Here is a 44874-nt window from a genome sequence, read left to right on the forward strand (position 1 = left end):
ATGCCAACGGGCACTCCCCGGTGAGCCTCGACGAGCTGAGGGAATGGTTCGCCGGAGTCGACGAGCCGTGCGGCCGGGTGAAATGGGCCTGGTGGGTCAACGAGACCGGCGACAGGCAGGTCGAGCGCGAGCTGGCGGCGTACAAGAGGGAAGAGGCGATCCGATGACGGTCTATGTGACGGGCGACATCCACGGTGGGCTCGACATGCAAAAGCTCCGCGACTGGGAGCTTGGCGACAGTCTTACCAGCGACGACTATCTCATCGTTGCCGGTGACTTTGGCTTTCCGTGGAACTTTTCTGCCGAGGAATGCGCCGACATCGCCTGGCTGGAGTCGTGCCCCTACACGGTACTGTTCGTCGACGGCAACCACGAGCGCTTCGATCACTGGGAGGAGCGCCCCATGGAGCCGTGGCATGGCGGGCTGACGCAGCGCCTGTCGGACACCTCGCCCATTCGGCGCCTGACGCGCGGCGAGGTCTTCGAGCTCGACGGCTCGACAATCTTCACTATGGGCGGTGCCACGAGCGTGGACAGGGAATACCGCGTTCCGTATTCCAGCTGGTGGCCTCAGGAGCTCCCGGACGAGCGCGAATTCGATGCCGCGCGGGCAAAGCTCGACGAGGTCGGCTGGAAGGTCGACTGCGTCATCACCCATACCTGTGCCACGCGCATGCTCTCGCCGACGCTCTATCCGGACTCGGGCTGGGAACGCCCTGATGTGGACCGGCTGACCGGATTCCTCGACGAGCTCGAGGACCGCCTGGACTACAAGCGCTGGTATTACGGCCATTTTCACCGAGACGGCAACCCGGACGAACGGCACACGGTGCTGTATGACCGAATCGTGAGACTCGGGGACAAACTCCTGCCGTGGGGCGCGTACTGATGACGGTCTATGTGACAGGCGACGTGCACGGCAGGGCCGAGTACGGGTCCAGCCGGTTTGCATTCAAAAATTGGCCGCTGGGCCGGACCCTGACGCGCGATGACGCGGTGATCGTGGCCGGCGACTTCGGCTTTGTCTGGGACGGCTCGAATGCTGAGAGGTATTGGCTCGATTGGTTTGAGTCGAAGCCGTGGACCACGTGTTTCGTAGACGGCAACCACGAGAACCACCACGCCCTGACAGAACTGCCGGTGCGGGAGTGGAGCGGCGGTCTCGTCCATGAGGTACGACCGCACGTGCTGCACCTCATGCGCGGAGAGGTATTCGACATCGCGGGAACCACGGTTCTTACCATGGGCGGAGCCGCGAGCAACGACAGGCAGTATCGCAAGGAGGGGAGGAGCTGGTGGCCCGAGGAGATGCCGAGCGAGGAGGAGATGGACCACTGCCGCGCCTCGCTCAACCGCGTAGGCTGGAGGGTCGATTGCGTTGTGACTCACGAGGCCCCTGCTGCCCTTGCTGAGGTGCTGTGCCGCGAGCATGGACGCGGGTACCGTGGGGATCAACTGCAAACCTTCCTGGGCGAGCTCGACGGGCGGCTCGACTATCGCGTCTGGTTCTTCGGCCACTACCACGGCGACAGATGGTGCGACGCCAAGCATCGCCTGATCTACCGAGACATCGTGCCGATTGAAGATGCCGCGCTCGGTTCTAGAGACCTCCTAGAAGCGTTCTAGGAGGTCTCTAGAAATCAGCCGCCTGATAGGAGAAGCGCGGGGCTACTCGCCCTTCATCTGGGTCATGACCTCGATCTTGGCCTCGGCCACGGCCGCACGCTGCTCGGAGGCGGCAAGGCGGTCCTTGAGGGCGGCGACCTCGGCCATCAGGTCGCGCTGGGCCAGGAGTGCGTCGTTCAACTCGGCTTGGGCTTTCAGCGCGGCATCACGCTCGCCGCGCAGCCGCTCGATCTCGTCGACCATGGCCACGGCCTCGGCATGGAGCTGGACGACCTGCCTGCCGAGCTCCCTGGCACGGGAGAGGTACCTGACGCCCGCGGCGTGGAGCTCGTTGTTCTCGAGTTCGAGACTCGCGGTATCGAGTTCGAACTTCTCCTCTATAAAGGCAATCCGCTCATTGCAGTCGGCCTCAATTTTTTCATTCCGATACGTCGCCTCGGCGAGCTTGCGGTTGAATTCGTCGAGCTGGGCCCTGAGCAGCGCGTTCTCGGTCTTGAGATCGGCGGTCTCGCGCAGCAGCTTCTCTCGCCAAGCCTTTTCAATCTGCTCGGCGGCCTCATCGAGGACGTCCTTCGCGCCGGGCGTCTTGCTGATTTTTCTGTCGTTCGGGTTGTCTGTCATCGTGCGGCACTCCAATCAACAATGGGCATGGCTCCGCCATGGCGTACGGCTGGGAACAAATACGCGGCCGCTGTTGAGTTGTGTTTGTCCTGCGCTTGGTGAGTTCTAAAAGCGTTCAAGTCATGCGTTCGCGCAGGTTTTCGATTGGAGAAATACCGCACGCTTTCATGGTATCACGTGCCTTAAAGACCATGAATGGACGGCCATATCGATTCGTTGAAAATGGCACCTACGACGTGCTGGTGGTAGGAGGTGAGGGCGTTAAAGATGTCGAGAATGATTATGGGAGTATTTTAGATGCAGGTATGAGAAAGGGTCGAATCGAAGTGTCTGGCCGGACGCCAATTGTCCGGGAACTGTTTCGGTTCGACCCTGCTTCATTTTACATCCGCGGCATGCTCTTATAGACGCCCGGCGATTACCGACCTTCACGACCTCGATAGTCGGGCTATGGACTTAAGATTTCTTGGGCTCCCAGCCGTTTTCGATTGCGGCGGGGTAGACTGCGGCGTAATTAAGCATCCAGCTGCCATCGCCCGCTTTTTGAATAAACCCCTTATCCGTCAAAGAGGTATAGGCCCGGGAGATCGTGTTCTTACTTAGGTGGTAGCGCTCCTCAATCCATTTGCTTTTTGCGTAAAAGCCCATGGCTCGTTTGTTTTTGGAAGGATTTCCAAGCTTCCATACTAGGCCGAGGATGAGGCGCTCGGCAGCGACAGTGGTGGCACAACACGCCCAGTCGGGCACCGAAATAAAATTCGCGTTATCCATTTTCCTTCTAATCTCTCGTTGCTCATTAACATCATCGCGATATTTGTCGGAAATTGACGGTAGCTCGCTCATGTTTACCGCCTAGTCAAGGTGGGCGGTACGACCTTCAAGCTGCTTGAAAAGTTCGTAGAACGAGCTTTCAAACATGTAATTCGAGCGATGGATTTGGATGAGCTTGCCGGACTCGCGCATAAACTTGCGCGCGGTGTTTTCGCTCCAGCCAGTGAGTTCGCGGATATCGTTAACGCGGAGCAACCGATCGCACTGAGCGGCACCAGTGGGGAAAGTCGGTGTGGACGCCTGAGTGCTAATCTGTGGAGTAGCCATGATGAGCTATCCTTTCAATGAGGGCCCTCCCTGTGCTTGTAAGACTTACCAGGTTCATAAGCACTTGGGGGGCCGGTTTCTATGACTACATGCGTAGCCATCTGACAGCTTTAGCATGTATTAAAACTCATTAGTTGTCAATCAAATAAAGCATCTACCTGCGGAAACGGTATTATAGTACCGTAATATTATGAATAAAACGATGAATGAAAAACATGCTATTTCTCGCTTCTCTGTATATAGGCGTTGATGAAGTCTTCGTAGCCTTTAACTGCTTTTATTTCTGATTGTTGAACGAGGCTTGTATACGTTTTGAGCGTGATATTGGGGTCCGCGTGGCCAAGAATACCTTGCACGCTTCTAACGTCCGATCCGTTCGCCAGCATAAAAGTGCTTACGCAATGCCTGAGCTGATGCGGGCAGATGCCCTTATATAGTTTTCCGCCAGTCGAATTGTTCGGCTCATAGATTCCAAGATTGCAGCTAACTGCGAAATCGCGAAACCAATGGTTGAAGATGTAGTTCTTCATGTGACAGACAGTAGGGACCCCTTGCTCGACAGCAATATCGCTAATGATGGGAGTGCTGCCAGTCTGGGACAGCCCCAGAGAGGCCAGGAGCTCTTTTTGTATGGCTGACCATGATTGAAGACGTTCGGCCAGGGTTTCTCCAACGGGGATTTTGCGTTGGCTTTCTTGTGACTTGGGTGCCCTCAGTTCATGATCGTTGGTGTACTGCCTGTCAATTTTCAAGGTTTTATTGGCAGGGTCCCAATCGCGCCATTCGAGGCCCAGCATCTCGCCTTTTCGCATACCCGTATACACTAGTACTAGCGTACCAACAGCTTCGGCGGTGAGCTCAATGTGTTGAAGATGTGTGCATAGGGTAGCTACTTGGTCGATTGTCAGTGATTCTCTTTTGTTGCGTGGTCTGCGAACATGAACGGTAGCGCAGGGGTTTCGGTCAATTATTCTCTTTGCGACTGCATTCGACAGAATCTGACGCAGTTTTGCATTGATTCGTACAAGCTCTGATGGTTTGTATTTTCCCGTACGACGAGCTTCGGCATATGTTTCTTCGATTAGATCGGGAGTTAGCCCCTCAATTGTCTGAAACGCACCGAATAGGTCTTCGATATGCCTGCAATCGTACGCTTCTCTTTCATAGCTCGTTGGCGCAAGCTCGGTGTCCCTATTTTCATGAAAGGCCCAGCAGTAAGACGCAAGCAAAGTGGGCTTTTTAGTTTTAGTGATCGTGCCAGAGGAGTTGATTTCAGCCAGCTTGGCCTGCATTGCAGCCTTAGCTTCTGTTTTAGTCTTGCAACGAACTGTATAAGTTGGGGATCGTTTGTAACGCCCTGTCTTAGGGTCCTTGACCCCAAGGGAAAAATAATAGCGATAGGTGTTAGGTGATCTCTTGTCTTTCCAACACGTGCCTCTTCCGCTAATGAGTGGCTGTTCTGACATCTTTGCACTCCGTTTCTTTGAATAGTTTTCAACAATTCAATGAGTGCAGTTTAGCTAAAGCTGTTAGTAATATGTTTGTAAAAGCGTAGGCGCAGCTACCGGAGGCAAAAGACACAAACTGCTATGTTTATCTGCGGTTATATGATGTTCAATGATGCTTGATGAATGATAGGGGGTAGCATTAAATCATATCTCCTAAAGCGGGTGTCGACGGTTCGAATCCGCCCGGGGGCACCAGAGATTTGTCGAGCCCGGTACCACCACGGTGCCGGGCTCTTCTGGTCTAAGGGCAGGGTTCGAGCCGTCGACACCCGCGTCACCAATTTCCTGCGGGGGGGGGTTGAATTCGCCCGGGGGCACCAGAGATTGATCGAGCCCGGTACACCGCCACGGTGCCGGGCTCTTCTGGTTCATGCCATGTCAAAAATGAAGCGCCCGCTTGCTGGGGGAGCAAGCGGGCGCCTGTGAGCGAATATGTTTGCGGCGAGAGCCGTAATGAGCGGTTGGGTGGCGACTAGTTGGTCGTACCGGAATCGCCGCCCGTACCCGAACCCGAACCCGAGCCAGAAAGTGCAACCGTCAGCGTAATCGTGCTGTCGGTGGACTGCTTGCCGGTGGGGGAGACGCCCGTAACGGTGGCATCCTCGTTACCGCTCACGGGATTGCCGTTCTGGTCACAGAAGCCAATGTTATAGAAACCGGCGTTGTTGAGCGCGGTAACGGCGGCGGAAATGCTCTTGCCGTATAGGTTGCCCGGGACGGAGGCCTTGCCGGACTTCTTGGCAATGACGACGGTAATCGTGGCGCCGGGCTTCTGCTTGCCGCTGGGGTTCCAGCTGATCACGGTGCCCTCGGTAACCGAGTCGTTCTCCTGGTAGCTCACGTCGACGCCAAAGCCTGCCATATCGAGGGCGTTGCGCGCCTGGGCCTCGGTCATGTCGGTCAGGTCGGGGACGGACGTGGTATCCGGGCCGCTCGAGACCTTGTACGAGATGGTCGTGCCCTTCTCGACTTCCTTGCCGGCGTCGGTGCCCTGCTCAAAGACCTGGCCTTCGTCGGCCTCGTTGGCCTCCTCGGTGGCGTTGCCCTTTAGGCCAACGCTTGCCAGTGCCGCCTCTGCCTGGTCCTTGGTTAGACCGACAAGCCGGGGAACCTCAACCTTCTCGGAGGGCTTGGGGCCCTTGGAGATCACCAGGTTCACCTTGGTGCCTTTGGGCTTCTTGGTGTTGCCGTTGGGGGTCTGCTCGGCAACCTTGCCCTCGTCGACATCGTCGTTATAGCTCTGGTCGATGGTGCCGACCTCAAGGCCTTCCTCCTTGATCAGCTCGACGGCAGTCTGCTGGTCCTTGCCCAGCACGTCGGGCACGGTGACCTGTTCGCCGCCAAAGAGTCCTGTGGCAAAGGCCACCACGATGCCGATGACGGCAACGGCTGCCACCACAGCGGCGATGATCTTGTTCTTGTTGGATTTGGGCTTTTCGACCTCGTAGGAGCCGGTGGAGCCCGAAACTGAGCTACGGGCGGTATTCTGGCCGCTCACGCCCGAGACGGGACGCACCATGGCGCGCGTCTGATCGGAAAGCTCGCGGGTCTTGGTGGCGCCCAGCTCACCGGGGGCACCGATGATGCGCGTGGGCTCCGAGACGTTGACGGCACGGCCGGACAGGTAGCTGTTGAGCACTTGGCGCAGCTCGTCGGCCGTCTGGAAGCGGTTTGCCGGGTCCTTCTCCATGCACTTGAGGATGATGCGCTCCAAGTCGGCATCGACGCCGGAGTTGATCTGGCTCGGCGGGATGGGCAGCTCGTTGACCTGCTTGAGCGCAACCGAGATGGCGTCGTCGCCGTCAAAGGGTACGCGGCCGGTGGCGCACTCGTACATGACGACACCCAGCGAGTAAATATCCGAGGTGGGGCCGAGGTCCTGGCCGCGGGTCTGCTCGGGGCTTACATAGTGGGCGGTGCCCAGCACGTTGTTATCCTGCGTGAGATGGCTGTTCTTGGCGCGTGCGATGCCAAAATCCATTACCTTGATGTTGCCGTCGGGCAGCACCATGATGTTTTGCGGCTTAATGTCGCGGTGGATGATCTCGTGCTTGTGTGCGACCGAAAGCGCGGAGCTGATCTGCGAGCCGATCTGCGCGACCTTCTTGGGATCGAGGGCGCCGTGGCTCTTGATGCCGCTTTTAAGGTCGGTACCGCGCAGGTACTCCATGACGATGTAATAGGTGTCGCCGTCCTTGCCCCAGTCGTAGACGCCCACGATATAGGGGGAGGACAGGCCGGCCGCTGCCTGGGCCTCCTGCTTAAAGCGGGCGGCGAAGGTGGCGTCGCCGGCATACTGCGGCAGCATGATCTTGACGGCAACCGTGCGGTCGAGGACCTGATCCTGTGCACGGAAGACGGTCGCCATGCCGCCCGTTCCCACCTTATCCTTGAGGAGGTATCTTCCCCCGAGGACCCTCTGTTCCATTCCTGCTCCTAACATAACTATTCGCTCAACGATGTGTGTAGTACCAAATGTGTGGCCGCTGGGGCCGTGTGGCGCGTTGCCGCTAGCTCATCGGCCGCGGCGTGCCCCAAGTATCCTCTTTGATCACGGGCATCACGCTCCCTGTGCGGCGAGAGCCGCGGTCAGGACGATGCCGGCAATCTTGGCTGCCTTGACGTCGTGTTTGTCGAAATCCTCCAGGGCCACCGAGATGGCAACCGTGGGTGAATCGTAAGGTGCAAAGCCAACAAACATAGAGTTGACGTTGGTGCCGCCGGTCTCGGCCGAGCCAGTCTTGCCGGCGACCTTGACGCCGGGGATTTGGGCATCGGTGCCGGTGCCGGACTGGACGACGGCAAGCATGGCCTGCTTGACCTGGTCGGCCGTGGCAGAGCTGACGGCCTGACCCAGCGAGCGGGACTGCGTGGTCTTGACCACGGTTCCGTCCGGGGCGAGTACCTGGGCTACAAAGTACGGGTCCATGACCACGCCGCTGTTAGCGATGGCGGCGGCAATCACGGCGTTTTGCATGACGGTGGTCTGCGGGCCGGGCGTGTGGTCCATGCCGACAGGCTGGCCGGCGCCGGCCCAGGCGGTCTCCCACTCGGTCATGAGCGACGGGTCGGCCATGATGGAGGCCGCGGAGGTCAGGTCCTGGCCGAGCTTTTGGCCGTAGCCAAAGGCGTTGGCAAACTGCACGAGCGTGTTTGCGCCAACTTCGTTTGCCACCTGGCCAAAGACGACGTTGGAGGACACGGCAAAGGCCTGCTGCAGGCTGATGGTGCCGTAGCTCTCGTTGGCATAGTTGGTGACCGGTGCGTTGCCGATGTCCATGGAGCCGGGCGCCTGGTAGGTGCTGGTAAGGCTGGCGGTACCGGTCTCGAGTGCCGCGGAAAGCGTAACGACCTTAAACGTTGAGCCCGGCGTGTACAGCGCGTCCATGGCGCGATTGTACATGGAGCCGTCCTCGCCGCCGCCCGTCTGCAGCAGGGCATCGATGTTGGTGTTGTCGTAGGTGGGCGAGCTGGCACATGCGAGTACCGCGCCGGTACGCGGGTCGATGACCACTACAGCGCCCTTAAAGCCCTTGAGTGCCTGCTCGGCCGCCGTCTGGATGCGCGAGTCGATGGTGAGCTTGGCGGTGTTGCCCGGCTGGGTCTGGCCCGCGAGCGACGCGATGGCGTTGTTCCAGCTGGAGTAGTCCTTAGAACCGGTGAGCGTGTCGTTCATGACGCTCTCGATGGCGGTGGTGCCATACTGCTGGCTCACGTAGCCAACCACGTGCGCTGCCAGGTTACCGTTGGGGTAGGAGCGTACGTAGGTGCCGTCCTCCTGCTGCAGCGACTCGGCCAGCGTCACGCCGTCGGACGTGATGATGGAGCCGCGCTGGATGTACTTGGAGCGGGCGATGGTGTGGTTGTTGGTCGGCATGTCCTGATAGTCCTTGGCCTTAATGACCTGGACATAGGTGAGGTTGCCGATAAGGATGGCGAACAGCGCCGTAAAGGCGAGCACCGCACGGGTTAGACGGTTGGCGAGCGCAACGCGGCCGAGCACACCGGATTCAGGCGTGTCGAGCAGGCGACGGCGCATGCGCGAGCCGACGGAATGGCTGCCGCTGCCGTAGGAAGACGAGGTGGCTAAGCGCGTGCCCGTCGGGGCGGCGGCAGATGCGACCTGATCATCGGTGATGGCGGCCATAGTGCCGGTGCCGGTAAGCTCGGCCTCGCGTCCGGTCGCTTCGTCACCGGCGCGCAGCAGGAGCGCGACGATGATAAAGCTTGCCAGCAGCGAGGAGCCGCCCTGGCTCATAAAGGGTAGGGTGACGCCGGTCAGCGGGATCAGGCGGGTAACGCCGCCCACGATTAAAAAGGCCTGGAAGCTGATGGCGGCCGTAAGGCCCGTGGCACTAAAGGCGGCGAGGTCGGATTTAGCGCGGGCAGCCGTGGTGAGGCCACGCACGGCAAAGAGCATAAACAGGATGAGCACGGCGCCGCCGCCCAAAAGGCCCATCTCCTCGCCGATGGCCGAGAAGATAAAGTCGGACTCGACGACAGGGATGTTGTTGGCCATGCCGTTGCCGATACCAACACCGACCAGACCGCCATCGGCAAGCGAGAAGAGCGACTGGACGATCTGGTAGCCCTGGCCCTGGGCGTCCTTAAACGGATCGACCCAAACCTGGAAACGCACCTGAACGTGAGACAGGAACTTGTAGGCGCCCACGGCTCCAACGGCTAAGAGCGCAAGGCCGATAACGACATACGAGAATCGTCCCGTGGCAACGTAGAGCATCAGCAAGAAGATGGTGTAGAACAGCACGGCCGAACCCAGATCGCGTTCGAAGACGACGACGAGCAGGCACACACCCCACACGGCAAACAGCGGCAGCAGCAGTCGCAGGCGAGGGATCTTAAAGCCCAGGATCTTGCGGTTGGAGATGGAGAGCAGCTCGCGGTTCTCGGCCAGGTACCCGGCCAGGAACAGCACGATAAAGACTTTGGCGAACTCGCCGGGCTGGATGGTAAAGCCTGCGATGCGAATCCACAGCTTGGAGCCCGAGATCGTGGTGCCGATAAAGATAGGCAGCATCAGCAGAATGATGCCGATAATGCCAAAGGTGTACTTGTAGCGCATGACCACGTCGAGGTTCTTAACCAACGCGAGCGTTCCCACCATCAGGGCCACCGAGACAAACAGGATGATGAGCTGTGAGATGGCGAGAGCGGGGGCGAGACGCGTCACAAACGTGATGCCGATGCCCGAAAGCACAAAGACAATGGGTAGGATAGCGGGGTCGGCACCGGGCGCCAAGATGCGCACGGCAATGTGGGCCGCGGCAAAGGCGGCAAAGAGGCCGATCGGTACGGCGAGCGTCTCAAAGGAGATGGCAGCGCCCGCGGTGAGGACGTACATCGCATACAGCAGGATGACGGGGAACGCCGAGGCGATGAGCAAGAGCAGCTCGGTGTTGCGGCGACTCATAAGCGGCACTCCCTTTCTAATTCTTATCGGAGGCTTCGGCCTCGGCGGACTGTTCGGCGGTTTTCTCGGAATCCGATTCGGAGGTCGATCCCTGATTGGTGTTGTCGCGAATCGTTTGCGCGTCGATCACCTGGCGGGTCTGCTCCTCGTCGATCTGGTGGCGGTACTTGGATATCGTGTCCTGCGCATCGTCGACACTTGTTTGCGGAATGCCCGCCTTGAGGCGGTTTTGCGTGTCTTCGGGCAGGTCGGACAGCTTAATGCTGGTTTCGCTTTCGAGCCAGTGGAGCTTGAGTCCGAGCGGCTTGCCGGGCAGGCCGCGCCAAACGGCGACATTGCCCTGGTAGGTACCCAGGTAGTACGAGCCGGTGACACCCGTGTAGGCCCAGATGCCAGCTGCCAGCACAAAGACGAGGGCCAGGATGGCGGCGATAGTAATGTTGCGGCGACGCACGCGCTGCGCCTCGCGCATAACGCCATCGTCGACCAGGTCAACGACTACTACGGTCACGTTGTCGTGGCCGCCGGCGGCAAGCGCCGCGTCCACTAGGTTGTCGACGCAGATTTGCGCGGTTGAGGACTGCGTGGCGATGTTCTCGATATCGCTATCGGGAATCATGCTCGAAAGGCCGTCGGAGCACAGGATCAGGCGGTCGCCTTCCTCGATATGCAGAGTGAAGTGGTCGGCATACATGGCGGGGTCCGAGCCCAGCGCACGGGTGATGACCGAACGGTTGGGGTGGACGCGAGCCTCGTCTGCCGTGATCTCGCCGGCGTCCACGAGCTCCTCCACGTAGGAGTGGTCGCGGGTCACGCGGATGAGCGTGCCCTCGTGGAGCAGGTAGGCGCGAGAGTCACCCACGTGGGCGATGGCGAGCGTGTCGTTTTCGATATAGGCGCAGGTGGCCGTGCAGCCCATGCCGGGCTTGCCTAGGCCGTTCAGGGCCGCCTCGATTACGGCGGCGTTGGCTGCCTCGACGGCTGCGGCCAGGCGTGCTGCGTCGGCGGACTGCGGGGCCGTCTTGGCAATAGTCTCGACGGCGATGGAAGAGGCTACCTCGCCGGCGGCGTGACCGCCCATGCCGTCGCATACGCAAAAGAGCGGCGACTGCACCAGGTAGGAATCCTCATTGTGCGGGCGCACACAGCCAACGTCGGAGCGGGCGCCCCACATGAGTTGCGTGGTGGTGCCGGCATCATAGGTCGAGTCGGTCTCGATGCGCTCCTCGGTCAGGGGCTCAAAGCTCATGGTCGAGCCGGGGTCTTTGAGCTTGGCCTCAACGGCGGCAACGTCGATCTCGGCTGTGTCACCGGGAGAGACGGTGTCGGTCTCGGCGCTTGATTCGGAATCGCCGGTGTCCGGGGAGCCGGGCTCCTCGGACGCGCGGGCGGTCGACTCGTCGTCTTGCGGGCTGACGTCTATAGGCTCGGGTGTCGCAAAGTGCGACGGCGCGGGCGTGCTTTGCGACTGGGCGGCGGGCTCGGCCACGGTATCGGACTCGCTTGCGGGCGCAGGCTGCGGGGCCTTGGGTGCAGGGCCGTTCTCGGGGGATGGCCCCGCTTCGGGCGCCGGCGTAGACACGGGCGCAACCTCGGATGCCGGGGCTATGGGAAACGCCGGCGCGGCGGGCTCGGGTGCCGCAAACACCGCAGCGCTCTCGTTGATTGCCGCGGCGACGGGCTCTGCAAAGTGAGCTGGCGCCGAGGTTGCTTCGGGCGCTGTGGGCTGTTCCGCAGCATGTGCGCCGATGGGCGCCGCTACGGCATCCGCTTCGTCCTCGTTATCGGCGAGATCCGAAATATCATGCGTTACATGCGAAAGAGGCAGGGAGAACACGGTGTCCTCGGGTTCCACGGGTGCGGAGCCCGCCGGAGCGGCGTGGGCCGGCGCAGCTGTGGCGGCAGCCGGTGCCTCGGTCATAGTCGCGGACTTGTTCTCCTCGTCGATCATCGACGGTTCACCTTCATGACCACATCGCCGATCTGGACTTCGTCGCCCTCGCGCAGCGTTGCGGGCTCCACAAGCTGGCGGCCGTTGACGAGCGTGCCGTTAAGCGAGTTGAGGTCCTCGATGATGAGCGCCGGGCCCTGCAGCGAAAAGCGCGCATGCGAGGCCGAGACGAATGGTTCGTTGATGCAGATGTCCGAAGATGGCGAGCGACCGACGATGACGGGGCCGAGCATGTCTACGTGGATGCCGCGGATACCGCGCGGACCCTTGTCCACATCGATCGTCCAGATAGCCGAGTCGCGACGCTGCCCGCGCACAAGTCCCACGCCGGTCTTCATGACGGCGAACAGGAAGATATAGAGCAGGGCGACCAGGACGATGCGGCCTGCAAAAAGGACGATATCGATGTTCATAAGAGACTATCCCCTAAATTCAAAGGTGCTCAGGCCAAACGTCAGCAGATCGCCGTTGCGCAGCGGGCAGCGCGTAATGCGGCGGTTGTTGACGAGCGTGCCGTTGGTGGAATTGAGGTCCTCGATCGACCAATCCGAGCCCGTAAAGGTGAGCTGGGCGTGGCGGCGCGACACGTTGGGGTCGCGCAGGGCAATATCGGAAACTGAGCGCTCGCGACCGATAGTCACCTGTGCGGAGGTGATGCTATGGCTCTCGCCGCTCACGACGTCGACGAGCTGGGCGAGCGGGCGCTGTGGGGCGCGAGTGCTCGCCATGTTGGAGGCGATGCCGGCTGCGGCGCCTAGGCCCACGGCGGCACCGGTCGCGGCGGCTCCGCCCATGCCGGCAAGCGCGTCGCGCGAGACGGTCTGCGGCACCGGGATGGGTGCGGCGGCGGGGTCGGGGACGCTAGGCGCGAAGGGATCTGCTACGGCAAGCGGGTCAGGAGCGGCGGCGCGAGGCGTCGGCTGCTGCTGGGGCATGGCGGCGGGGCGCTGCGGCTGCGGGGCAGCAAACTGCTGCTGGCCGGCGCGCGGGGCGCTGGCGGCACGGCTTGCCGCGGAGTTGTTTTGGCCCAGACCGTTTTGATAGGCGCGCTCTTCTTCGTACAGGCGGCCGAGCGTGGGGGCATCGACGTTCTCGGCAAAGACCGAGAACTTGCCGGCGCGCAGCTGCGGATCGATCATAAAGCGCACGAGGGGCTCGCCGACAAAGACATAACGGCGCTTTTCGGCCTGCGCCTTCACAAACTCGCGGACCTCGCGCGAAAGCTCGGGGTAGAACGGGGCGAGCATGGGATCGTCGTCGGCGGCGATCAGGATGGTATAGAGTGCCGGCGCCGTGTTGACGCCATTGATCACCAGAGTCTGATCCTCCATGTCGCGAGCGGCCTGCTTGGCAAGCTTCTTAAAGGAGAACGGGGCACGGGTGGCACCGAAGATGCCGGCCACGTGGTCCTCGAAGATGTTCAGGAAGTTCACGAAAGATCACTCTCCGTATAGGTTCTTTGGTATCCGAGCAAATATAGGCATATCCCAACGATTATAGAGGATAGGGTTCCCGCAACTGCCGCCTTGGCGGCGACCGCGGCTGCAAGGCTGGCAATTTCCATATGGTGTGCAAGACAGGATGCCGCTGCGCAGCCGATGCCGGTGACAGCGATGGCGGCGATGGCGGCAAGGTTTGAGCCCTGATCGGCACGCTTGACATGGGCATTGAGCAGCGCAGATGACGCCGCGGCAGTTGTCGCGACCAGCGCAAAGGCAGCCCAAAGGAGCGGGTCTTCCAGCGCTGCGGCAACGTTGCCGAGCCCCAGCACGCCTCCGGCTGAAAGCGCGACCGTGGCCAGACGGGCAAAAAGCGCGCCCATGCCCGTTGCCGCGGCGGCGCTTGCCGGGCCGAGCCAAAATGACGCGACGCCGGCGGCGACCCCAGCTGCCAGGAAGGTATTGCCGGTCAGACAGCCAAGCGCAAGCGCGCAGGTGAGTGCGGCGCTCGCGGCAGCCTCGGTGCGACCCCAGGCGATCCACCAACCGGACATGGCAGCGGCAAAGATCACCGCGACGGGCAACATCGACAGGATGCCCTGCGCCTGCATGGTGGCGTTGGCCATGAGCACCAAAAAGCCCACAGCCGAGATGGCCGAGCCAATCTGGGGGGCCAGGCCAGCCGCCGCTCCGATCGCGATGGCCGCAATGACCAGGCCGGGAAGCGCCGCGACCCCGGCCGTTTGCATCAGCAAAAAGCTAAAGGTGCCGCACGTTAGCGCCGAGATAGCGTGCATGGTGTAGTCGCGCGCATGGCTCCAGCGCGTGCCCGCCCAGCCGAGCGCGGGGTCGACCTCGATGGCGTCGTCCTCGTAGTACGACGGCTCGATATCGTCGAGCTCTTGCTCGTCATCCGAAAGCTCGCCAACCATTTGCTCCAGACTGCGACGGCCCTCGCGCACGCTGCCCAGACCGGCAAGGAGTTGGTCGCAAAATGCCTCGATGCTGTTGGGGCGGTCCTGCGGCATGGGGGAGAGCGCGCTCATGAGCGCGGCCTCGGCTCCCGGGGGAAAGTGTGGTATCAGCTCGCTGGGATAGGTGGCGCCGCCGATGATGCGGTCGAGCGAGTCGGCGGGCGTGGCCGCCATAAAGGGAGCGCTGCCGCACAAGCCCTCGTAGATCACACAGGCGAGGGCAAAGACATCGGCGCGCTCGTCGACCGTGCCGGTCTCGATATCGAGCTGCTCGGGCGGCATGTAGCCGATGGTGCCGCCGCGTGAGCCGCCAAAGCCACCGGCGGACGACAGCCGCGCCATGCCAAAGTCGGTGAGCTTTACATTGCCCGAGTGGTCGATGAGCACGTTGGCGGGCTTAATGTCCAGGTGGAGTACGCCATTACTGTGGGCGAAGGTGAGCGCCTGGCCCAGGGCATCGGCAATGGCCGCGGCCTCGTCAAAGGTAAGTGAGTGGCCGTCCGCGCGGTGCAAAAACTCGGCCAGCGACATGCCATCGACATATTCCATAACCAGGTAGGCATAGGCTGTGTCGTGCGTAAAGTCGATAACCTGCACGATGTTGGGATGTTGAAGCATGGCGGCAGTGTGCGCCTCGCGCAGGACATCCATGATGTCGCTAGCGGGCATGCCGGCACCGTTGATAAGGGGGATGCGTTTAATGGCGACGCGGCGGCGCAGGTGCGTGTCGCGGCAGATCTCGATGGAGCCAAAACCGCCGGTCGCAAGTGTCTCGAGCGGCTGGTACCGCTTGAGCAGCTCGCGAGAGCTGGTGCCCTCCAAAGGAACGTCCGGCGAGAACCGGGCGGTATGTTGCGAGAAAAGCGGCATGGCCAACCCTCGTGCGTTTAAAGTTCGTTTGCGAGCGGCGGGCGCGGGGCCGAGCCGTTCGCGGTGGCATAGATGCTGCTAGTGTAGCACGCTCGGGCAGATGGCGAGGATAGCGGGATGCGAGGTGGCCCGATCGATTCGGCCCGTTTCGGCTCGTTTGGAAAGCGCATCTCAGTTTTCAGCCAAATTATGGGATGCGCTTTCCAAATGGGGTGGGCTGCGGAAACTGCATCCCAGAATATTGCCCTGGAACGGGATGCGCTTTCCGAACCGGCGTCCAAAAGGAAACCGCATCCCGCTTTGATGTGGGGACTGCGAACAAAAGCCGGACCGTGATCTGGCGCGGATTGGAGTTCGCCTGAATCATTGATGCTGGCTGGTGTGAGAACAGAGATAAACGAGCGGCTCGAGCGATATAATGACACGCTATGGAGGCCGTATGCTCTTTTCCCGCCGTTCTGCTACATTTGCCTGCGCCATTGCGCTTGTCGTAATGGCGGTCACCCCTTATCACCGGTTTTCATCTTCAATCGGCCTAGCGTCAGGTGCAATGACCTGGCTCGTTATCCTGGGCGCATGCCTCGCGGCGTTTGTTCATGGTGCTGCGCTATGCAAGGGGGGAATGAGAAGGCCGAGGCATCTCGGTGCCATCGGTGTTTTCCTTGGTGTTATTGCAACGGTTCCCGAATGGGCCGACCTGGCTTTCTATGCTCGCGGAGACTCTATTCCAATCGTGTTTGCACCGATTTGGTTGTTACATGGCGTTTCGTGTGTCTCGTGCTTTGTTGGATCGCTGCTTCTCTCATATGTTATTTGGGGCACGGCGGACTCTCCTTTGACGCAGAGGTCGACACGGACTGACGAAAGGGAAACTCGTCACCCGCAGGACGCGATTTTTACAGAAACAATAGCCGTCATGTCTTGCCTGCTGTTTTGCTGTCGAGTTTCATGGAGAGTCGTTCCCGAGCCATGGGGGATGCCCCCTGTAACGGCCGCGTCAATTGGCCTTGCGCTTTTAATTCCGTTGGTCTATCTCGCATTGACTGTGGCCCCGCCGTTTTGCCGCCCTCGTGCCTTTGGCCATGGGCGGCGCGACGTGTTTGCCCGTTCTGCGCTCGTGGCAGTCCCTATTGGCCTTGTTCCGGCTGTTGAGGCGGCATACTTCGCAAGCGATGCCGTGGTCATTGCATTGCTGGCGATGGGGTCCGTTATCGCTGCTGCCTTCGTATGCATGTTGCTAAGGGGGAAACGGGACAACAATTCGGATATCGCCTGTGCGTCCGACACATTCGATGCGGGGGTGTTTTCCCCTGCCCTGTCGCCTAGAGAAGAGCAGTTTGTTCGACTGCTGCTCAAAGGGAAAACGCCGGCGGAAATTGCCAAGGAGACGGATACGAAGCCATCGACGGTGAGAACAACGCTTCACCGAGCATACGGGAAGGCATCGGTTGCAGGCTCACGCGAGCTCGTGGCGTTGTTTGCGGGTGAGGGCGATACTGTAGGGCATGAGCTGCCGCAGCGGCATGCTGACGATATGGCGGCATCAGCTCGAACGCGCCGGCTGTTTCGATACCTGCTCACATTATTTTTTATCCTCCTTGCGGCGGGGCCCTTGGTAATGGCGGATAGCGATTGGGGGTCCGGTGTTTCGCGGGCTGTCGCCTTTTCCCTCTTAAGCTACGCATTGGGCCTCGGACTGCTTCTGTCGCTATGCTACGCGGGTGGAAAAGCGAATCGTGGCGCTGCGCTGGATAGAGCAGGTGAAGCGATTTGGCTCGGAAGCCCGTACGTATGGGCGATGCTATCTGCTGTGGAATGGTCTTTTATCTATATCGCGGCATGGAGGTGCATACGCGATCCGTTGATGGCCGTGCCAGTCCTGGTTTGCGGCGTGGCGTCTATGGCTTCGCTCGCCGTTGAGCTGCGTCCGTTTAAGGTGCGTGCTCGTACCCGGTCTATCGTGCCGTTGGTGTCAATGGGCATGGTTGCCTTAATCTATGCGGCCGCTAGGGGGCGAATCCACGGGCTTGCGGTGCTGATGGGGATGTTGCTCACATATAAGGTGCTGCGAAGCTGTCCGCAGCGCAAAATGCTTGGGATATGGATGCTTTGCTTCGGGGCGACGGCTCCTGTTTGGGTCGTCTTGCTCAATATGGCGCAGGATCTGACGGTTTACGAGCCGTTGTTCCTCGCGTCGTTGTTGGGGCATAGTTCGGCTGTCAATGTCGTCGTGGCAACGGTGATCGTCTGCTGGTCTGCGCCCATGTTAGTCACGCACATCGCGCTCACCCGCTCGGTTGAGGACGAGAAGGCTGTCTTGGAGTACCGCGCGAACGGGTCCACCGAAACGGCCCGCGTGCGCCAGCTGGCTCTGCTTACGTCGCGCTCCCTTTCCGATGTTCAGTCGCAAATCTTGCTGATGACGGCAGAGGGCGCAACGACAAAGGCTATTGCGGAGGACGTCGGTTACGCTGCATCTACGGTGCAAGCACTGCGGTCTGCATCTTACCGCCAGTTGAGGATCAAGAATAAAGCGGAGCTTGTTTCATTGTTATCGCAGGTAGATAACGTGTAAACGCCTGAGCGATTAACTCAATAGCGGGTGTTTACAGACATCATTCTCTATTCATGCAAAGGTTGCCGTGCGCCGACGCATCATTAACCGCTTGTGATTAGGGCCGGGTCGAGCGTTGCTGCTCGGCCTGGCCAATAGGAGGGTGATGTCGCTTGAATGGAAATCTATTACGGCACGAGTTGTCCAAGATATTTGGCAATCCTATATTTGCGTTGACCCTTATGGTTGCAACTGCAATTTCGATGGCGGCTGCCATTGAGGCATGGTGGACGCTCGAGACTGAACGCAAACAGCTGCTATCTTTTGGCTACGGCATTGGTCTGCAGTCTCAGACATACCTCGGCCAAACGCGTGAAAGTAGCTTTGGTAACTGGATTGTTGTGGGCGCGAACGCGCCGTTGCTAGCGTCGGTGTTTTTCTATGCGCTGCCGTTGCTTGCCATGTTGGCCGGGTCGTGGTCATGCCTGTCCGAGCGTTTGAGCGGTTACGAGGCACAGATCTGCACGCGTGTTTCTAGAAATGCGTACGTGAACGTGAAGATGCTGTCTGCTTTCCTCTCTGCGTTTGCGGTCACGGCTATTCCGCTACTCGTGAACTTTCTGATTGTCTCCATGCTGTTTCCCGCGTATCTCCCCCGGGTCGATGAATCGACTTACGTCGGACTCTATCTGCATAGCTATTTTTCTGGTCTGTTTTATTCCCGGCCTCTGTTATACGTGCTGGTTTATACGCTGTTCGATGCGGTGACGCTGGGGGTTCTATCCATGGCCGTGACCGGTCTGTCGGTTGTGTTTCGCAGCAGAATCAAGGCGATGGTCGTTCCATATCTGATTATGGTTGCATGGCACTTTGTTAACGATTGGATTTTTAGCGTCCTTTCATGCGTCGGCTTTAACTGCAACATTCTTAACAGCATCAGGTCGGAATCGCTAAATAACTGGCCCGACATCCGAGCGGGGGTTGCGGAAATCATCTTGCTGTTCGTCTTTTCTTTGGTTTCCGCGAGATTCTTAAAAAGGCGCGAGGTGGTCTGATGCTGTTTAGGCTGGTCGCCGCGGACCTGAGGACCGTTTTGAAGAAGAACATCATCACTTTTATTGCAATTGCGGCAGTGACCGTTGCGAACTTGGTGTACGCCTACGGATTGTCTTCTGTGTATGGGGTTAGAACGGATACCTTGGGGTTTGCGGATAATCTTGCGCTCGTGTTTGCCGGATCTGCTCCGTTTGAGCCTAGGCCCGGGGTCATGTTTGTGCCTCCGCTAGGATGGCTATTTCTCATTCTGCTTATTCTCTATACAACACTCGACTATCCGACCGAATCGTTGCACGGGTTTGGTTTGCAAGCGCTTGTTCGATGCCGGGCAAGAACCCTTTGGTGGGTCTCGCGTTTTATCTTGGTGGCGGCAGTAACGGCATTTTCACTGCTCGTGGTGGTTTGCTCTGATGTGATTTGGAGCTTGGTGGTGAGCTCCTCGTTCAGCGCGGTCATTCATGGTGAGTCGCTTCAACTGGCTAATTTGGCGCCGTGGTTTCTCAAAGCTGCCGAGGCAGATGCGCTGCCGTTTTTCATAGGTCTCTTATTTGCTTTTGAGGCGCTTGCGTTTGCGCAGGCAGCGGTTGGGTTTGTGCTTGGGTCGTCAGTCTCGTTTGTGGTTTTAATGAGCTACCTGATCTGCTCGGCATATGCACGACATTGGGCGCTATTGGGTAACGCCTTGATGCTGTTGCGCTGGGGTGGAATTGTCAAAGAGGGAATCGCGGCGGGCTCGAGTGTCTTGTCATCAATTGGGCTTATGTCGTTATGCCTATCGTTGGGTGGACTGTGGTTTCGAAGGGCCGACCTTATAGAAAAGGGGGACAAGATATGAGTGTGATCGTAAGGGGCGTATCGAAGCGCATGGGTAAAAACGATGTCCTGCGCAACGTGTCCATCGAGGTTGACCCTGGGACCGTGGTCGGGCTTCAGGGGATAAACGGTTCGGGTAAGACCATGCTCATGCGAGCGGTTTGCGGGTTGATCAAGCCTACCGAAGGCGAAATCTCTATCGATGGCCAAAGGCTTGGGGCGGACATCTCGTTCCCGCCGAGTCTGGGGATGTTGATCGAGGCGCCTTCCTTTTTGGGATATCTGTCTGGCTACGACAATCTGAAGCTCATCGCTCAGATCAAGGGCGTTGCCACCCCCGAGGACATTCGCTCTGCCCTGCGGCTCGTGGGGCTCGATGCAGACGAAAAAAAGAAGTTCCGAGCATACTCGCTTGGGATGAAGCAGCGTCTGGGGATAGCTGCGGCAATTATGGAGAAGCCGAAGCTGCTTGTTCTCGATGAGCCAACGAATGCCCTCGACGAAGCGGGCGTTGAAATGCTCAAGCGCGTTGTGGCGATGGCGGCATCAACGGGTCGTGAGGTCCTTCTGTCCAGCCATGACGGAGAGGTGCTCGAGGAACTGGCCGATCGGGTTTACTGCATGCGCGACGGTGCCGTTGTGAAAGTTCGGGAAAGGTCGTGAGCGCGATGAAGAAGACCCTGTGGACGAGAAGATCGGCGCTCGCGCTTTTTTGCTGTGCTGCTACCGGCCTTGCGGGCATGAGGGTGAGCGTCGTTAACGGGAACCGGACGGTCATTCCTGAGAAATATTACGCGGAGGGCGAATGGCTCTCGATGGATGGAGCGTTTCTGGGGTCGAAGGATGTGGTGACTGATGGGTATTCGTTTTGCATAGACGGGGCAGAGTTGCTCACGCCGCGCGAGTATCTCAAACGAGCACATGACGATTATTCAAAATATGGCACCGTGGATACGAAAACGAGACTGAAGGATGCCGACATCACGTGCGTTATCGCCGTAAAGATGCGTGTCAGAAATAGGGATAATATCGACGGTGGAATCAAAGCGTATGTTTGGCATCTGGTTCCGGAGTCTGCGCCAAACTATGATTTTGTAGTCAATACCGATCTGATAACGCAAGCCATGCCGGTCCTTGGCGGCTCTGCTGCGTTTGCCGTGGAGGTTGGGGCAGAAAACGAGTTGCTCGTCCCATTTATGATGCAGAACACCAACGACTATTTCGAAGGTTACGAGACCGTCCGTTTTGAGAAAGCATTTCCCGGGACTTACACGATGAAGATGACCGATCTGCCGGAGCGGAGGCTCTTAAGGTTTGAAGTGAAATAGCTCGAGAGCAAGGCAAAACGGGTCCATTGGCGGTACGCGTGCCCGATTCCAGGCGCCCCGGCCCGGAATCGGGCGCGGGACGAGGCGCCTTCGGTGTCGGCCGGCCTACCGCTTCTTCTTGCTCTTCTTCTGCTTGCGCTGCTTGCCCTTGGTCTCCTGGGGCTTGTCGCCCTGTTTTGCTTCGGCAGCGGCCTTTTCTGCCTTCATCTTCTTGCGTTTGGTCTCGATGCGGAGTTTTTTGTTGATGCGCGCCTTAAGGAAGGGACCGAACTGCTCGGCATCGCCGCGGACAAAGGTGTCCTTAGGGATCGTCACGCCCTGGTCGGCGAACATGGCCACAAAGATGCGCTCGCCGTCGAGCACGTGGTCGAGCTTTTCAAACGGGAAGAACTGCGACTTGCCGCTCGTGCCCCAAACCATCAGGCCGTCCTCGTTGGCGGCGACGCGGCGATAGCGGCCACCCATGGACTCGTCGGCCTCAACGGCGTCGATAAAGTCGCGGGCGAGGGTGTGGTGCAGGTTTTTGCTCCACCAGGCCAAAAAGGCGCCGAATACGATCAAGACGACGCCAAACTTGATCCAGTTGCCGCCGGCCACCAGCATGCCGATGCCGATGAGCGCGGCAATTGCCGCGGCGACATACAGCGAGCCGCGACGCCTGGGCGAGGCGACCAGGCGGGCGAAGTCGGTGACGAGGTCGTTTTCGTATTGGTACTCGTTGAGGTACAGGATGCCGTCGTCGGCTGCGGCCTGCTCCTCGAGCGCGACCTCGACCTGGTCGGCTGCTTCGGAGGGAACGAGGTTGCTCTCTGCGTCTGCCATGCTCTTTGGACTCCTATCGCGGCGGGCTCGCCGTACGGGTTATTATGGAATGCAGTATGCCGTGCGACCGCATGGCCGCCGCGGCAACAAGACTCAGTATACCCGGGGGAGCACCCATGGAATCGTTGTACCGAAAGTATCGCCCGCTCACCTTTGACTCCGTGGTGGGCCAGCAGCATATCGTCTCGACGCTCGAGCACGCCATCACCGAGGGGCGCCTGTCCCACGCCTACCTGTTCTGCGGACCGCGCGGCACGGGCAAGACCACCATGGCGCGCATTCTGGCCAAGGCGCTGCTGTGCCGCAATGCCGAGGCGGCGCGCGCCGAGGGTGCAAGCGGCTGCATGCCCGACGGTACTTGCGAGGAGTGCGAGCTCATTGCCGAGGGTAACCACCCCGATGTCTACGAGCTCGATGCCGCCTCCCGCACGGGCGTGGACAATGTGCGCGAGGAAATCATCAACTCCGTCAACTTTGCCCCGGTGCGCGGCAAGTACAAGATCTATATCATCGACGAGGTCCACATGCTCACGACGGCGGCGTTCAACGCGCTGCTCAAGACGCTCGAGGAGCCGCCGGCACACGTGATCTTTGTGCTGTGCACCACCGACCCGCAAAAGATTCTGGAGACCATCCTCTCGCGCTGCCAGCGTTTCGATTTCCATCGCATCGGCAACGAGGATATCGAGCGTCGCCTGGCATACGTGTGCGAGCAGGAGGGCTTCGATTACGACGATGAGGCGCTGGCTATCGTGGCGCGCCATGCCAAGGGCGGTATGCGCGACGCGTTGTCCACGCTGGAGCAGCTGAGCGTCTTTGGCAACGGTTCTGTGCATGCGGACGACGCCCGCTCGCTTTTAGGCGAGGTTTCGGACCAGATTCTGGGCGAGTTTTCCCGCGCCATTGCCGATCGCGATGTTGCCGAGCTCTATGGACTGATCCGTGCGCAGGTCGAGGAAGGAAACGACCTGCTGGAGCTGACGCGCGACCTGGTGGCGCATGTGCGTGACGTGTACGTTGCCTGCGTTGCCGGTGCCCGTGCCGAGCTGTTTGAGGGCGGCTCCGAGCAGGCCGAGGCGCTTGCTGCCGAGGCCGCTGCCTTTGGCGAGCATCCTGCCGACCGCCTGGCCCGTGTGCTGACGGTGCTCGACGATGCCGCACTGGAGATGAGGGGCGCGAGCGACGTGCGCCTGGTGCTCGAGATCGCCTGCACGCGCCTGGCACGTCCCGAGGCCGATTTAACGATTGAGGCATTGGCCGAGCGCGTGGCCCGCTTGGAGGCCATGGTTGCCAACGGCGCCGTGCCGGCGAGCGTGGCTGCTGCTCAGGCCGCCGCGCCTGCAGCATCCGTACCCGCTGCTGCCCAACAGCCGACGCTAATTTCGGGCGCTCGTGCTGCCGCTCCGGCGGCATCCGCTGCCCCCGCTGCTACGTCCGCGCGCCAGGGCGGTATGCCTTGGGACCGTGGTGCTGCTGTTCCGGCTGCCCAGCCTGCGTCCCGTTCTGCGTCCGTGTCAGCTTCCAAGCCTGCAGCGCCTGCACCTCAGCCTGCGCCGACTCCGACGCCTCAGCCCGTTGCGGCTCCCGCGCCTGCCACCGCTCCGGCACCTAAGCCCCAGTCCAACAATGCCGCCCAGGTTGCCGCCGCCGGTACTGCCGAGACGCCCGCGGTCGAGGATGCCGGAGAGCTGCAGCGCAAATGGGCCGAGGTTGTCGAGCGTGTCAAGGCGCGTCAGGCTTCCTACGCGGGGCTTTTGCTCAATGCCCGCGCCACGGCTGACGACGGCTCCAGGCTCACGGTCTCGTTCCCCGCGGGCTCGACCTTTGCCATCAAGATGCTTGGACGCGCCGACACGCAGTCGGTGGTCCTGCCGACAGTCAGTGCGGTCTTCGGTCGTCGTACCGTCGACTATGTCCTGGATGGGGGTGGCACGCCGGCTCCTCAACATGAGGAGCATTCTCCATCTGCACGGGCTGCGGTATCTGCGGACCCGCAACCCGTGTCCTCGGCGGCCCCTGCATCCTCGAGCGCCAGCGCGACGCAGCCAAAAGCAGCACCGATAGCGGCGCCGACCCCGTCGGCGCCTAAGCCCGTCATGGCCAAACCGGCTGCTCCGACACCCGCGCCCAAGCCTGCCTCGCCCGCGCCCAAGTCGTCTGACCTGGGCAAAGCCCCCTGGCTGCGCTCCGACAACCCCGCCGGCGCTCCTGCCACGGGCAAGCTCCCGACCGAGCCCGCGCCCCGAGCGCCCGAGCGCGCGTCCGCTCCCAAGGCTCAGCCCGCCGCGCCGTCTGCGCCATGGGAATCCGAGCAGGTTCCCTACGACGATGCCATGGTTGGCGGTTTTGTTGCCGATGCTGGTGGGGACGATCTGCCTCCGTTCGACGTGCCGGGTGCGGCGTCCGCGCCCAAGTCCGCTGCAACTGCCCCCAAAGAGGAGGACGCTCCTGCAGCTCCCTGGGAGTCCAACTCCGGTGCGGGCGGCCCCTTCGGCCATCAGGGTGCAGCCCCGAGCATCCCGCAGACCGAGGACGAGGCCAAAGCCCTCATCCGCAGCGTCTTCGGCCAGTCCACCATCTTCAAGCCGGTGGAGTAGCTGCGCAGGCGGGTATACTGCTCAAGAAGAGAACCCCTTGCCCGGGCGCATCTGTATTTCGGACATGTGCAACGTGGTGCCGCGTATATCGCATTCGAGCAGACAGGCGCGTGACGGTCGGCCTAGGATGCTGAGGTCGATACGATACGTCGCATGGCTGTCCGTGTACTCGACTTGCTCGGCGTTGACGGTTGCTCCGATTGTAAATAAAGAGCCCAGTTCGGCATCGACAATCTTGGAGTCCTTTATCTTGACCTTGAACTCTTGGTAGAGGGACGGGCTGTTGTAGTAAATGGTTCGGGTTCCGTCGGTGCATTCATCGGTCGTCTCCCATTTGACGACGGGCTGGTCCGAGCTGGCTATCAGCAGTTCTGCTCCAAAAGCTATGGCATGGGTGATGATAACCAGTAATACCCAGACGACAAAGAGATAGAGAACCACATATGCAACGGGGTGTTTTGAGCGGATGTTTTGGAGTACGGCTGGGACATTCACGAGGGCACCTCCAAATCGTCATCTATGACAATCAAATTATACCCAGCCGCCATGCGTGCCGCCTCGAGCAGCGGCTCGGCATTTTGCCATGTAGCCTTGTAGCCCTACGCATAAACTGCCTGGTTCCAGCTCTGCTAGATGTAGCTTGAGATAATTATGCAACCTTGCATAATTCGACCTTGCATAATCTTGGGCGTGCGTCACGCTCAAGGACATGTATATCGACTGAGGTAGCGTGTCCGCCCCGCTTGCTTGCCCCGCGCCGTGGTACGATTTTTGAGTTTGAAAGTCCCGTCGCGCTCCGGCTGCCCTTGCAGCTTGTCGCGCGGCCGCACGTAAAGGAGCCATCATGGCCGGTATGAACATGCAGCAAATGATGAAGCAGGCTCGCAAGATGCAGGAGCAGCTTGCCGCCGCGCAGGAAAACCTTAAGTCCCAGACCGTCGACGCCTCTGCCGGCGGCGGCATGGTCAAGGTGACCGTTAACGGCGAGATGGAGCTCGTCAACCTCACCATCGACCCCGATGCCCTCGATCCCGAGGACGTCGATATGCTGCAGGACATGATCATGGCTGCCGTCAACGAGGCCGTCCGCGGTGTCAACGAGCTCGCCAACAAGCAGATGGGCGCCATCACCGGCGGCCTCAACATCCCGGGCATGCCGTTCTAAGACACGCATATATATGAGTGCCAACCATAGTCTGCAAAAATTGCTCGATGAGCTGGGCCGTCTGCCGGGCATTGGTCCCAAGTCGGCCCAGCGCATCGCCTATTACCTGCTCGAGGCCGATGCCGAGGAGGCGCGCCGCCTGGCCGAGGCTATCCTGGAGGTTAAGCAGGAGGTTCACTTTTGCAGCCGCTGCTTTAACTACGCCACGGCCGACGAGTGCTCCATCTGCCAGGATTCGATGCGCGATACCACTCGCATTTGCGTGGTGGGCGAGCCGCGCGATGTCCAGGCGATTGAGCGCACGGGCAGCTACCACGGTCTCTACCACGTATTGGGCGGCGTGATCAGTCCCATGGACAAGATTGGTCCCGAGCAGTTGCACATTCGTGAGCTGCTGGCACGCTTGGGCCACGAGGACATCCACGAGGTCATCATCGCCACCAACCCCAATATCGAGGGCGAGACCACGGCGAGCTACCTGGCCCGCACTATCAAGCCGCTGGGCGTTGAGGTATCGCGTCTGGCGAGCGGCCTTCCCGTGGGCGGCGACCTGGAGTATGCCGACGAGCTTACGCTTGGGCGCGCCATCGAGGCCCGTCGCACGATTTAGGTGGCGAGCCTGCTCCTGCCGTATGTCTTCATCGCGACGCACGGGGTAGCCATAATTTCCCCGTGCGACTGTAAGTTTGTTGTGCAACAAAGATGCTTTGTATCCGCTTATCGCATGGATGCTTCCACTTGCATCCTTAATTTGCCCATTCGTTGCGCAACCTTTTGGGTTCGCTGATACACTCAAATATGGATTCGAATGAATGCGCCGCTCCCGAGCGGCGTGTTTTTGTTGGAGGAGAACGCATGCGGCCCGGTGGCACTCAGACAAAGCGCGGCGCCGCGGTGCGCATGCGACGCCGACTGGGCTTGGCGCCGCGGGCGTACGCACTGCTGTCTTGCTCGCTGGTGCTGGTCATAGCTGGCGTTTCTGCCTATGGCATGACCGTGCCGTCCATGATGCAGGCACATGCCGCACGCGAACCGCGCGTGGGGCATGAGGTCAAAAGTGACCTGGGGACCACGACTGGATATGCTTGGGCAAGTGTGGTCGCGCATATTGTGTTTGGCACCGGCGACGCGGACGGCGCCGAGGCCCCGGACAACGAAGTCACGCTTGCCAATGGCAAAACCATCGTGCTCACCAACACCAAGATCATCGATCGGTTGTCCAACAATAGCGTGGCGGCAACGGTGAATAAGGTCGAGCAGCAGAAGGAGCAGGACGCCCAGCAGTCCGGAAAGCCCGGTAGCTCGGATACTTCTGGCTCCGGCTCGGATTCGTCGAGTTCGGGCGGTGGCTCTGGGTCGGGTTCCTCTGCCGGAGGGTCTGGAAACGGCGGCTCGACGGGCGGCAACACTGACAACGATGCAAACTCCGGTGGCCTTTCCGCTGCTGAGGAAGAGAGCATTCACAGCTGGCTTGTGACCAAGTACAACATGCTCGACGGCTATGTTTCTCGTGCCAATGACGTGGTCTCGACCTATAACTCTACGGGAGATCCCAGGCCGTGCGACAGCCTGGTCGGGGAGATGTTTGTCATTCGAGCCGAGTTCGGTCGTCAGACATTCTCGCCCCGGTCAAAGTGGTATCAGCAGTATGCCAATCTGTGGGGCTGTTACACCAACCTATGTCAATGGGTCGGCCATTACGGCGATGATGACGTCGCGCTCGGTAATTTCAACAATAACGTGGCGGCGCTTGCCCTATGATGACCGATCTTGCATCCACCACACCACAATCGCTCGGTCGCGATCCCATGGTCGGCCTGCGCCTGGCGCGTGTCGACGGGTTTGAGCCGGCCATTGCGCTCGGTCAGGACGAACTGCCTGCCTATCTGCGTCGTTTTACGATACTGTTTGCCGACGATGCCACCATGCGCCGTGGCGGTATCGGCCGCGTGACGCGTGCCGTCAACGCCCAAGGCGAGGCCGTGGCACTCAAGCAGCTCATCTTGCCAACGTGCGATGAGTTTGACGATGCCGCCGCCCATGAGGCGCTGGTCGCCAAGTTCAAAGCGGCGTTTCGCGAGGAATACGAATGCCATCGCGCCCTTTCGGGCCTTAAGGGCTTTCCCCGCCTCTATGGCTGGGGCGAGGTCGACGGTGTGCCTGCAATTGTCATGGAATGGGTCGAGGGCGAGACGCTCGCCCGCTTGCGCTCGCGCTTTGCCGTGGACGATGCCGGCCGCCTATCGCCGCTTGTGGCGGCGCGTCTGGGTCGCGACCTGTTCGATCTGCTCTGCCGTATGAGCCTGGTGGGCGAGGGCTTTGTCCATCGCGATATCTCGCCCGCTAATATTATGGTGCGTACGGCGCGTCTACCGCTTGACCGGCAGCTTGCCGAGGGCACCTTTGACCTGTGCCTGATCGACTTTGGCTCGTCGCTGGCGCTTGAGCCTGCGTCGGCCGTGGCCGGTACCGGCGGCAAGGCGTCGTTTACGGAGCGTTATGCCACGCTGCGTCGCGCGACGGTTGCCTATGCCCCGCCCGAGATGCTCACCGACGATATTCCCGACCTGCGCGCTTTGCGTATGTCGCCGGCGATTGACGTCTATGCCGCGGCAAGCACGGTTTACGAGCTCATTGCCGGCGCCGCGCCATACGAAGCCGCGCCGAGCACTTCGGGCACCTCGGGTTCGCGCAAAAAGACGCGCGACATCGCGAGCCCCTACCGTCTCAAGATGGACACGCGGCCCGACTATCCCATTGGTGCCCATGCGCCCGGTTGTGATTTGACGCAGCTGCTTCATCGCGAGCCCGATGTGGCGCTCGCCGCGGCCGAGCAGGCCCAGCAGCTGGGGCTTGAGCCGGATTCCGAGGAGCTACGCGATGCGCTGGCGTTTGTCGATGCCCAGCTGTTCGACGTGGTGATGGCCTGTCTGTCCAGCCATCAAAAAGATCGTCCCGAGCCGGCGGCGGTCGAGGCGGCGCTCTCGGCGTTTTGTGACCACTATGCGCAAAATGTCGGTCGTTCGCTCCGCGGCGAGCCGCTCACGCCGTGCCCCATGGATGCGTCCGGCCGCGCGGTTCGTCGCGCGCTGATGGTCGGCGCGGCGGTCGTCTGTGGCGTGGTTTGGGCTGCGGTCGTGGTTTCGGCCGCGCTGCTGGCGTCGGGCGCTCGCGTGACGGCGACTTTGGGATCGCTCGTGTGGTCTGGGTCGCTACCGGGTGTTATTGCCGCACTGGCGCTGGCGCTGCCAGGCATGGCCGGCGTTGCCGCGGGGGCACTTGCGCGCGATCGACGCTCGGGGTTCCTGCAGGGTGTGCTTGCGCTTTCTGCCTGCGAGGTTCCGGTACTGGTTGTGACTGCATGTAGCGTATTTTCCCAACGCGCCGTGATGGGCGGCCTTGTTGCCGCTTTGGTTGCAACCTATACGCTTACGTGGTTTTTGCTTGCGATGGGCTTTGCCTTTGAACTTCCCGTTTCGGCACCGCGACGCACAAAAGCCCAGATGGCGACTCCGCTTGCCGGTGGAGCCGCAGCTGCCCGTACTTTTGGCGGACCTGTCGAAGTATCGTCCGATTCTATTTCTACGACCAAGGAGGCCTAGGTCATGGCATCTCAAGTTGAGCTCACCCCATGCGGGGCCATGTTTGACATCTTTAAGCGCGCGGCGCATCTGAGCCATATCGAGCTGTGCGGCTTGGTGCTTTCGTCCCGTCCGCTCGCCGACGGCCGCAGCCCGCAGAGCCGAGCCGCCGATCGCTCTTGGGTTTCCCGCTTTATCGTTCGCGCGCCGGTCGGCACGCTTCAGCAGCGCTACTTTGCCGAATACGGTACCTCGGCTGCGCGTATTATGTCGCAACTGGCCCTGCGCCAGCGCAATCCCATGGACTCCACGGCTGTAATCAATATGGTGTGCGGTCCTGCAGGTGAACCGATGGTACGCGCGCTCGAAGAGTGCCACCAGGACACGAATCTCTATCGCAACGCGCTCGATCGCCTGTCCCAGGCGGCGGAACTCATGCCCGCCGAGCGCGCCGAGGCCGTGCTGGTGCTGTTTGTCGCCGTCGGTTGTTCGGCGGATGTGCGGTCCTCGGTGAACTATGCCATCGACTACGCGCACGCGACCTGTGGCGGAGGCACCTCCACGCTGCGTTCGCTTGGCATGTCGATGACCGCGGGCGAACGCGACCCCGCCCCGGCGCACCCTTTGGGCTTGCTGCGCATACAAAACAGTTTTGTCGTGAGTGCCCCGCGCTGGATTCAGCCGAGTGAGCAGGGTGTTGAGATTGGCGCGCTGGCCACTGGTGAGGGCGATATTACCGACGTCGGCGACGATGTCTCGGCCCGCCATGCCCATATCTGGTGCGATGCTCAAAATATCTGGCACGTCGAGGACTTGTCGTCCACCAACGGAACCGTGGTGGTAAACGGGGCCACGCGTGTCTGCATTCAGGTCGAGCCCGGCCGTTCCGCCCAACTCAACCCCGGCGACGAGCTCAAACTCGGCGAATCCACCACCTACGCCATCCTGCTCGGCGCCCTCTAGCCGGCAGTTAGGGACGTTCCTTTCCTGCCGGTACTTGGGGACACTCCTTGGCGCGTCAGAGCCAGTCGTCCGGGGATGGAGGGACCATTCTGGCCTTTGGCGGTCACCCGAGGTAAACCTTTACCGCCCGCCTATATTTGTCGAAATTACACTTAACGGCGGGGTACAATAAACCCGCATGCGGATTTCCGTTGCGGGCGCTTCCCATCGCCGGGGCGTGCCCGGGAGCATCCGGCATGCGGCCTTTGCGGCGCTCGGTCATGTGCAAGACGGGCGGTCGGGTCTGTGGGGCGCATCAGCTGCCCCTCGCCTCGGCATGTCTTCTCTCCACGCCATGTACCTGCTGCTGAGCCTGCCTGCCAGATGATTGGAAGCAACAGCGAAAATCCCATCACGCCAACATCCCGGCGATCGCCGGGGCCTGTATACCTATATGAGAGGAGAGGGGTATATGGCGCGTAAGTTTAAGTCTATGGACGGCAACGAGGCGGCCGCATATGTTTCGTATGCGTACACCGAGGTAGCGGGAATCTATCCCATTACGCCGTCCAGCCCGATGGCCGACCATGTCGACCAGTGGGCGGCCCAGGGTCGCAAGAACATCTTCGGCACCCCGGTCAAGGTCGTCGAGATGGAGTCCGAGGCAGGTGCAGCCGGTACCGTTCACGGTTCGCTGGGCGCCGGTGCTCTGACCACCACCTACACGGCTTCTCAGGGCCTGCTCCTGATGATCCCGAACATGTACAAGATCGCGGGCGAGCAGCTCCCGGGCGTCTTCCACGTCTCCGCGCGTTGCGTCGCTTCCCACGCCCTGAACATTTTTGGCGATCACTCCGACGTCATGGCCTGCCGTCAGACCGGCTTCGCCATGCTCGCCGAGGGCAACGTCCAGGAGGTCATGGACCTCTCGCCGGTGGCCCACCTTGCCGCCATCGAGGGCAAGACTCCGTTCCTTAACTTCTTCGACGGCTTCCGCACCAGCCACGAGATCCAGAAGGTCGCCATGTGGGACTACAAGGATCTGGCCGAGATGTGCGACATGGACGCTGTCCAGGCTTTCCGCGACCACGCGCTCAACCCTGAGCACCCGCACACCCGCGGTAGCCACGAGAACGGCGACATCTTCTTCCAGAACCGCGAGGCCTGCAACAAGGTCTACGACGAGCTTCCCGCCGTCGTCGAGGGCTACATGAAGAAGATCAACGAGAAGCTCGGCACCGATTACGGCCTGTTCAACTACTACGGCGCTCCCGATGCCGATCGCGTCGTCGTGTGCATGGGCTCCTTCTGCGACGTGCTCGAGGAAGTCATCGACTACCTCAACGCTCACGGCGAGAAGGTCGGCCTGGTCAAGGTTCGCCTGTTCCGTCCGTTCTCCATCAAGCACTTTGTCGACGTTCTCCCCGAGACCGTCAAGAAGATTGCCGTCATGGACCGCACCAAGGAGCCGGGTTCCATCGGCGAGCCGCTCTACCAGGACGTCGTCTCCGCTCTCTACGAGGCCGGCAAGACGGGCATCAAGGTCGTCGGCGGCCGTTATGGCCTGGGCAGCAAGGACACGCCTCCCGCGTCCGCGTTCGCTGTCTTCGAGGAGCTCAAGAAGGACGAGCCCAAGCGCGAGTTCACCATCGGCATTGTCGATGACGTGACCAACCTGAGCCTGCCCGAGGCCGAGGATGCGCCCAACACCGCAGCCCCCGGCACCATCGAGTGCAAGTTCTGGGGTCTGGGTGGCGACGGTACCGTCGGCGCCAACAAGAACTCGATCAAGATCATCGGCGACCACACCGACAAGTACGTTCAGGCCTACTTCCAGTACGACTCCAAGAAGACCGGCGGCGTCACCGTTTCGCACCTGCGCTTTGGTGATTCTCCGATCCGTTCGCCGTACTACGTGACCAAGGCCGACTTTGTCGCTTGCCACAACCCCAGCTACATCGTTAAGGGCTTCAAGATGGTCCGCGACGTCAAGCCGGGCGGCACCTTCTTGGTCAACTGCCAGTGGAGCGACGAGGAGTTCGCCGAGCACATGCCCGCCGTGGCCAAGCGCTACATCGCGAACAACAACGTCAACGTCTACCTGATCGACGCTATCGACCTGGCCGCTAAGGTCGGCATGGGCAAGCGCACCAACACGGTGCTCCAGTCCGCCTTCTTCGCGCTGGCCAAGGTCCTGCCCGCCGAGGACGCCCTGCAGTACATGAAGGACGCGGCTACCAAGTCCTACATGAAGAAGGGCCAGGCTATCGTCGACGCCAACCACAAGGCCATCGATGCCGGCGCTACCGCCTTCCGTAAGTTCGAGGTTCCGGCCGACTGGGCAACTGCCGAGGATGCCGCTCCCGTCGAGCTCTCCGAGGAGACCAAGTCCGCCATCGCCCAGCAGGTCAAGAACCTGCTCGAGCCCATCGATCGCATGGATGGCGACAGCCTGCCCGTTTCCGCCTTCGTCGGTTGCGCCGACGGCCAGTTTGAGCTGGGCGCCTCCGCACACGAGAAGCGCGGCGTCGCCGTGGTCGTTCCTCACTGGGACGAGACCAAGTGCATCCAGTGCAACCAGTGCGCCTATGTGTGCCCGCATGCCACCATCCGTCCGTTCGCGATGACCGAGGACGAGGCTGCCGCCGCGCCCGAGGCTACCCGCACGCTCGACGCTATGGGCCCCAAGGCCAAGGGCATGAAGTTCACCATGGCCGTGTCCCCGCTCGACTGCATGGGCTGCACCAACTGCGTCAAGGTCTGCCCCAAGGGCGCCCTCGAGATGGTTCCCACCGAGCAGGAGATGGACCAGCAGCCCGTTTGGGACTACATGGTCGAGAACGTCTCCGAGAAGAAGGAGCTCATCGCGGCCAACGTCAAGGGCAGCCAGTTTAAGCAGCCCTACCTGGAGTTCTCCGGCTCCTGCGCCGGCTGCGCCGAGACCGCCTATGCACGTCTGGTGACCCAGGTCGCCGGCGACCGCATGTTCATCTCCAACGCCACCGGCTGCTCCTCCATTTGGGGCAACCCCGCTGCCACCGCTCCTTACTGCAAGGATAAGGACGGTCACGGCCCGGCGTGGAATAACTCCCTGTTCGAGGACAATGCCGAGCACGGTCTGGGCATGGCCGTCGGCTACGAGGCCGTTCAGCACAAGCTGATTGCCGCTACCCAGGACATCATCGCTGCCGATGGCCCGTCCGATGAGCTCAAGGCCGCCGGCCAGGCTTGGATCGACTCCGTCAATGACGCCGAGGCCTCCAAGACCGCTGCCGCTGCCTACGTTGCCGAGCTCGAGAAGTGCGGCTGCGACGCTTCCAAGGCGATCCTCGCCGACAAGGCTTACCTCACCAAGAAGTCCTTCTGGATCTTCGGCGGCGACGGTTGGGCCTACGACATCGGCTTCGGTGGCCTGGATCACGTCCTGGCTTCTGGCCACAATGTCAACGTCTTCGTCTTCGACACCGAGGTTTACTCCAACACCGGCGGTCAGGCCTCCAAGGCCTCGAACCTGGGCCAGGTCGCTCAGTTCGCCGCTGCCGGTAAGGTGACCAAGAAGAAGTCCCTGGCCGAGATTGCCATGAGCTACGGCTACGTCTACGTGGCGCAGGTCGCCATGGGCGCCAACCCGGCTCAGACCCTCAAGGCCATTCACGAGGCCGAGGCCTACGACGGTCCGTCCCTCATCATCGGCTACAGCCCCTGCGAGATGCACTCCATCAAGAAGGGCGGCATGCAGAACTGCCAGGCCGAGATGAAGAAGGCTGTCGAGTGCGGTTACTGGAACCTCTTCCGCTTCAACCCCGAGGCTGCTGCCGGCAAGAAGTTCTCGCTCGATTCCAAGGAGCCCGCGGGCGGTTATCAGGAGTTCCTGATGAACGAGGCCCGTTACGCTTCGCTGACGCGTTCCTTCCCCGAGCGCGCCGAGGAGCTCTTCAAGGAGAACGAGCAGGCCGCTATGGACCGCTACGCTCACCTGCTGAAGCTCAAGACGGTGTACAACGAGGCCTAGGTCTCCCACCGCAGGATCTGAGGGCTGACCTTCGCGGACGTCCTCGGACATGAAAGAACCCCCGCTGCGCACTACGTGCGGCGGGGGTTCTTTCGTCCTGCGGAGTGTCCGCGAAGGTTAGCCCCCAGACCCTGCTACGACTACGTCCTCGGATTGTGGGGCTGAACGAGGGGCGTGGTTGGTGGGGCCTTTTATCCCGGTCGCTGTTTCGCGGCTTTGCCGCGAAATCACGCGCTGCTTTGGGCATAGAGGGGGACCTGGTTGCGGACTCAGATGACCTAGAGAGATATGGGTGCAAACGAGAAATCGTTGTTGGGGTCGTCCTTTTCCATAAACTCATCGAGACAGAATGTCATATAGATTGGAACGTAAAGGATCTTGCCCTCTTTGCAAAGGTTTTCGTGGCTCAGCACAACGGCCTCGGGAATTTTGTACTCGCCCACACTCATCAAACGGTCGAGGGCTGCATGTGCTCGAACTTTCTTGCCCGATTTGACTTCGATTGGGACAACATGCCCGCGGGCACCTTCGATTACAAAGTCGACTTCACCGACCTCACGCGTTTGGTAGTACCACGTATCTGCTCCGAGGGCAACGAGTTCCTGTGCGACCACGTTCTCATAGAGGCCGCCGAGGTTGGGGGTTTTCATGTCAAGGTAGACGGCGCGTGCCGTGCTGCCGGGATACCGCGATGCGAGCATGCCTGTATCGGACTCGTATAGTTTAAAGGCCGTCGTTTTCTCCGTCCTCTTGAGAGGACTTCGTGCCTCCGTCACCTGGGGGACCATCAATCCAACGCCTGCGTTCACCAGCCATAGGAAATCCTGCTCGTATTTTTGAAGACGAGCTCCCTCGCCTAGAGACGAGACGATAAAGCGATGGGACTCCGCCTCAAGCTGAACGGGAATTTGCTCGAAAATGGAGCGAACGTTAAACGCTCGAGTCGATGCATATTTAGAGATATCGCTTTTGTACTGATCGACTAGCTGAATTTGAAGCTCACGCGTTCTCACGAGCGAATAGCCCGAATCGATATAGTTCTGAACGACCTCCGGCATGCCGCCGCAAACGATATAGGCTCTAAAGTTTTTGAGCATCGCCTCATGAATATAGTTTTCGACGGGACGTCTCTCGACAAGGCGGCTGCGAATATCTGCAAGCACATTTTCGCTGACGCTGTTTGCCCAACAAAACTCTTCAAAATCCATCGGCCGCATAACAATGTGCTCGACATACCCTACCGGAAAAGAAGAGATCCCCTTAAACTCAGTCCCAAGCATAGACCCCGAGAAGACATAGCTAAAGCGTCCGTCCTCGACCAGCGCCTTCATAAGTGTAACGATCTGCGGATACTCCTGAATCTCATCGACGAAGATAAGCGTGTCTCCTTCAACAAGCGGTGCATTCGCAAGAAGGGCCACACGGTTGATGAAGTCAATGGAGTTCTTAGCGCCAACAAGTACGTCTCTTGCCTCGGCATCAAGTAGCAGATTGACCTCATAATACGAAGCGTAGTTGCTCTTTCCAAACGCGCGAATCGCATAGCTCTTGCCAATCTGACGCGCACCGGTAACAAGCAGGGCCTTATGGGAGTTATTCTTCCAGCTCAAAAGCCTATCAGTGACCTTGCGGCGTAGCATTAAAACACCTCATTGACAAAAATTGGCAAATAGATTTGCCCCTAATCATACAAAAATTGACAAATAGATTTGACCCAAATCATACAAAAATTGGGAAATAGCAAAGCTCACTTAGGCCTCAAAGCCAGCGAGCCAGCACGGTACTTTGCGAAAAGGCTGGCGGCGCCGTTGTTGAGGGTGGCCAGGTTGACAGTGGCGCCGTTAGCGTTCTCGGCTGCTTGGGCGCGCAGGAGCGAAAGGGCGTCGGCAGCGTTCATGCAGAAGCCGACGGTAAAGTTCCATACTGCGAACTCGCAGTCGCTTGCCGCGGGGTGAAGCGCGATCGGCTATCCCTTATGTTGGATGAAAAGCCCCATGTTTTTGCAGGGGTGCATACTCGTCAAATTAATGTATAGAATCGCGTATAGTGCGAGTAAGATATTGCGCTGTCCGTTTTGTGTTTAGCAAAGATATAGTTTGCATAATCTGGTCTAATCCCTGCTCTATTTAAATAAAGTTGCACGTAAATGGCGTAGATGTGCCTGAACTGGGCTTCTTTACGCTGAGCGGGTAAAATCGACCGTTCGCCGCTTAGGTATTTTCAAAATGAATAAAATGAGCGATAAAGAGAATATAAACCTTAATAAACTCGCGTATCGCACGGACGCGGGTTATTAATGGGTTGTAGGCCTTTTACAGAAAGGATTCCAGCAATGTCTAAGCCTCTTGGCAAGCCCGATCGTATTGTCGTCGCCCTTGGCGGCAACGCCCTCGGCAACAACCCCGTCGAGCAGATCGAGGCCGTGAGCAACACCGCCCACGCTCTCCTCGGTCTCATCGAGCAGGGCAACGAGATCATCATCACCCACGGCAACGGCCCGCAGGTCGGCATGATCCAGAACGCCTTCGCCGCCGCCCACGATGCCATCGGCACCCCCGAGATGCCGCTGCCCGAGTGCGGCGCCATGTCCCAGGGCTACATCGGCTACCACCTGCAGCAGGGCATCGGCCGCGAGATGCACAAGCGCTATAAGCGTTGGCACGCCGCAACCGTCGTCACCCAGATCGAGTGCGATCCGGATGATCCCGCGTTCAAGAACCCGACCAAGCCGATCGGCCCCTTCTACACCGAGGAGCAGGCCAAGGAGTTCATGGCCGAGGATCCCTCCAAGGTCTTCGTCGAGGACTCCGGCCGCGGCTGGCGTCGCGTCGTCGCCTCCCCCGATCCCAAGAAGATCGTCGAGGCCGACTCCATCCTCAACCTGCTCGACAACGAGTTCATCGTCATCGCCTGCGGTGGCGGCGGCATCCCCGTCGTCCGCGACTACGAGAACAAGGGCTGCTACAAGGGCGTCCCCGCCGTCATCGACAAGGACCTGGGCGGCGAGCTGCTGGCCGAGGACTGCGACGCCGACGTCCTGTTCCTGCTGACCGCCGTTGAGCATGTCGCCATCAACTTTGGCAAGCCCAACCAGGAGGAGCTCGAGGACATCACCGCCGACGAGGCCGAGCGCCTGGCCGACGAGGGCCAGTTCGGCAAGGGTTCCATGGAGCCCAAGGTCCGCGCCGCCATCAAGTTTGCCCGTTCCCGCAAGGGCCGCACCTGCATCATCGGCGCCCTGGACAAGGCCGCCGAGACCATGGCCGGCCTCTCCGGTACCCGCATCCACGAGTAGTCTCTACTCTGTTGCCTCTCTCGTGGGCGCCAGGCAAAGCGCCCACAAACTAGCCTCTCTTCATGAGCCCCGCGGTCCGCTCCGACTGCGGGGCTTTTGCTGTTGAGGTGACTGTTCATGGGTGGTCATTGGGGACAGACTTAAATGAGTGGTCGCCCAATGACTACTCATTTAAGTCTGTCCCCAATGACAAGATCCGATCCAATTAGATGCTCAGGTCATGGGATGCCTGAAACCAGACGATGACTCCGAGAATCCTGATTCGGCGTTTGTCCAGCACAATATCCGGTTCCGATGTGCGATATGAGTAGGATGACAGCATCACTGTGTTCGTGCCGGTGCTATACCGCCGTATGACCACTCTGGAATTATCGGACAAGGCGAGGACGGAGCATCCGTTCCAGGGCTTCAGGTTGGGGTCCACTAGGAGAAAGGATCCCATCGGATAGCATTTGGACATGGCAGATGTGTCCATTTGAACAAAGAAACACCCACGATGTTTTTTGAATACGGATGAGGGGAGCGCCGTTGTTCCGGTCTGCTTAAGTCCTGTTCTGCCTCCATTCATCTGGATTTTAAATACATCGCAAAGGGAGTCAGTAGCAGTTTCCTTGGAATTCGGCTTCCGTCCTCCGTGGTCGAGCTTTGCGGCAAGCCCTGCGGTTTCTGATGCGAGGTCGTCAAGCTGCAGATTGAATTTCGAAACGATCTTGAGCAGTGTCGACCGGCGGATGGCATAGCGGTCCTTTTCCCAACGGCATACCGTTTCTTTGGAGACGCCGACGAGTGCCGCGAACTCCTCCTGCGTGAGCTGGTCGCGCTTGCGAAGCGCCTTTATGTTTTGACCCGTTCCCATGTTATGAAGCGCGGACGAGGGGAAGGCAGAGGCAGTTGGGGCCGCCAAAGCCGTTTGTCAGCTCGAAGATGGAGATGGGAACAAGTTCAATACCGGCCTGCTCCAGTGCCTTGTTCGTCTCGGTGTTCTCTTCGTATACGCAGACCTTGCCGGGCTCCAGGCAAAGCGTGCTTATAGCATTGTTGGTTCTTTCGACCTCTGCCGCTCCGGGATTTGAGCCGCCGCAAGGGATAAATTGCGGTGAACTTAAACCCAGGGCTAATCCCAGCGCTTCTTTTAGTCCGCCTTCGACATGACGCGCCCGGGTTGTCCTTTCCGATCTGCCTCGTGTAATGCAGTAGACCCGCGCTTGGTCCAGGAGCTCCCGGTCAATGAGGAATGTCTCATAGTTAACACGAGCAAAGTATGTGTCGAGATGAATGCAGAGATCATCGTAGGGAACCTCAATGGCCCATACGGACTCAATAGTCGAGTTCTCGTCCCAGAGCAAGTTGTTCGCTAGGGTGTCTATAGCTGCTGGCTCGGTTCGTTGAGAGATGCCAACGGCTACATTTTCGCTGTTGAGGTTGTGAAGGTCGCCGCCTTCAATGTGGTAAGTCGATTCATGCTTGAAGAACTGAGGAGTCTCGCGGAAATCCGGATGATAGTTAAAAATCGTTTTATAGGCGATAACCTCACGGTTGCGCTCTGGCCAGTACATATGGTTGAGCGTGACACCTTCGCCGATGACGCTTGCTGGATCGCGCGTAAACCACATGGTGTTAAGGGGGGCTATGAGAAGGTCGTCGGGTGAGTATGCGTCTCCCGTCAGCTTTGAGAGGCTGAACACCTCCTTGTTCGTGTCGAAGACCTGGGAGTAGCGAACGCCGTTGACGGCTGCCTGGACCAGGTCGCGGGAACCTTCGATATGCTCAAGATACTCGCGAATGGCGGACTCGAGCTCCATGCCCCTCGCGCCGCATTCTGAAATGTAGCTATCGATAAAAGAGCGACGCGCTTGCTCTGTCGCATCAAGGGCTTCGGTAAGAAGGTTCTCGAGATAGAGAATCTCTACTCCTTCGTGCTCGAGCATTGCCGAGTAAGCATGATGCTCCCCAAGAGCCTTTTCAAGATCAAATGAATTGCTAGAAGGGCGTAGCGTAAAGACTTGATTGAACTGGCCGTCGGGGTAGTTGCGCGTTTCGGGGCCGGGGCAGTGCAGCAGGACCCTTTTTAGCTTTCCTATTTCGTTTTGAACATGCAATGCGGACATGTGACCTCGCTTTGGCGATGAGTATTGATCGCTTCCATAGTGTCACATTAGAAGCTTGTTTCAATTTACATCATGTTTGCCACAGGAGAATGGCACGACCCAAGTAAATAAGTGACGTTAAACATCTATCAAAAGTGATAATTGATGAATTACGTCAATCTAAAGTCCGTTTACGGGTCGATGCGCTTCGCTGGCGGGCGAAGAGACGGAAGGGTGTTTTGCGCGATGACACAATGGCTTTGCCGGCAACGAAAAACCCCTGAATTAAGGAGGAGAGATGGCAGAGACAGAAAAGAAGCGCACTCTTCGAGTCCCGCACGTGTACACCATCATTCTCGTCTTGATGGCCGTATTTGCCGTTCTGACCTGGGTCGTGCCTTCGGGTTCGTTTGAGCGCCAGGAGGTTAACGGTCGCGAGGTAACGGTCTCGGGCACCTATGAGCCTGTCGATAAGGTCTATACGGACGAGGACGGCAACGAGGTCGATCTTCGCCAAGGCATCTTCGAAGTACTTGAGGCCCCTGCGATCGGCATCCAGCAAGCGGTCGAGGTCGTTGCATTCATTATGATCGTGGGAGGTTCCTTCCAGGTCATCACGGCGACCGGAGCCATCACGAGCGGCGTCGCCCGAGTGGTGAAGAAGTTCAAGAGCAAGGACGTCCTCATCATTCCGATCCTAATGGTGCTTTTTGCTTTGGGCGGCAGCACCTTTGGTATGGCAGAGGAGACGCTTCCGTTCTTTGCGATTCTTATGCCGATCATGATGGCCATGGGCTTCGACTCAATTACAGCGTTCATGACGGTGTTTGTGGGTGCCCGTATCGGATACATCGCATCTACCGTAAACCCGTTCAACGTCCTGATTTCCCAGGGCATCCTCGGTATCCAGGGCAACCCCCAGCTTTGGTTGCGTACTATCGCCCTTGTCGTGCTCACTGCAGTTGCCATCGCATGGGTTGTGATGTATGCCCTCAAGGTTAAGAAGAATCCCGAGGCATCCCCAGCTTTCCACGATGATATCGAGAAGCGCAAAGAGTTTGGTGCGGACGAGAATCTCCTCGATAGCGAGTTCACCGGTAGGCAGAAAGCCGTTATGGTTATTTTCGTGCTTGGACTTGCCGCCATCATTTGGGGTCTGGTGGCCCAGGGCTGGTACATGAACGAAATCTCTGCGATTTTCTTGGCCATGGCCCTTCTTTCGGGTGTTGTTTCCGGGATGAATGAGAAGGAGATCGCTGGCGAGTTCGTTAAGGGAATTGCAGACTTCGCGTTCTCTGCCATCGTTGTTGGCCTCGCCCGCGGAATCCTCGTAATCGCCAATGACGGCCTCATCATCGATACGATTCTCAACACGCTCGCCACGGCTCTCTCCGGAGTTCCGGCAGTTATCTTTTCGAGCATTCTCTATGTCGTGGATAACCTTCTGTCGATCCTCGTTCCGAGCTCCTCGGGCATCGCTGCTCTTACGATTCCCATTTTCGGCCCGCTTGTTGAGCTGATGGGCTTAAACCCCGAGGCCGCAGTTACTGGTCTTTCCATGGGCAGCGCGGCCATGTCTCTCATTTCGCCAACAAGCGCGATGCTCGTTGCCGGTCTTGGCGTCTGCAAGATTCCGCTAGGCCAGTGGTGGAAGGTCGCTTGGAAATTCTTCCTGGTCGTAAGCGTTATCTGCATGGCATTCACTGCGGTTTCGGGTCTTATCCCCCTGCCGTAAATGCAAAACCCCACATACAAGTTGTGAGAAAGAAGGATAGAGATGAACAAAGGACTGAACGTTCATAGCGAGATTGGCGCCCTCAAGAAGGTGTGCGTCCATCGCCCCGGTATGGATCTTGTAAACATGAAGGCGGAGGATTTCGACCGCGTTTGGATTCACGACGCGTTCTATCTGGACTATGCCCAGAAAGAGCACGATCAGTTTACCGACCTTCTTCGCGGCGCTGGCGCCGAGGTCGTCTATATGGAAGAGCTGCTCGCTGAGACGTTTGACAAAGTCGAGGGCACTCGCGCAGAGTTCATGACGAAGTTCATGGGTGAGTCCGGCATCTCCAACGCGGCCCTTCGCCAGGCCGTTGTCGAGAAGCTTGATTCGATTAAGGACAACAAGGAGTTTGTCCTTGCTGCCATGGGCGGACTGTATGTGCGCGACCTCGAGATCCCGCATGTCGGCGGCTCTCTTGCCAGCTTGGACGGCGATGAGCTGAAGGGCGACGACATGGTCCTCTTCCCCATGCCCGCCTCGTATTTCTCCCGTGATCCCCTGGCTGTCGTGGGCAAGGGCGCTACCATGAACCGCATGTACTGGAATCAGCGCAATCGCGAGGTAATCTTCTACGAAACGGTGCTCCGCAACCATCCCGATTACGCCGGTAGCCCCATCTGGTACGACCACAATAGCGAGTGGCATATCGAGGGCGGCGATATTCTCAACATCAACGCCAAGACGCTCGCCATCGGTATTTCCGAGCGTACCCAGACTGCGGCCATCGATGAGCTCGCCAAGAATATGTTCTGGGGTTCTGATGAGGCCGAAATCGAGAACATCTATGCCATCAAGATTCCGCACGGCTATGCCTACATGCATCTCGACACCGTTTGCACGCAGGTCGATCGCGATAAGTTCACGGTCTATCCCGGCATCTACCAGACGCTTCGTGCCTACCGCCTGACCAAGGGCGATTCGGAGGGGGAGGTGCATATCGAGGAGCTCGAGGGCACCCTGCAGCATATTCTCGAGCTTGCGACGGGTATGGACCACATCACCATGATTGAGTGCGGTGGTGGCGATCCGATCGAGGCTTCCCGTGAGCAGTGGAACGATGGTTCCAACACTCTTGCGGTCGCACCGGGCAAGGTCTGCGTGTATGAGCGCAACGTTGTCACCAACGATGCTCTTTACAAGGCCGGCGTCGAGCTGCTCGTCGCCCCCTCCGAGGAGCTTTCTCGCGGTCGCGGCGGCCCGCGCTGCATGACCATGCCGTTCTGGCGTGAGGAAATCTAGTCAGCGTTAGCGTATCTGGGCGGCGCGTGTGCGTCTGCGCCGCCCATCCCTCCTTGTGTGTTCCAACAACCGAAAGGACTCAAATCATGGCTCTTAATCTTTCTGGTCGAAGCGTTCTTACCCTGCTTGACTTTACGTCCGAGGAAATCGAGTACATGCTCGACCTCTCAAAGAACTTCAAGGATATGAAGCGCGCCGGTTATCCGCACCGCTTTCTCGAGGGCAAGAACATTGTCCTGCTGTTTGAGAAGACCTCAACGCGCACGCGCTGTGCCTTCGAGGTCGGCGGTATGGACCTGGGTATGGGTGTGACCTACCTCGACCCCGGCTCGTCGCAGATGGGCAAGAAAGAGTCCATCGAGGATACCGCCCGCGTGCTCGGTCGCATGTATGACGGTATTGAGTATCGCGGCTCCGACCAGTCGATCGTCGAGGAGCTTGCCGCCAAGGCTGGCGTTCCCGTCTGGAACGGTCTGACCAACGAGTACCATCCCACCCAGGCCCTTGCCGACATTCTTACCATGCGTGAGGAGTTTGGCGACACGCGCGGCATGAAGCTCACCTATATGGGCAAGGAGCAGGGCAACGTCAGCGACTCCCTGATGGTTATCTGCGCCAAGCTCGGCATTAACTTCTGCTCCTGTGGACCCAAGGGCGATGTCGAGGGCGCCACGCACTTCGATCCCGAGCTTCTTGAGCGCTGCCAGGAGATCGCCGCTCAGAATGGCTGCACGATCCAGCTCACTGAGGATATCGACGAGGGCGTCAAGGATGCAGACGTGATCTATACGGACGTTTGGGTCGGTATGGGCCAGGCTGAGGAGCTGTGGAAGAGCCGAATCGATCTTCTCTCTCCCTATCGAGTAACGCCCGAGGTCATGGCCAAGGCAAACCCCGGCGCCATCTTTATGCACTGCCTGCCGAGCTTCCACGATACGCAGACCACCATCGGCGCCGAGATTGCCGAGAAGTTCGGCGTGACCGAGATGGAGGTTTCCGACGAGGTCTTTGAGAGCGCGCAGTCTCGTGTGTTCCAGGAGGCCGAGAACCGCATGCATACCATTAAGGCCATGATGTACGCGACGCTTCGCTAGTAGCTGGGAAGTGAACGAATACTATGAGTAAACCGTACGGTAAGCCCGACCGCATCGTCGTCGCCCTTGGCGGCAACGCCCTCGGCAACAACCCCGTCGAGCAGATCCAGGCCGTGAGCAACACCGCCCACGCGCTCCTCGGTCTCATCGAGCAGGGCAACGAGATCATCATCACCCACGGCAACGGCCCGCAGGTCGGCATGATCCAGAACGCCTTCGCCGCCGCCCACGATGCCATCGGCACCCCCGAGATGCCGCTGCCCGAGTGCGGCGCCATGTCCCAGGGCTACATCGGCTACCACCTGCAGCAGGGCATCGGCCGCGAGATGCACAAGCGCTATAAGCGTTGGCACGCCGCAACCGTCGTCACCCAGATCGAGTGCGACCCCGACGACCCCGCGTTCAAGAACCCGACCAAGCCGATCGGCCCCTTCTACACCGAGGAGCAGGCCAAGGAGTTCATGGCCGAGGATCCCTCCAAGGTCTTCGTCGAGGACTCCGGCCGCGGCTGGCGTCGCGTCGTCGCCTCCCCCGACCCCAAGAAGATCGTCGAGGCCGACTCCATCCTCAACCTGCTCGACAACGAGTTCATCGTCATCGCCTGCGGTGGCGGCGGCATCCCCGTCGTCCGCGACTACGAGAACAAGGGCTGCTACAAGGGCGTCCCCGCCGTCATCGACAAGGACCTGGGCGGCGAGCTGCTGGCCGAGGACTGCGACGCCGACGTCCTGTTCCTGCTGACCGCCGTTGAGCATGTCGCCATCAACTTTGGCAAGCCCAACCAGGAGGAGCTCGAGGACATCACCGCCGACGAGGCCGAGCGCCTGGCCGACGAGGGCCAGTTCGGCAAGGGTTCCATGGAGCCCAAGGTCCGCGCCGCCATCAAGTTTGCCCGTTCCCGCAAGGGCCGCACCTGCATCATCGGCGCCCTGGACAAGGCCGCCGAGACCATGGCCGGCCTCTCCGGTACCCGCATCCACGAGTAGTC

Annotated in this window: 36 protein-coding genes (1 of these 36 cut by a window edge); 20 read left to right on the forward strand and 16 right to left on the reverse strand. The window is 59.7% G+C overall.

The annotated features are described in order from the left end of the window. The 3 genes in view from PMX72_RS01350 to PMX72_RS01360 are tightly spaced (each overlapping or abutting the next) and all read left to right on the forward strand, a layout consistent with a single transcriptional unit that may run on beyond the window. Positions 1 to 167: the end of a metallophosphoesterase gene (locus PMX72_RS01350; protein ID WP_271728881.1), read on the forward strand. Its footprint begins 472 nt before the window's first position; the window shows 167 of its 639 coding nt (coding positions 473-639); its start codon lies off the left edge, out of view; it ends in the stop codon at positions 165 to 167. Further along, entirely contained in the window at positions 164 to 889 is a 726-nt protein-coding gene (locus PMX72_RS01355; RefSeq protein ID WP_271728882.1) for a metallophosphoesterase family protein, read from the forward strand. The genes PMX72_RS01350 and PMX72_RS01355 overlap by 4 nt, the downstream gene beginning before the upstream one ends. Then, on the forward strand, positions 889 to 1626 hold the full coding sequence (locus tag PMX72_RS01360; RefSeq protein ID WP_271728883.1) for a metallophosphoesterase family protein: 738 nt from the start codon (positions 889 to 891) through the stop codon (positions 1624 to 1626). Before PMX72_RS01355 ends, PMX72_RS01360 begins: the two co-directional genes overlap by 1 nt. Positions 1627 to 1668: 42 nt before the next feature. Here PMX72_RS01360 and PMX72_RS01365 read toward each other — a convergent pair whose 3' ends face one another. The 10 genes from PMX72_RS01365 to PMX72_RS01410 all read right to left on the reverse strand — a co-directional run bounded on the left by PMX72_RS01365 (position 1669) and on the right by PMX72_RS01410 (position 15518). Next, complete coding sequence (locus tag PMX72_RS01365) at positions 1669 to 2247, reverse strand: hypothetical protein (protein ID WP_271728884.1); 579 nt, start codon at positions 2245 to 2247, stop codon at positions 1669 to 1671. Between the two features lie 456 nt (positions 2248 to 2703). After that, positions 2704 to 3090 carry a hypothetical protein gene (locus PMX72_RS01370; protein WP_271728886.1) on the reverse strand — a complete coding sequence of 129 codons (387 nt, stop codon included), beginning with the start codon at positions 3088 to 3090 and terminating at the stop codon, positions 2704 to 2706. A 9-nt stretch (positions 3091 to 3099) separates the two neighbouring features. Next, positions 3100 to 3345: a hypothetical protein gene (locus tag PMX72_RS01375; protein ID WP_117629696.1), complete on the reverse strand. Its 246-nt coding sequence runs from the start codon at positions 3343 to 3345 to the stop codon at positions 3100 to 3102. Positions 3346 to 3563: 218 nt separating this feature from the next. Beyond that, on the reverse strand, positions 3564 to 4811 hold the full coding sequence (locus PMX72_RS01380; protein ID WP_271746118.1) for a site-specific integrase: 1248 nt from the start codon (positions 4809 to 4811) through the stop codon (positions 3564 to 3566). A 514-nt stretch (positions 4812 to 5325) separates the two neighbouring features. Next, the gene (gene pknB / locus PMX72_RS01385) at positions 5326 to 7281 is read right to left on the reverse strand and encodes a Stk1 family PASTA domain-containing Ser/Thr kinase (RefSeq protein WP_271728888.1); all 1956 of its coding nucleotides are present in this window, start codon (positions 7279 to 7281) and stop codon (positions 5326 to 5328) included. A gap of 132 nt (positions 7282 to 7413) precedes the next feature. Further along, positions 7414 to 10284, reverse strand: coding sequence for an FtsW/RodA/SpoVE family cell cycle protein (locus PMX72_RS01390; protein ID WP_271728889.1), 2871 nt, complete (start codon positions 10282 to 10284; stop codon positions 7414 to 7416). Positions 10285 to 10300: 16 nt separating this feature from the next. Beyond that, positions 10301 to 12235 carry a Stp1/IreP family PP2C-type Ser/Thr phosphatase gene (locus tag PMX72_RS01395; RefSeq protein WP_271728890.1) on the reverse strand — a complete coding sequence of 645 codons (1935 nt, stop codon included), beginning with the start codon at positions 12233 to 12235 and terminating at the stop codon, positions 10301 to 10303. Further along, a complete protein-coding gene (locus tag PMX72_RS01400; RefSeq protein WP_006235180.1) occupies positions 12232 to 12648 on the reverse strand; it encodes an FHA domain-containing protein in 417 nt (138 codons plus the stop codon). The genes PMX72_RS01395 and PMX72_RS01400 overlap by 4 nt, the downstream gene beginning before the upstream one ends. Positions 12649 to 12654: 6 nt before the next feature. Next, complete coding sequence (locus tag PMX72_RS01405) at positions 12655 to 13668, reverse strand: FhaA domain-containing protein (protein ID WP_117640705.1); 1014 nt, start codon at positions 13666 to 13668, stop codon at positions 12655 to 12657. Next, positions 13665 to 15518, reverse strand: coding sequence for a serine/threonine-protein kinase (locus PMX72_RS01410; RefSeq protein WP_271728891.1), 1854 nt, complete (start codon positions 15516 to 15518; stop codon positions 13665 to 13667). Before PMX72_RS01410 ends, PMX72_RS01405 begins: the two co-directional genes overlap by 4 nt. A gap of 439 nt (positions 15519 to 15957) precedes the next feature. Here PMX72_RS01410 and PMX72_RS01415 point away from each other — a divergent pair, with 439 nt between their 5' ends. The 5 genes from PMX72_RS01415 to PMX72_RS01435 all read left to right on the forward strand — a co-directional run bounded on the left by PMX72_RS01415 (position 15958) and on the right by PMX72_RS01435 (position 21269). Next, positions 15958 to 18093 (forward strand): helix-turn-helix transcriptional regulator, encoded by a 2136-nt coding sequence (locus PMX72_RS01415; RefSeq protein ID WP_271728892.1) that lies wholly within the window; start codon positions 15958 to 15960, stop codon positions 18091 to 18093. Between the two features lie 152 nt (positions 18094 to 18245). Continuing rightward, entirely contained in the window at positions 18246 to 19127 is an 882-nt protein-coding gene (locus PMX72_RS01420) for a hypothetical protein (RefSeq protein ID WP_271746119.1), read from the forward strand. A gap of 38 nt (positions 19128 to 19165) precedes the next feature. Beyond that, positions 19166 to 19963: a hypothetical protein gene (locus PMX72_RS01425; RefSeq protein WP_271728895.1), complete on the forward strand. Its 798-nt coding sequence runs from the start codon at positions 19166 to 19168 to the stop codon at positions 19961 to 19963. Continuing rightward, entirely contained in the window at positions 19960 to 20604 is a 645-nt protein-coding gene (locus PMX72_RS01430) for an ATP-binding cassette domain-containing protein (protein ID WP_089573263.1), read from the forward strand. Before PMX72_RS01425 ends, PMX72_RS01430 begins: the two co-directional genes overlap by 4 nt. A gap of 5 nt (positions 20605 to 20609) precedes the next feature. After that, positions 20610 to 21269: a DUF5028 domain-containing protein gene (locus tag PMX72_RS01435; protein ID WP_117773741.1), complete on the forward strand. Its 660-nt coding sequence runs from the start codon at positions 20610 to 20612 to the stop codon at positions 21267 to 21269. 105 nt (positions 21270 to 21374) lie between these two features. On the opposite strand, the gene PMX72_RS01440 is transcribed toward PMX72_RS01435, so the two are convergent. Then, positions 21375 to 22091, reverse strand: a complete 717-nt coding sequence (locus PMX72_RS01440; protein WP_089573261.1) for a hypothetical protein — start codon at positions 22089 to 22091, stop codon at positions 21375 to 21377. Positions 22092 to 22207: 116 nt separating this feature from the next. Here PMX72_RS01440 and dnaX point away from each other — a divergent pair, with 116 nt between their 5' ends. Continuing rightward, positions 22208 to 24688 carry a DNA polymerase III subunit gamma/tau gene (gene dnaX / locus PMX72_RS01445; protein ID WP_158551940.1) on the forward strand — a complete coding sequence of 827 codons (2481 nt, stop codon included), beginning with the start codon at positions 22208 to 22210 and terminating at the stop codon, positions 24686 to 24688. 21 nt (positions 24689 to 24709) lie between these two features. Here the strand turns inward: dnaX and PMX72_RS01450 are convergent, their stop codons facing one another. Next, positions 24710 to 25183: a hypothetical protein gene (locus PMX72_RS01450; RefSeq protein WP_117648547.1), complete on the reverse strand. Its 474-nt coding sequence runs from the start codon at positions 25181 to 25183 to the stop codon at positions 24710 to 24712. Between the two features lie 349 nt (positions 25184 to 25532). Here PMX72_RS01450 and PMX72_RS01455 point away from each other — a divergent pair, with 349 nt between their 5' ends. From PMX72_RS01455 to nifJ, 6 genes are all read left to right on the forward strand, one after another. Further along, positions 25533 to 25853, forward strand: a complete 321-nt coding sequence (locus tag PMX72_RS01455; RefSeq protein WP_006235174.1) for a YbaB/EbfC family nucleoid-associated protein — start codon at positions 25533 to 25535, stop codon at positions 25851 to 25853. Between the two features lie 13 nt (positions 25854 to 25866). Then, on the forward strand, positions 25867 to 26463 hold the full coding sequence (gene recR, locus PMX72_RS01460) for a recombination mediator RecR (protein WP_089573257.1): 597 nt from the start codon (positions 25867 to 25869) through the stop codon (positions 26461 to 26463). Between the two features lie 245 nt (positions 26464 to 26708). Continuing rightward, on the forward strand, positions 26709 to 27614 hold the full coding sequence (locus PMX72_RS01465) for a hypothetical protein (RefSeq protein ID WP_117564927.1): 906 nt from the start codon (positions 26709 to 26711) through the stop codon (positions 27612 to 27614). Continuing rightward, positions 27611 to 29455 (forward strand): serine/threonine protein kinase, encoded by a 1845-nt coding sequence (locus PMX72_RS01470; RefSeq protein WP_271746120.1) that lies wholly within the window; start codon positions 27611 to 27613, stop codon positions 29453 to 29455. The genes PMX72_RS01465 and PMX72_RS01470 overlap by 4 nt, the downstream gene beginning before the upstream one ends. Positions 29456 to 29458: 3 nt before the next feature. Beyond that, positions 29459 to 30397, forward strand: a complete 939-nt coding sequence (locus PMX72_RS01475) for an FHA domain-containing protein (RefSeq protein ID WP_271728899.1) — start codon at positions 29459 to 29461, stop codon at positions 30395 to 30397. A gap of 451 nt (positions 30398 to 30848) precedes the next feature. Further along, positions 30849 to 34388, forward strand: a complete 3540-nt coding sequence (gene nifJ, locus PMX72_RS01480) for a pyruvate:ferredoxin (flavodoxin) oxidoreductase (protein WP_271728901.1) — start codon at positions 30849 to 30851, stop codon at positions 34386 to 34388. 278 nt (positions 34389 to 34666) lie between these two features. On the opposite strand, the gene PMX72_RS01485 is transcribed toward nifJ, so the two are convergent. Beyond that, positions 34667 to 36028 (reverse strand): ATP-binding protein, encoded by a 1362-nt coding sequence (locus PMX72_RS01485; RefSeq protein ID WP_271728902.1) that lies wholly within the window; start codon positions 36026 to 36028, stop codon positions 34667 to 34669. Positions 36029 to 36135: 107 nt separating this feature from the next. Further along, a complete protein-coding gene (locus tag PMX72_RS01490; protein WP_156333784.1) occupies positions 36136 to 36285 on the reverse strand; it encodes a hypothetical protein in 150 nt (49 codons plus the stop codon). Between the two features lie 435 nt (positions 36286 to 36720). Between PMX72_RS01490 and arcC (PMX72_RS01495) the strand changes: the two genes are divergently transcribed. Continuing rightward, positions 36721 to 37683, forward strand: coding sequence for a carbamate kinase (gene arcC / locus PMX72_RS01495; RefSeq protein ID WP_055310076.1), 963 nt, complete (start codon positions 36721 to 36723; stop codon positions 37681 to 37683). 205 nt (positions 37684 to 37888) lie between these two features. On the opposite strand, the gene PMX72_RS01500 is transcribed toward arcC (PMX72_RS01495), so the two are convergent. Both PMX72_RS01500 and PMX72_RS01505 read right to left on the reverse strand, forming a co-directional pair. Beyond that, on the reverse strand, positions 37889 to 38539 hold the full coding sequence (locus PMX72_RS01500) for a LexA family transcriptional regulator (RefSeq protein ID WP_117584182.1): 651 nt from the start codon (positions 38537 to 38539) through the stop codon (positions 37889 to 37891). A gap of 1 nt (position 38540) precedes the next feature. Further along, positions 38541 to 39791, reverse strand: coding sequence for an arginine deiminase (locus PMX72_RS01505; protein WP_117584181.1), 1251 nt, complete (start codon positions 39789 to 39791; stop codon positions 38541 to 38543). Positions 39792 to 40068: 277 nt separating this feature from the next. Here PMX72_RS01505 and PMX72_RS01510 point away from each other — a divergent pair, with 277 nt between their 5' ends. From PMX72_RS01510 to arcC (PMX72_RS01525), 4 genes are all read left to right on the forward strand, one after another. Further along, positions 40069 to 41505 carry a YfcC family protein gene (locus PMX72_RS01510; protein ID WP_271728903.1) on the forward strand — a complete coding sequence of 479 codons (1437 nt, stop codon included), beginning with the start codon at positions 40069 to 40071 and terminating at the stop codon, positions 41503 to 41505. A gap of 42 nt (positions 41506 to 41547) precedes the next feature. After that, on the forward strand, positions 41548 to 42792 hold the full coding sequence (locus tag PMX72_RS01515) for an arginine deiminase (RefSeq protein WP_271728904.1): 1245 nt from the start codon (positions 41548 to 41550) through the stop codon (positions 42790 to 42792). 86 nt (positions 42793 to 42878) lie between these two features. After that, a complete protein-coding gene (gene argF, locus PMX72_RS01520; RefSeq protein ID WP_117584179.1) occupies positions 42879 to 43886 on the forward strand; it encodes an ornithine carbamoyltransferase in 1008 nt (335 codons plus the stop codon). Between the two features lie 23 nt (positions 43887 to 43909). Continuing rightward, positions 43910 to 44872, forward strand: coding sequence for a carbamate kinase (arcC, locus tag PMX72_RS01525; protein ID WP_271728905.1), 963 nt, complete (start codon positions 43910 to 43912; stop codon positions 44870 to 44872). Positions 44873 to 44874 lie beyond the last annotated feature (2 nt).

Source organism: Collinsella aerofaciens (genome assembly GCF_028207065.1).
Classification (GTDB): Bacteria; Actinomycetota; Coriobacteriia; order Coriobacteriales; family Coriobacteriaceae; genus Collinsella; species Collinsella aerofaciens_AR.

What these genes read in the sequence shown, in the direction of transcription:
- PMX72_RS01505 (WP_117584181.1), bottom strand. Translation starts at nt 39,791, where the DNA reads ATGTCCGCATTGCATGTTCAAAACGAAATAGGAAAGCTAAAAAGGGTC.
- PMX72_RS01375 (WP_117629696.1), bottom strand. Translation starts at nt 3,345, where the DNA reads ATGGCTACTCCACAGATTAGCACTCAGGCGTCCACACCGACTTTCCCC.
- PMX72_RS01490 (WP_156333784.1), bottom strand. Translation starts at nt 36,285, where the DNA reads ATGAACGCTGCCGACGCCCTTTCGCTCCTGCGCGCCCAAGCAGCCGAG.
- arcC (WP_271728905.1), top strand. Translation starts at nt 43,910, where the DNA reads ATGAGTAAACCGTACGGTAAGCCCGACCGCATCGTCGTCGCCCTTGGC.
- PMX72_RS01515 (WP_271728904.1), top strand. Translation starts at nt 41,548, where the DNA reads ATGAACAAAGGACTGAACGTTCATAGCGAGATTGGCGCCCTCAAGAAG.
- PMX72_RS01435 (WP_117773741.1), top strand. Translation starts at nt 20,610, where the DNA reads ATGAAGAAGACCCTGTGGACGAGAAGATCGGCGCTCGCGCTTTTTTGC.
- PMX72_RS01510 (WP_271728903.1), top strand. Translation starts at nt 40,069, where the DNA reads ATGGCAGAGACAGAAAAGAAGCGCACTCTTCGAGTCCCGCACGTGTAC.
- PMX72_RS01475 (WP_271728899.1), top strand. Translation starts at nt 29,459, where the DNA reads ATGGCATCTCAAGTTGAGCTCACCCCATGCGGGGCCATGTTTGACATC.
- PMX72_RS01465 (WP_117564927.1), top strand. Translation starts at nt 26,709, where the DNA reads ATGCGGCCCGGTGGCACTCAGACAAAGCGCGGCGCCGCGGTGCGCATG.
- PMX72_RS01470 (WP_271746120.1), top strand. Translation starts at nt 27,611, where the DNA reads ATGATGACCGATCTTGCATCCACCACACCACAATCGCTCGGTCGCGAT.
- PMX72_RS01440 (WP_089573261.1), bottom strand. Translation starts at nt 22,091, where the DNA reads ATGGCAGACGCAGAGAGCAACCTCGTTCCCTCCGAAGCAGCCGACCAG.
- PMX72_RS01395 (WP_271728890.1), bottom strand. Translation starts at nt 12,235, where the DNA reads ATGATCGACGAGGAGAACAAGTCCGCGACTATGACCGAGGCACCGGCT.
- PMX72_RS01485 (WP_271728902.1), bottom strand. Translation starts at nt 36,028, where the DNA reads ATGCTACGCCGCAAGGTCACTGATAGGCTTTTGAGCTGGAAGAATAAC.
- PMX72_RS01355 (WP_271728882.1), top strand. Translation starts at nt 164, where the DNA reads ATGACGGTCTATGTGACGGGCGACATCCACGGTGGGCTCGACATGCAA.
- PMX72_RS01430 (WP_089573263.1), top strand. Translation starts at nt 19,960, where the DNA reads ATGAGTGTGATCGTAAGGGGCGTATCGAAGCGCATGGGTAAAAACGAT.
- pknB (WP_271728888.1), bottom strand. Translation starts at nt 7,281, where the DNA reads ATGGAACAGAGGGTCCTCGGGGGAAGATACCTCCTCAAGGATAAGGTG.
- nifJ (WP_271728901.1), top strand. Translation starts at nt 30,849, where the DNA reads ATGGCGCGTAAGTTTAAGTCTATGGACGGCAACGAGGCGGCCGCATAT.
- PMX72_RS01365 (WP_271728884.1), bottom strand. Translation starts at nt 2,247, where the DNA reads ATGACAGACAACCCGAACGACAGAAAAATCAGCAAGACGCCCGGCGCG.
- recR (WP_089573257.1), top strand. Translation starts at nt 25,867, where the DNA reads ATGAGTGCCAACCATAGTCTGCAAAAATTGCTCGATGAGCTGGGCCGT.
- PMX72_RS01410 (WP_271728891.1), bottom strand. Translation starts at nt 15,518, where the DNA reads ATGCCGCTTTTCTCGCAACATACCGCCCGGTTCTCGCCGGACGTTCCT.
- arcC (WP_055310076.1), top strand. Translation starts at nt 36,721, where the DNA reads ATGTCTAAGCCTCTTGGCAAGCCCGATCGTATTGTCGTCGCCCTTGGC.
- PMX72_RS01380 (WP_271746118.1), bottom strand. Translation starts at nt 4,811, where the DNA reads ATGTCAGAACAGCCACTCATTAGCGGAAGAGGCACGTGTTGGAAAGAC.
- PMX72_RS01390 (WP_271728889.1), bottom strand. Translation starts at nt 10,284, where the DNA reads ATGAGTCGCCGCAACACCGAGCTGCTCTTGCTCATCGCCTCGGCGTTC.
- argF (WP_117584179.1), top strand. Translation starts at nt 42,879, where the DNA reads ATGGCTCTTAATCTTTCTGGTCGAAGCGTTCTTACCCTGCTTGACTTT.
- dnaX (WP_158551940.1), top strand. Translation starts at nt 22,208, where the DNA reads ATGGAATCGTTGTACCGAAAGTATCGCCCGCTCACCTTTGACTCCGTG.
- PMX72_RS01455 (WP_006235174.1), top strand. Translation starts at nt 25,533, where the DNA reads ATGGCCGGTATGAACATGCAGCAAATGATGAAGCAGGCTCGCAAGATG.
- PMX72_RS01370 (WP_271728886.1), bottom strand. Translation starts at nt 3,090, where the DNA reads ATGAGCGAGCTACCGTCAATTTCCGACAAATATCGCGATGATGTTAAT.
- PMX72_RS01400 (WP_006235180.1), bottom strand. Translation starts at nt 12,648, where the DNA reads ATGAACATCGATATCGTCCTTTTTGCAGGCCGCATCGTCCTGGTCGCC.
- PMX72_RS01360 (WP_271728883.1), top strand. Translation starts at nt 889, where the DNA reads ATGACGGTCTATGTGACAGGCGACGTGCACGGCAGGGCCGAGTACGGG.
- PMX72_RS01415 (WP_271728892.1), top strand. Translation starts at nt 15,958, where the DNA reads ATGCTCTTTTCCCGCCGTTCTGCTACATTTGCCTGCGCCATTGCGCTT.
- PMX72_RS01500 (WP_117584182.1), bottom strand. Translation starts at nt 38,539, where the DNA reads ATGGGAACGGGTCAAAACATAAAGGCGCTTCGCAAGCGCGACCAGCTC.